Source organism: Rhodococcus sp. SBT000017 (genome assembly GCF_003688915.1).
Classification (GTDB): Bacteria; Actinomycetota; Actinomycetes; order Mycobacteriales; family Mycobacteriaceae; genus Rhodococcoides.
The window spans coordinates 1037090-1094315 of sequence record NZ_REFU01000001.1 but is presented as its reverse complement, the minus strand read 5'-3'; the positions used below and the strand labels follow the sequence as shown (position 1 = coordinate 1094315).

General features: G+C 64.6%; 57 protein-coding genes, 4 tRNA genes and 1 pseudogene (2 of these 62 cut by a window edge). 33 read left to right on the top strand and 29 right to left on the bottom strand.

Features of this window, described 5'->3' with window-relative positions:
• The 3 genes in view from hemQ to AYK61_RS04785 are tightly spaced (at most 13 nt apart) and all read left to right on the top strand, a layout consistent with a single transcriptional unit that may run on beyond the window.
• Window positions 1-186 carry the 3' end of a hydrogen peroxide-dependent heme synthase gene (hemQ, locus tag AYK61_RS04795; RefSeq protein ID WP_121870009.1) on the top strand. 510 nt of this gene lie to the left of the window's left edge, so the window shows 186 of its 696 coding nt (coding positions 511-696); its start codon lies off the left edge, out of view; its stop codon occupies window positions 184-186.
• Complete coding sequence (locus AYK61_RS04790; RefSeq protein ID WP_121870008.1) at window positions 183-887, top strand: HAD family hydrolase; 705 nt, start codon at window positions 183-185, stop codon at window positions 885-887. The genes hemQ and AYK61_RS04790 overlap by 4 nt, the downstream gene beginning before the upstream one ends.
• A 13-nt stretch (window positions 888-900) precedes the next feature.
• Window positions 901-3222 carry a molybdopterin-dependent oxidoreductase gene (locus tag AYK61_RS04785; protein ID WP_183130157.1) on the top strand — a complete coding sequence of 774 codons (2322 nt, stop codon included), beginning with the start codon at window positions 901-903 and terminating at the stop codon, window positions 3220-3222.
• Here the strand turns inward: AYK61_RS04785 and AYK61_RS04780 are convergent.
• The 7 genes from AYK61_RS04780 to AYK61_RS04750 form a co-directional block, all read right to left on the bottom strand.
• Window positions 3200-3658 carry a MaoC family dehydratase gene (locus AYK61_RS04780; protein ID WP_183130156.1) on the bottom strand — a complete coding sequence of 153 codons (459 nt, stop codon included), beginning with the start codon at window positions 3656-3658 and terminating at the stop codon, window positions 3200-3202. The two genes, AYK61_RS04785 and AYK61_RS04780, sit on opposite strands and share 23 nt — an antisense overlap.
• A 28-nt stretch (window positions 3659-3686) precedes the next feature.
• Window positions 3687-4115, bottom strand: a complete 429-nt coding sequence (gene msrB, locus AYK61_RS04775; protein WP_121870007.1) for a peptide-methionine (R)-S-oxide reductase MsrB — start codon at window positions 4113-4115, stop codon at window positions 3687-3689.
• Between the two features lie 27 nt (window positions 4116-4142).
• Window positions 4143-5381, bottom strand: coding sequence for a glycosyltransferase family 87 protein (locus AYK61_RS04770; protein WP_121870006.1), 1239 nt, complete (start codon window positions 5379-5381; stop codon window positions 4143-4145).
• Window positions 5382-5444: 63 nt separating this feature from the next.
• A complete protein-coding gene (locus AYK61_RS04765; RefSeq protein ID WP_121870005.1) occupies window positions 5445-7019 on the bottom strand; it encodes an alpha/beta fold hydrolase in 1575 nt (524 codons plus the stop codon).
• 46 nt (window positions 7020-7065) lie between these two features.
• Window positions 7066-7722 carry a pyrimidine reductase family protein gene (locus tag AYK61_RS04760; protein WP_121870004.1) on the bottom strand — a complete coding sequence of 219 codons (657 nt, stop codon included), beginning with the start codon at window positions 7720-7722 and terminating at the stop codon, window positions 7066-7068.
• 112 nt (window positions 7723-7834) lie between these two features.
• Window positions 7835-8860, bottom strand: coding sequence for an asparagine synthase C-terminal domain-containing protein (locus AYK61_RS04755; RefSeq protein ID WP_183130154.1), 1026 nt, complete (start codon window positions 8858-8860; stop codon window positions 7835-7837).
• Window positions 8853-10100 carry a hypothetical protein gene (locus AYK61_RS04750; protein WP_121870002.1) on the bottom strand — a complete coding sequence of 416 codons (1248 nt, stop codon included), beginning with the start codon at window positions 10098-10100 and terminating at the stop codon, window positions 8853-8855. Before AYK61_RS04750 ends, AYK61_RS04755 begins: the two co-directional genes overlap by 8 nt.
• Window positions 10101-10204: 104 nt before the next feature.
• Here AYK61_RS04750 and zapE point away from each other — a divergent pair, with 104 nt between their 5' ends.
• Entirely contained in the window at window positions 10205-11218 is a 1014-nt protein-coding gene (zapE, locus tag AYK61_RS04745) for a cell division protein ZapE (protein WP_121870001.1), read from the top strand.
• 7 nt (window positions 11219-11225) lie between these two features.
• On the opposite strand, the gene AYK61_RS04740 is transcribed toward zapE, so the two are convergent.
• The 4 genes from AYK61_RS04740 to AYK61_RS27225 are packed head-to-tail and all read right to left on the bottom strand — an operon-like array spanning window position 11226 to window position 13212.
• Window positions 11226-11753: a GNAT family N-acetyltransferase gene (locus AYK61_RS04740; protein ID WP_121870000.1), complete on the bottom strand. Its 528-nt coding sequence runs from the start codon at window positions 11751-11753 to the stop codon at window positions 11226-11228.
• A complete protein-coding gene (locus tag AYK61_RS04735; protein WP_121869999.1) occupies window positions 11750-12202 on the bottom strand; it encodes a hypothetical protein in 453 nt (150 codons plus the stop codon). The genes AYK61_RS04740 and AYK61_RS04735 overlap by 4 nt, the downstream gene beginning before the upstream one ends.
• A gap of 16 nt (window positions 12203-12218) precedes the next feature.
• Window positions 12219-12926, bottom strand: coding sequence for an alpha/beta family hydrolase (locus AYK61_RS04730; protein WP_121869998.1), 708 nt, complete (start codon window positions 12924-12926; stop codon window positions 12219-12221).
• On the bottom strand, window positions 12919-13212 hold the full coding sequence (locus AYK61_RS27225; RefSeq protein ID WP_183130153.1) for a hypothetical protein: 294 nt from the start codon (window positions 13210-13212) through the stop codon (window positions 12919-12921). The genes AYK61_RS04730 and AYK61_RS27225 overlap by 8 nt, the downstream gene beginning before the upstream one ends.
• Window positions 13213-13432: 220 nt before the next feature.
• Between AYK61_RS27225 and AYK61_RS04720 the strand changes: the two genes are divergently transcribed.
• Complete coding sequence (locus tag AYK61_RS04720; protein WP_121872439.1) at window positions 13433-14302, top strand: bile acid:sodium symporter family protein; 870 nt, start codon at window positions 13433-13435, stop codon at window positions 14300-14302.
• Window positions 14303-14639: 337 nt separating this feature from the next.
• Here AYK61_RS04720 and AYK61_RS27010 read toward each other — a convergent pair whose 3' ends face one another.
• The 8 genes from AYK61_RS27010 to AYK61_RS27220 form a co-directional block, all read right to left on the bottom strand.
• Window positions 14640-14855: a hypothetical protein gene (locus AYK61_RS27010; RefSeq protein ID WP_147458296.1), complete on the bottom strand. Its 216-nt coding sequence runs from the start codon at window positions 14853-14855 to the stop codon at window positions 14640-14642.
• Window positions 14856-15190: 335 nt separating this feature from the next.
• Window positions 15191-15484, bottom strand: coding sequence for a hypothetical protein (locus tag AYK61_RS04710; RefSeq protein WP_121869996.1), 294 nt, complete (start codon window positions 15482-15484; stop codon window positions 15191-15193).
• A gap of 1 nt (window position 15485) precedes the next feature.
• The gene (locus AYK61_RS04705) at window positions 15486-15881 is read right to left on the bottom strand and encodes a hypothetical protein (protein WP_121869995.1); all 396 of its coding nucleotides are present in this window, start codon (window positions 15879-15881) and stop codon (window positions 15486-15488) included.
• Window positions 15878-16057: a hypothetical protein gene (locus tag AYK61_RS27005; RefSeq protein WP_147458295.1), complete on the bottom strand. Its 180-nt coding sequence runs from the start codon at window positions 16055-16057 to the stop codon at window positions 15878-15880. Before AYK61_RS27005 ends, AYK61_RS04705 begins: the two co-directional genes overlap by 4 nt.
• Before the next feature lie 356 nt (window positions 16058-16413).
• Window positions 16414-16701 carry a hypothetical protein gene (locus AYK61_RS04700; protein WP_121869994.1) on the bottom strand — a complete coding sequence of 96 codons (288 nt, stop codon included), beginning with the start codon at window positions 16699-16701 and terminating at the stop codon, window positions 16414-16416.
• On the bottom strand, window positions 16698-17759 hold the full coding sequence (locus AYK61_RS04695) for a hypothetical protein (RefSeq protein ID WP_121869993.1): 1062 nt from the start codon (window positions 17757-17759) through the stop codon (window positions 16698-16700). Before AYK61_RS04695 ends, AYK61_RS04700 begins: the two co-directional genes overlap by 4 nt.
• A 252-nt stretch (window positions 17760-18011) precedes the next feature.
• A complete protein-coding gene (locus AYK61_RS04690) occupies window positions 18012-19712 on the bottom strand; it encodes an AAA family ATPase (RefSeq protein WP_121869992.1) in 1701 nt (566 codons plus the stop codon).
• Window positions 19713-19985: 273 nt separating this feature from the next.
• Window positions 19986-20189: an AlpA family transcriptional regulator gene (locus tag AYK61_RS27220; protein WP_183130152.1), complete on the bottom strand. Its 204-nt coding sequence runs from the start codon at window positions 20187-20189 to the stop codon at window positions 19986-19988.
• A gap of 278 nt (window positions 20190-20467) precedes the next feature.
• Between AYK61_RS27220 and AYK61_RS04680 the strand changes: the two genes are divergently transcribed.
• Window positions 20468-21790: a site-specific integrase gene (locus AYK61_RS04680; RefSeq protein WP_183130151.1), complete on the top strand. Its 1323-nt coding sequence runs from the start codon at window positions 20468-20470 to the stop codon at window positions 21788-21790.
• Between the two features lie 132 nt (window positions 21791-21922).
• On the opposite strand, the gene AYK61_RS04675 is transcribed toward AYK61_RS04680, so the two are convergent.
• The 3 genes from AYK61_RS04675 to AYK61_RS04665 all read right to left on the bottom strand — a co-directional run bounded on the left by AYK61_RS04675 (window position 21923) and on the right by AYK61_RS04665 (window position 22194).
• A tRNA-Val gene (locus tag AYK61_RS04675) sits at window positions 21923-21997 on the bottom strand.
• Between the two features lie 37 nt (window positions 21998-22034).
• A tRNA-Cys gene (locus AYK61_RS04670) sits at window positions 22035-22105 on the bottom strand.
• A gap of 17 nt (window positions 22106-22122) precedes the next feature.
• Window positions 22123-22194: transfer RNA gene (locus AYK61_RS04665), tRNA-Gly, on the bottom strand.
• Between the two features lie 243 nt (window positions 22195-22437).
• Between AYK61_RS04665 and AYK61_RS04660 the strand changes: the two genes are divergently transcribed.
• The 9 genes from AYK61_RS04660 to pdxS all read left to right on the top strand — a co-directional run bounded on the left by AYK61_RS04660 (window position 22438) and on the right by pdxS (window position 30618).
• A tRNA-Val gene (locus tag AYK61_RS04660) sits at window positions 22438-22509 on the top strand.
• Between the two features lie 116 nt (window positions 22510-22625).
• Window positions 22626-23027: a TIGR02611 family protein gene (locus tag AYK61_RS04655; protein ID WP_121872438.1), complete on the top strand. Its 402-nt coding sequence runs from the start codon at window positions 22626-22628 to the stop codon at window positions 23025-23027.
• A 102-nt stretch (window positions 23028-23129) separates the two neighbouring features.
• On the top strand, window positions 23130-25190 hold the full coding sequence (gene thrS, locus AYK61_RS04650; RefSeq protein WP_121869989.1) for a threonine--tRNA ligase: 2061 nt from the start codon (window positions 23130-23132) through the stop codon (window positions 25188-25190).
• A 2-nt stretch (window positions 25191-25192) separates the two neighbouring features.
• Window positions 25193-25735 (top strand): HIT domain-containing protein, encoded by a 543-nt coding sequence (locus tag AYK61_RS04645; RefSeq protein ID WP_121869988.1) that lies wholly within the window; start codon window positions 25193-25195, stop codon window positions 25733-25735.
• A 25-nt stretch (window positions 25736-25760) separates the two neighbouring features.
• Window positions 25761-26444, top strand: coding sequence for a phosphatidylinositol phosphate synthase (pgsA, locus tag AYK61_RS04640; protein ID WP_121869987.1), 684 nt, complete (start codon window positions 25761-25763; stop codon window positions 26442-26444).
• Window positions 26441-27346 (top strand): phosphatidylinositol mannoside acyltransferase, encoded by a 906-nt coding sequence (locus AYK61_RS04635; protein WP_121869986.1) that lies wholly within the window; start codon window positions 26441-26443, stop codon window positions 27344-27346. The genes pgsA and AYK61_RS04635 overlap by 4 nt, the downstream gene beginning before the upstream one ends.
• The gene (locus AYK61_RS04630; protein ID WP_121869985.1) at window positions 27343-28467 is read left to right on the top strand and encodes a glycosyltransferase family 4 protein; all 1125 of its coding nucleotides are present in this window, start codon (window positions 27343-27345) and stop codon (window positions 28465-28467) included. Before AYK61_RS04635 ends, AYK61_RS04630 begins: the two co-directional genes overlap by 4 nt.
• Window positions 28467-29492: an NUDIX domain-containing protein gene (locus tag AYK61_RS04625; RefSeq protein ID WP_121869984.1), complete on the top strand. Its 1026-nt coding sequence runs from the start codon at window positions 28467-28469 to the stop codon at window positions 29490-29492. The genes AYK61_RS04630 and AYK61_RS04625 overlap by 1 nt, the downstream gene beginning before the upstream one ends.
• 184 nt (window positions 29493-29676) lie before the next feature.
• Window positions 29677-30618 (top strand): pyridoxal 5'-phosphate synthase lyase subunit PdxS, encoded by a 942-nt coding sequence (pdxS, locus tag AYK61_RS04620; RefSeq protein ID WP_121869983.1) that lies wholly within the window; start codon window positions 29677-29679, stop codon window positions 30616-30618.
• 10 nt (window positions 30619-30628) lie between these two features.
• Here the strand turns inward: pdxS and AYK61_RS04615 are convergent, their stop codons facing one another.
• Complete coding sequence (locus AYK61_RS04615) at window positions 30629-31261, bottom strand: hypothetical protein (protein WP_259467932.1); 633 nt, start codon at window positions 31259-31261, stop codon at window positions 30629-30631.
• Window positions 31262-31320: 59 nt separating this feature from the next.
• Here AYK61_RS04615 and AYK61_RS04610 point away from each other — a divergent pair, with 59 nt between their 5' ends.
• The 12 genes from AYK61_RS04610 (at window position 31321) to AYK61_RS04550 (ending at window position 44592) form a co-directional block, all read left to right on the top strand.
• On the top strand, window positions 31321-32172 hold the full coding sequence (locus tag AYK61_RS04610; protein ID WP_037189431.1) for an acyl-CoA thioesterase II: 852 nt from the start codon (window positions 31321-31323) through the stop codon (window positions 32170-32172).
• Window positions 32169-32771: a pyridoxal 5'-phosphate synthase glutaminase subunit PdxT gene (gene pdxT / locus AYK61_RS04605; protein WP_121869982.1), complete on the top strand. Its 603-nt coding sequence runs from the start codon at window positions 32169-32171 to the stop codon at window positions 32769-32771. The genes AYK61_RS04610 and pdxT overlap by 4 nt, the downstream gene beginning before the upstream one ends.
• Window positions 32772-32858: 87 nt before the next feature.
• Complete coding sequence (locus AYK61_RS04600; protein WP_121869981.1) at window positions 32859-33617, top strand: YebC/PmpR family DNA-binding transcriptional regulator; 759 nt, start codon at window positions 32859-32861, stop codon at window positions 33615-33617.
• Window positions 33618-33724: 107 nt separating this feature from the next.
• Entirely contained in the window at window positions 33725-34342 is a 618-nt protein-coding gene (gene ruvC, locus AYK61_RS04595; RefSeq protein ID WP_037189428.1) for a crossover junction endodeoxyribonuclease RuvC, read from the top strand.
• The gene (ruvA, locus tag AYK61_RS04590; protein ID WP_121869980.1) at window positions 34339-34944 is read left to right on the top strand and encodes a Holliday junction branch migration protein RuvA; all 606 of its coding nucleotides are present in this window, start codon (window positions 34339-34341) and stop codon (window positions 34942-34944) included. The genes ruvC and ruvA overlap by 4 nt, the downstream gene beginning before the upstream one ends.
• Before the next feature lie 54 nt (window positions 34945-34998).
• On the top strand, window positions 34999-36027 hold the full coding sequence (ruvB, locus tag AYK61_RS04585) for a Holliday junction branch migration DNA helicase RuvB (protein WP_183130403.1): 1029 nt from the start codon (window positions 34999-35001) through the stop codon (window positions 36025-36027).
• Between the two features lie 138 nt (window positions 36028-36165).
• Window positions 36166-36576: a preprotein translocase subunit YajC gene (yajC, locus tag AYK61_RS04580; protein ID WP_121869978.1), complete on the top strand. Its 411-nt coding sequence runs from the start codon at window positions 36166-36168 to the stop codon at window positions 36574-36576.
• A gap of 177 nt (window positions 36577-36753) precedes the next feature.
• Window positions 36754-38562: a protein translocase subunit SecD gene (gene secD / locus AYK61_RS04575; RefSeq protein WP_183130150.1), complete on the top strand. Its 1809-nt coding sequence runs from the start codon at window positions 36754-36756 to the stop codon at window positions 38560-38562.
• A 1-nt stretch (window position 38563) separates the two neighbouring features.
• Entirely contained in the window at window positions 38564-39745 is a 1182-nt protein-coding gene (gene secF, locus AYK61_RS04570) for a protein translocase subunit SecF (protein WP_121869977.1), read from the top strand.
• A gap of 24 nt (window positions 39746-39769) precedes the next feature.
• The gene (locus AYK61_RS04565) at window positions 39770-41473 is read left to right on the top strand and encodes an ABC transporter substrate-binding protein (protein WP_121869976.1); all 1704 of its coding nucleotides are present in this window, start codon (window positions 39770-39772) and stop codon (window positions 41471-41473) included.
• Window positions 41470-42009 (top strand): adenine phosphoribosyltransferase, encoded by a 540-nt coding sequence (locus AYK61_RS04560; protein WP_121869975.1) that lies wholly within the window; start codon window positions 41470-41472, stop codon window positions 42007-42009. Before AYK61_RS04565 ends, AYK61_RS04560 begins: the two co-directional genes overlap by 4 nt.
• A gap of 72 nt (window positions 42010-42081) precedes the next feature.
• Window positions 42082-44592 carry a bifunctional (p)ppGpp synthetase/guanosine-3',5'-bis(diphosphate) 3'-pyrophosphohydrolase gene (locus tag AYK61_RS04550; protein WP_183130149.1) on the top strand — a complete coding sequence of 837 codons (2511 nt, stop codon included), beginning with the start codon at window positions 42082-42084 and terminating at the stop codon, window positions 44590-44592.
• Between the two features lie 72 nt (window positions 44593-44664).
• On the opposite strand, the gene AYK61_RS04545 is transcribed toward AYK61_RS04550, so the two are convergent.
• Window positions 44665-45456: a peptidylprolyl isomerase gene (locus AYK61_RS04545; RefSeq protein WP_121869973.1), complete on the bottom strand. Its 792-nt coding sequence runs from the start codon at window positions 45454-45456 to the stop codon at window positions 44665-44667.
• Entirely contained in the window at window positions 45453-46316 is an 864-nt protein-coding gene (locus AYK61_RS04540; RefSeq protein WP_121869972.1) for a peptidylprolyl isomerase, read from the bottom strand. The genes AYK61_RS04545 and AYK61_RS04540 overlap by 4 nt, the downstream gene beginning before the upstream one ends.
• A gap of 191 nt (window positions 46317-46507) precedes the next feature.
• On the opposite strand from AYK61_RS04540, the gene AYK61_RS04535 reads away from it, so the two are divergent.
• The 3 genes from AYK61_RS04535 to AYK61_RS04525 are packed head-to-tail and all read left to right on the top strand — an operon-like array spanning window position 46508 to window position 49117.
• Window positions 46508-47200, top strand: a complete 693-nt coding sequence (locus tag AYK61_RS04535) for an MBL fold metallo-hydrolase (RefSeq protein ID WP_121869971.1) — start codon at window positions 46508-46510, stop codon at window positions 47198-47200.
• Between the two features lie 2 nt (window positions 47201-47202).
• Window positions 47203-48474: a histidine--tRNA ligase gene (hisS, locus tag AYK61_RS04530; protein ID WP_121869970.1), complete on the top strand. Its 1272-nt coding sequence runs from the start codon at window positions 47203-47205 to the stop codon at window positions 48472-48474.
• On the top strand, window positions 48464-49117 hold the full coding sequence (locus AYK61_RS04525; protein WP_121869969.1) for a hypothetical protein: 654 nt from the start codon (window positions 48464-48466) through the stop codon (window positions 49115-49117). Before hisS ends, AYK61_RS04525 begins: the two co-directional genes overlap by 11 nt.
• A gap of 6 nt (window positions 49118-49123) precedes the next feature.
• On the opposite strand, the gene AYK61_RS04520 is transcribed toward AYK61_RS04525, so the two are convergent.
• The gene (locus AYK61_RS04520; RefSeq protein WP_121869968.1) at window positions 49124-49594 is read right to left on the bottom strand and encodes a DUF3237 family protein; all 471 of its coding nucleotides are present in this window, start codon (window positions 49592-49594) and stop codon (window positions 49124-49126) included.
• Window positions 49595-49719: 125 nt separating this feature from the next.
• Between AYK61_RS04520 and AYK61_RS04515 the strand changes: the two genes are divergently transcribed.
• Entirely contained in the window at window positions 49720-50748 is a 1029-nt protein-coding gene (locus tag AYK61_RS04515; protein WP_121869967.1) for an Rv2578c family radical SAM protein, read from the top strand.
• A gap of 11 nt (window positions 50749-50759) precedes the next feature.
• Here AYK61_RS04515 and AYK61_RS04510 read toward each other — a convergent pair whose 3' ends face one another.
• The gene (locus tag AYK61_RS04510) at window positions 50760-51683 is read right to left on the bottom strand and encodes a neutral zinc metallopeptidase (RefSeq protein WP_121869966.1); all 924 of its coding nucleotides are present in this window, start codon (window positions 51681-51683) and stop codon (window positions 50760-50762) included.
• Between the two features lie 169 nt (window positions 51684-51852).
• Between AYK61_RS04510 and aspS the strand changes: the two genes are divergently transcribed.
• A complete protein-coding gene (gene aspS / locus AYK61_RS04505) occupies window positions 51853-53640 on the top strand; it encodes an aspartate--tRNA ligase (protein WP_121869965.1) in 1788 nt (595 codons plus the stop codon).
• A gap of 85 nt (window positions 53641-53725) precedes the next feature.
• On the opposite strand, the gene AYK61_RS04500 is transcribed toward aspS, so the two are convergent.
• Together AYK61_RS04500 and AYK61_RS04495 are read right to left on the bottom strand one after the other, a co-directional pair.
• Window positions 53726-54769, bottom strand: coding sequence for a hypothetical protein (locus AYK61_RS04500; protein WP_121869964.1), 1044 nt, complete (start codon window positions 54767-54769; stop codon window positions 53726-53728).
• Window positions 54770-54896: 127 nt separating this feature from the next.
• Entirely contained in the window at window positions 54897-55499 is a 603-nt protein-coding gene (locus AYK61_RS04495) for an RDD family protein (RefSeq protein ID WP_259467931.1), read from the bottom strand.
• A gap of 206 nt (window positions 55500-55705) precedes the next feature.
• Here AYK61_RS04495 and AYK61_RS04490 point away from each other — a divergent pair.
• Window positions 55706-57226 (top strand): annotated as a pseudogene (locus tag AYK61_RS04490) (DUF2126 domain-containing protein) (it continues 1868 nt past the right edge of the window).

Here is a 57226-nt window from a genome sequence, read left to right as displayed (position 1 = left end):
GTGCCGTCGTTCGCACTCGGCGACTACGAGTGGATCCTGGCCTTCGAAGCCCCCGAACTCGATCGCATCGTGGACCTGATGCGTGACCTGCGGGCCACCGAGGCGAGGCGACACGTACGCGAGGAAACCCCGTTCTTCACCGGCCCTCGGGTCGAGGTGGACGCGCTCGTCGAATCCCTGCCGTGACGACGACGGGCACACCCACGATCGAGGCCGTCCTGTTCGACTTCTCGGGCACGTTGTTCAGGCTCGAGGAACACCCCTCCTGGTTCGACGGCGTCCACGATGCCGACGGCACCCCCGTCGACGGTGCCGGAGCTGCGGAACTGATGCGTCGGATGACCGCGCCGGTGGGGGAGACGGTCGAGTTCGACGACGCGACGCGTCATGCCTGGCGACACCGAGACCTCGACCCAGCGCTGCACCGACAGGCGTATCTGCACGTGCTGGCTCAGTCCGGTGTCACCGACCCACAGCAGGCCGAGTCGGTGTACGGCCGCGTGATCGACGCAGACTCGTGGACGCCGTATCCGGACACCGGGGCGGTGCTGAAAAGACTTGCGCACGAGTCGGTTCGGGTCGGTGTGCTCAGCAACATCGCGTTCGATATCCGGCCTGCCTTCGTTGATCGCGATCTCGATCGGTATGTCGATCACTTCGTGCTCTCGTTCGAGGTCGGTCACGTCAAACCGCAACCGGAGATCTTCCGGCACGCGGTCGCGGCCTTGGGCGTCGATCCCTCCCGGACGTTGATGGTGGGCGACAGTGCCGAGGCCGACGGTGCGGCGCAGGAGATCGGATGCAGCTTCGCTCTCGTGGATCCGGTGCCGACGGCGCAGCGGCCCGATGCACTGCTGGCAGCGTTGAGCGCCTTCGGAATTCGATGACCGGGGTGGTTCGATGACCGGAGTGGCCGGCGTCCAGCACATGGGCCACTGGGGCATGTTTCGGGCCGAGTCGGACGGACGCGATGTCACTGCCGTCCATCCCCAGGTGACCGACAGAAATCCGTCCCCGGTACTGGGGAACCTCGTCGGGTCGGTGACCCATCGATCCCGTATCACCTCCCCGGCAGTGCGTAGGGGCTGGCTCGAGCACGGGCCGGGGCCGACCGACAAGCGTGGCAGCGACGAGTTCGTCGAGGTGTCCTGGGACGAGCTCACCGATCTGCTGGCGGCCGAATTACGCAGAGTCGTCGACACATTCGGCAACAACGCGATCTACGGCGGGTCGTACGGTTGGGCGAGTGCCGGACGTTTCCACCACGCGCAGAGTCAGGTGCATCGCTTCCTCAACTGCATCGGCGGTTACACCCGATCGGTGCACAGCTACTCCCTGGGTGCGACCGGCGTCATCATGCCGCACGTTCTCGGTGCGCATTGGAAGATGTTCTCGCGCTCCACATCCTGGAAAGTGATCGCCGCACACACCGAACTGCTCGTGGCATTCGGGGGAGTTCCGGTGAAGAACACCGGCATCAATCACGGCGGTACGTCGGATCATCCGACCGTCGACTCGCTCGACGCGATGCGTGCCCGCGGCGGACAGATAGTTACAGTCAGTCCCTTGCGCAACGACATGTCGGGCGACGCCCGATGGATCGCTCCGCGGCCCGGTACCGACGTGGCGATGATGCTGGCTCTGGCCTACGTACTCGCCGATGAGAAGCTGCACGACACAGCGTTTCTGGAGAAGTACTGCGAGGGATACCCCGAATTCGAGCGGTACCTCCTCGGTATCACTGACGGAACCCCCAAGACCCCGCAGTGGGCGTCTGCGATCTGCGGCATCGAGTCCGCGGTGATCGCGGATCTCGCTCGGGAGATGGCGTCGAAACGCACGATGGTGACGGTCACCTGGTCGCTGCAGCGGACGAGGCACGGGGAGCAGGCACCGTGGATGGGCGTCACCCTGGCGTCGATGCTCGGTGGAATCGGCGTTCCGGGCGGAGGATTCGGGCACGGGTACGGGTCGATGAACGAGCCCGGTCTGGCCCCGGTGCCGTATCCGTTGCCGACGCTGCCGCAAGGCATCAATCCCGTACCCGACCTGATTCCGGTCGCCGCGGTCTCGGACATGCTGCTGAATCCCGGTGGTGAATTCGACTACGACGGTAAGCGATTGACCTACCCGGACATCAAGATCGTCTACTGGGCCGGCGGAAATCCGTTCCACCACCACCAGGATCTGGGGCGGCTGCGCCGCGCACTCGGCAGAACCGACACAGTCGTGGTGCACGACCCGTACTGGACACCGATGGCCAAGCACGCTGACATCGTCGTCCCGTCGACCACGTCGTTGGAGCGATCGGATCTGAGCTGCACGCGCAACGATCCCTTGCTCGTCGCGATGGACCCGGCCGCCGCGCGATTCGCCGACTCCCGCGACGATTACGACACGTTCGCCGAGCTGGCGACGAAACTCGGTGTGGGCGAGCAGTTCACCGAGGGGCGTAGCTCGCAGCAGTGGCTCGAGCATCTGTACGAGCAGTGGCGCGGCTATCTACGCGCCGGGGGCGTCGATACTCCGGAATACGAAAATTTCCGGCGCGAGGGGTCGTTTCGGATGAAGACCGAGGACGATCTGACGTTCTTCGAGGATTTCCGACGCGACCCGGTGGGCAACGCGTTGCGCACCCCGAGCGGGAAGATCGAAATCTTCTCGGCGACAGTGGCGGGCTTCGACTACGAGGACTGCCGTGGGCATCCGATGTGGTTCGAGCCACAGGAATGGCTCGGCGGGCCGAGGGCCGAGCAGTTTCCGTTGCACCTGATCGCCAACCAGCCGCGCACCAGGTTGCACAGTCAGCTCGATCACGGTGCGGTGAGCCGTAACTCGAAGATTCAGGGTAGGGAGCCGATACGAATGCACTCGTCGGCGGCCGCGGCCAGGGGAGTGTGCGACGGTGACGTCGTCCGAGTGTTCAACGACCGCGGATCGTGCCTGGCCGGTGTGGTCGTCGACGATGCGATGCTCGAGTCGGTCGTTCAGCTGTCCACCGGTGCCTGGTACGACCCTGAAGATCCGGCCGATCCCAATTCGATGTGCGTGCACGGCAGCGTGAACGTGCTCACCGCAGACGAGGGATCGTCGGCGCTCGCGCGGGGGTGCACCGGTCAGCACGTGTTGGTGGAGATCGAACGCTACGACGAGCCGTTGCCGCCGATCACCGCGTTCGATCCACCAGTTCGGTCCGGGGTCAGAACACGACCCGAGAGATGATCTCGGCGACGAGCGCGGGCTTGTCCTCGCCCTCGATCTGCAACGTTCCCGCCGTCACCAGCTGTAGTGCTCCACCGGATACTTCCTCGGCGGAGACGAGGGTGGTCTGCAGCCGTACGTGAGCTCCGACCTTCACCGGGTTGATGAAGCGAACCTTGTTGGAGCCGTAGTTGATTCCGAGCTTGGTGTTCTCGATGGTGTAGATCTGCCAGTTGAGCATCGACACCAGGGACAGGCTCAGAAATCCGTGGGCGATCGGTGCGCCGAACGGGCTTTCCTTCTTCGCCCGCTCGACGTCGACGTGGATCCACTGGTGATCGCCGGTGGCGTCGGCGAAGGTGTTCACCCGCTCCTGGGTGATCTGCAGCCAATCGCTGGTTCCCAGGTCTTCGCCGACGGCGGCTTTGATCTGCTCTGGTGAGGTGAAAGTGCGCATGCTCACAGTATGGCTCGAGCAGCGCCGATCAGGATGCAGGCTTGAGCGTCAACGAGATCGAGTTGATGCAGTACCGCTGGTCGGTCGGCGTGGGGTAGCCCTCGCCCTCGAAGACGTGGCCGAGGTGGCTGTGGCACGTGCGACAGATGACCTCGACGCGGCGCATTCCGAGCGTGGTGTCCTCTTTGAGGATGACGGCTTCGCTGTCGGCAGGGTCGAAGAAGGACGGCCAGCCGCAGTGCGATTCGAACTTCTCGGTGCTACGGAACAGTTCGGCACCGCAGGCGCGGCATTCGTAGATGCCTTCGGTGGTGGTGTCGGTGTATTCGCCGACGCCGGGGCGTTCGGTGCCTGCTTGCCGCAGCACCGCGTACTCCTCGGGGGTCAGCTTCTCGCGCCACTGTGCATCGGTGAGCTGGACGGCCGGGGCGGAATTGTTGTCGGTAGCTGAACTCATGCTCACACGCTAATACGATTTGTCGGGCTATGCCGTTTTGGCTGGTGGAGCGCTCGGCAACAGGTAGCTGGGTTCGATTCCGTCGTCGAGTCGTCCCTCGCTTCGAGCGGCGAAATAGCGTCCGACGAGGACGCCGAAGATGACGACGATCAGCAGCGCCCAGCCGAAGGTGGTGCGGAGGTAGTCCAAGGCGCGGCCGGTTTCGATCCAGCGGCCCGAGAGCCATCGGTCGTAGTTCATGAACCCGTAGATCGCGAGCCAGGCCGGCCAGTTGCGCAGCAGCGAGTTCTTCAGCACGACGGTCATCAGCAGCGGGAACAGCATCATCGAGTAGTACATCTGGCCGAGGGAGCCCAACAGCCAGTGTGCGGTGAGGATCAAGCCCGAGGTGGTCGCGAAGAAGAAGAGTCGGTCCTCGCGGCAGTATCGGTAGAGCAGCCACAGCGAGATCAGAACCATGATTCCCAGTACCGCTCGGATTCCGAGGGTGAGGAGTTCGGGAACACCGTAGTAGCGGCCGTTACCGACGACAGCGCTGTTGAAGTAGTCGCGGGTCTGCAGCAGGTACGGCAGCGTCCGATCGATGAAGTTCATCGGATCCACCGACAGCGGCCAGGCGATGGCCATCATCACCACGGGGATCGCGATCGAGGTGATGAAGACCTTCCACTGACGCGTCATCAGCGGAAGCAGCAGCAGCGGCGCGAGCATCGGCTTGATCGCCAGAGTCAGACCCATGGCGACGCCCGCCGACAGGTCCTTGCGCTGGAGGAGGAACCCGAGGAAGGCCACCTCACCGAGAAGCACGAAGCCGTTGAAGTTGGTGAACACCAACGTGTTGGTCACTGTTTCGCTGACGAAGGCGGCCAGCAGGAGAGCGGGGGCCGCTACCGAATCGATCCGGAATCCGAAGATCCGCAACAGGATGTACAGCGCCAGCAGAATCGCGACGGTGCTGGCGATGATGAACAGCCAGCGGGACCGCTCGGGGTCGATGAATGCAATGGGGGAGAGCAGCATCGTTGCGCTCGGTTGGTACAGATAGTGCGGATCGACCGAGTCGAAGTTCGCCGTGTACACCGGCTGGCGGTTGAGGAATGCCAGGGCGGCGCTGTACACCGGGTTGAAATCGTTGGTGATGTCTCCGTTGACCGCCTTGATCACCACGCGCTGGATGACGGTCATGATGGCGATCGGCCACAGGGCGTACTTGATTACCTCGGCGGTCGTCCGCCCTGACCGCGGCTCCAGAAAGCTAAGTGACACCCGGGAACGGTACCCGAGGCGGTGACCGCACCGGCGAAGGACACCCCGCGATGGGCACCCGGTTCAGGCGGGGCAGACGGTGCCGTCGGTCGGAAGCGCGCTGTCGCGTGCGTAGTTCACCGCAGCGCTCTGCAGACACTGCGATCCGCCCAGGCTCGGATGCCCGCTGCCCTGCCACGCGGCCGAGGCGACGCCTGCACCGGTAGCCCCGACCAACCCGGTGACCGAGGACAGCCCGCCGTTTCCGGCGATCGGGTCGCCTGCGTTGGACAGGACCAACACCGGAACGTCCAGAGAGGTGGGCAGCGGAGTGGACGGAGCCGTCGGCCAGGACGAGCACAGCAGAGCCGTCAGTGCGGCGTCGGTGCCGTAGATCGGGTAGCGCTCGGTCCACTGCGACGTCAGGTCGCGAACGCCCTGCGGTGACGGCCACTGCTGCCCGTCTGTGCACCGAGACACGAATTGCCCGTCGGTGCTGTAGGCGTTCCGACCCCGCTCGGCGAGGGCCGACAGTGCGGTGGTGTCGGACCCGGCGGCCGAGGACAGTGCAGTGGACAGCCCAGTGGCCCGTGACGACGCGTCGCCTGCCGTCGATGCGAGGGCGAAAGTGATGCCGTCGAGAATCTCGTGGGTGGACAGCGGCGAGAATTCGCCACCGGCGGCGCGTCGGAGCAGCTGGGCGACGGCGGCCGTCGGATCGCTGCCGAGCGAGCAGTTCAGCGCGACGCATCGCTGCGTGAACGCTCTGAAGGCTGCTTCCTTGCCCTGTGTCCGCTGCTCGGCCAACGTGATCTGATCTGCGCCCACTCCGGTCGGTGAATCGAGGATCAGGCGCGAGATGTTGGCCGGAAACTTCGCTGCGTAGGCCAACGCGGTGAGCGCGCCGTTGCCCGAGCCGATCAGGCCGATCTGTTCCACACCCCAGAGTTGCCGCAGACGGTCCAGATCGTCCGCGGCATAGGTGGTTCCGAACGCGAGCTCCTGCGGTTGCAACGTGTCGGTGCACTCGATCGTGGCGTCACGACCTGCGTCGACAGCGCGGTCGACGGCGTCGGCATCGGATCTGGTGAACTGCCCCAGCGCGTCGACAGCAGACTTGGTAGGAGACTGGAGGGTGTCGTCGATGCAGACCACGGCGGTGGATCGGCCGATGCCGCGACGATCCACCGCAACGATGGGATGAGCCTCGAGCAGCGTCGCGAGCGGGCCTGCGGCCATCGTGGCCAACGTGCCGATCGACGACCGATCCGAACCGGACGTGAACACCAGCGGTCCCGCATCGCTGGGCGTTCTGTCGAGTCGGGCTCGCAGCGCGCCGACGGCGAAAGTGCCGAACATCTGCCCGCTCGCATCCACGTCTGCTTCGTACTCTGCGCATTCGAGTGTCAGGCCGGGAGTGGTTGAGGTGAGCCCGAACGTGCCGAGTGTGGCTGCGGTGCAGTCGGCCCAGGCGAGATCGTTGGTCGGCACGGCAAGTGCGACCGGTTCCGGGGGTGCGTCCGTCGAGGGCTCGCCCGGCTGACCGGGGGAGCGCTGTTCGACCGCGACGTCGGGTCGGAGCGACGGGCCGGCACCACAGGCCGCGCACATCGTGGCGAGGACGAGGACCGCGGCGAGCAACGTTCGTTTCTGCGTCACCGTGCGAGGCTATCGACTTTTCGATCGGTGTCGGACGGCGCGCTGCTCATGCCTGACGCACCCAGCGCGTGAGCAGCGTTCCGTCTTCGGCGACGAGCACGTGAGCCAGACTCATCGCGGAAGCAGCAGCTCCGTCCCAGTCTGCGATCCGCCCTGCCCGTCCTCCGACGAGGGAGGGCGACAACGTCAGACAGACATCATCCACCAGGTCTTCGGCAAGCATCGAACCGAATAGCTTAGGGCCACCCTCGCACAGAATCCGAACGAACCCTAAGCGGCTCAGGCTGGTCAGAGCAAGCTTGACATTCACTCGGCTGGTTCCGGCGTGTATTACTACTGCGCCTGCGGATTCGAGAGCTTTCGTCTTGGTCTTGGGTGCTGCATCCGTGGTTATTACGATCGGCGGAACGAAAGTGTTGGTAAATAATTGACTGTCCGGGTCTAGGTCTGCAGTTGAGGAGAGTACTGCGATCGGCGGAACTGCAGATAGACCTTGTGCACGTCGGCGTGCCTCTAGTTCCTGGTCGCTGCGGACACCGAAGTAGTTTTCAGCCTTTGCGGTGCCAGACCCGATCACTACCAAATCCGTCAACTCTCGCTGAATCCTGAACATTGCTTTGTCTGCGTGCGAGGACAGGCCTCCCGAAATTCCGTCAACTGATGACGCGCCATCTATGCTGGACACGAAAGAACCACGGACCACGACATTCGAGTTAGCAGTCGGTCTTTCGTACGAGTAAGCTTCGAAAATTTCCTCAAGAGTCAGGATGTTTGGTCCGGTAAGCGGTGTCGAGTTCTCATATATTTTTTGTATGTCAGGAATTCTGCTCAATACTATCGTCGCTCCGATCTCGGACTTGTGGGGCCAGTAGGAAGAGTCTTGCAATGGATAGATCCAAAGGCTCAGTAAGGGGGCTGGTGTAGGTTTCAGCCCCTGGCAATTGTGCGAGATATTTGCGAGCTTCTAGTACAATTCCCCCAACTACTCCTGACGAGTACTGAATCGGATCCTTTTTGCTTCGCGTTAGTTCACGTGGAACCCCAAGCATCTCTGCAGCCATGCGGAGGCACAGTTTGTCCTCATGATTTCCGTTCGTTGAAAATAACGCGCTTGGAAGTAGTGTTTTCGAAAATTGCCATGCTTCTACAGTCTGAAATATCTGAACGAACCTGTCGCAAGATTCGCCCAAAATTCGTTCGAAAAAATCAGGTATTAGTCTCTTTCGGCTAAAGTTCCTCAGAACCTGTTGCTCTATCATGCTGTTCATCTCATGAATTGCTGACGAGCTCGAAACCGGGCTATTCAATCGCTTCCCGCCGAGAAACAAGGCATCAGCGCCGCTTCCGGTGAGTATCGGACCATTGATTCCCAATCTCGAGAACTCCTTGAAGCATGCCCTAATTGGCACTGCGGAGGAAATTTCCCAAATTTCCGTACTATTTAGTAGCTTTGAGGCTGCAATCGCGGAATCGAGTAGCTCAGCCGTTGATGAGCGGACAACGTGATGCTCGAAACCTAAGTGCTTAGCGACGGCGACGGCTCCCGTCTCATCATTATGGCTCCCGTCCAGCTGGGGAGCGTCCACGGCATACGTAACCGCCACCAGGTCGATGCTCAGTCTGCGTGCAACCGCCGCCACGAGAATGGAGTCGATTCCGCCCGACAGCATAATTCCGTGCTCTAGCCCGCGGTCACTAGTCAGAGCCGTAATTCTTCGCTCTAGGTAATCTATCAATGTCCGAGCTGCTGTAGATGGACTATCGACGGTTCGCTTGATTTCCATCCGAACATCAATAATATCGCTCACATATTCGAGCGGTGCCCGGAGAGAGTCACTCATTATCCGTCCTGCCATTTCCGCTATGCGCAATCAGTTCTCTGCGAGTAAACTTGGGATCGACGATGCGGCGGAGCAGCGCAAAGAATGCAATTGGGAAAAGTGTCCCAGCCGCGACAATTGTCAGTCTTTGCCACCACGACAAATCGCCAGTGAATGCGCTCCCGAGCGTGGCTGCTATTACTGCGATTAGTGCAGTGAATAGACCGAGAATTTCGACGACCTTAAATAGTGCATCAGACGTTTGTCGGGCCGACTCTTCGCCCTGCTTGGCAATTTCGCCTCGAAAGTACTCAACCTCACTTTCGATGGTGGCTGACATGTCGCGCATAATGTTTTCGGCCAGTTTGGCAATCCTTGATTCAGTTTCCTGTTGAACTCCTATCAGTTCACGCTCGCGGACGTAATCCTGGTGGATCTTTGTTTCGGAAGCATCCAGGGTGCTTATGGCCTGGTCGATGGCCGCCGTGGCTAAACTGTATTTCCCGAGTCGTCGAAGCGCAGTAGCTTTCCTCATGTAAGTGACGCTGTCAGCGCGGTTTTGGGAAAGTAGCTTGTCTGCAATGGTAATCATCAATTCTGCCTCACGTTCTCCATCTGTAAACCACAGCGCATGGAGGAGCAATTGAAGAACCTTGTCGCTGTCAGTCTCTGACTGCACTTCTTCGACAGTAGACAGCTCGTAATCTCTGCGCTGACCCATACGGGCAAAGAGTTTCAGTGCGGTGAGGTACTCCGTCGATGAACGAAACGGTTCTGGCAAGTAAGAGAACCCGCGGTGAATGAGGGAGAAGTCAAAATTGTAGCGAGCTGAAGTCAGAAATATGTAAGATCGAAACTTCAGGTGGTCTGGGTCGAGGCGCGAGTCGTGAAGGTCTTCGACCGACATACCCAAGAGTGCAGAAGCGCCCCGTTCGCGCGCGTTCCAGGTAATTGCGTTGATAATCGGAATTGCAAGGTCGTCGCTGATGCGTGCCTCCTGACACCACCCCTCTAGCAGGCGCGGCCACTCGCGATTCGAGGCTGCGAGAGACGTGAAGTATGCGATGACGGCCCTACTGGCGGCGCGTCCGACTAAAGGGTCCTTGACAAGTTCTTTCAGCAGTTCGAGGTTGTCGGAGTTGAGCCCATCCGCCAAATCTTGGACCCTGTGTCGGCCGGAAGAAGGATCGGCGTTCTCGGCTATTTGTTCAAGCCTCGTGTACAGGTCAGGATGAGTTGCGGTCGGTGTGTCCTCCGTCATGCCGCGAGGCTAACACTGCCGATCGAGCCCGGTGTGATGTGAAGTAGGTCCCAATATGGAGAAGCTGCATGAGAGAGATCAGACCACGTCGTTACGCTCGACAAATGCCCGCACGCCTTGTCGACCGAAATCCCGTGGTTCCCTCCGATCAGTTGATCGCACAGATGGTCCCGCCGGCGATGTTCGACGACGTCAGTTTCTCCTCGTACATTCCAGACCCCAACGAGCCGACACAGGCTGCGGCGGTCGAGAAGGCAGAGGAGTTCGCGAACAAGGCGCAGAAGATCCGCAGCAAGGGCAAGCGGGGTCTCTTCGGCAAGAAGACCCCGGCCATCGGTGCCGGCCTGTACCTCGACGGCGGCTTCGGTGTGGGCAAGACTCACCTGCTCGCTTCGATTTACCACAGCGTTCCCGAGCCGAAGGCATTCGGTACGTTCGTCGAACTCACTCACGTCGTCGGTGCCCTCGGCTTCAACAAGGCTCTCGAAGAACTCTCGGACCACAGCGTGTTGTGCATCGACGAGTTCGAGCTCGACGACCCAGGCGACACGATGCTGGTCTCGCGGCTGCTCTCGGAGCTCTCACAGCGCGGAGTATCCATCGTCGCGACGTCCAACACTCTGCCCGGGCAGCTCGGTGAGGGCCGCTTCGCCGCCGAGGACTTCCTGCGCGAGATCAAGAAGCTCGGTTCGATCTTCGAGTCGGTCCGCGTCGACGGCCCCGACTACCGCCACCGCGATCTGCCTCCGGCTCCCGAGCCCACATCCGAGTCGGAGCTGATCGAGCGCGCCGAGACGGTCGAGGGCGCAACCCTGGACGATTTCGACGAGCTGTTGGCGCATCTGAGCACGCTGCACCCCTCGCGCTACGGCAAGTTGCTCGACGGCGTTCCGGCCGTGTTCTTGAAGAACGTGCACCCGGCTTCGGATCAGGCCATCGCGCTGCGACTGGTCGTCCTCGCCGACCGTCTCTACGACGCCGGTATCCCGGTGACGGCATCGGGCGGCAAGCTCGACGAGATCTTCACCGAGGAGATGTTGGCAGGCGGCTACCGCAAGAAGTACCTGCGCGCCACCTCGCGTCTGCTCGCGTTGTCTCGTTTCGCTGCAGTCGGCTGAGCGGTCGTCACAGCGTCACCTGCATGACGTAGTCGTCGTGCGTCTGGACTCCGACGACGAACGTCTTGGTGCCCACGATCTCGAATCCGTGTTTGGCGTAGAACTTCTGCGCCCGCACGTTCTGCTGATTGACGCCCAACCATGCTGCGGCACAACCGGAGTCGCGTGCGTGATTCAACGACGACGACATCAATCGGCCCGCGGCTCCGCTGCCGTGCTGGGTCGGTTGCACGTAGAGTTTGCTGATCTCCATGGCCGGCTCGTGCGAGAGGGCTGCGCGAATGTCCGGGTCCGTAGGCGTCCCGGATACGAGCATCGCATAGCCCACGACGTCTGCGTCGGCGGTCTCGTCGACGAGGACCGTTCTGGTCACGTCGGCGATGTAGTTCTCGAAGTGCTCGGCCGACAACACGTTCGAGATGAACTGCTCGATGTCCTCGGGCCGGGTTCCCGGCGGGCAGGCGAGCTGAAAGGTCGACGCGGCCACCTCGGCGACGCGATGTGCATCGGCGAGTGCTGCCACGCGCACGGTCACAGCAGATCCACCGCGTTCTTGGCATCACGCAACGACAGACCGGTTCGGTCGCGTAGCAGTTTGATGGCCGAGATCGCCTTACCCTCCGATTTGAGCGACTGCAGCCGCGGGATCAGATCGTCCCAGGGGGTCGGACCGGATTGCGCGGCATCGACGATGGTGGCCGAGGACGGAAAGGGCTCGCCGCGCTGCACGCAGTCGATCGCGTTCTTCGCGTCGAGGAGCCCGGCACCTGTTCGTTCACGAAAGACCTTGATGGCCTGGACCTTCTTGTTGGCAGCGAGCAGTCGATGAATGTCTGCGCGGGCGCTCTCGTCGAGACCGACGAGCCTGATGTTGCGTGAGGTCTCTGGGGACGAGCCGGGCTTCTTGCGAGCCAACAGCCACGCCGCGAGCACCGCGGCGTCGACGAGGACCAACGCCACGATGAACCATCCCCAGGTCGGCATGCCTTAGTAGACCACTTCAGCGCGACGGGTCGAAGAGCGGGACGACAACCGACGAATCGGACGTCGGAGTACCGAACAACGAGGCGGCACCGGCAAGGGTCTTCGTCGCTGCGTCGTACTTGGCCGGAGCGAGGTCGTGGCCTGCACCCTCGATGTCGACGAGCAGTGTGGGGGCCGGGACGAGCGCGAGCGCAGCGCTCAGTTCGGCAGTGGTGCCGAACGGGTCCTTCGTACCGTGCACCACCACCGCTGGTGTCCGTAGTTCGGGAAGGTGATGGGTACGAGCTTTCTCCGGCTTGCCCGGCGGGTGCAGGGGATAGGACGTCAGGACGAGTCCGTCGACGAGACCCGGTTGTTCGGCCGCGATCATCGACCCTTGCCTGCCACCGTAGGAATGCCCACCGAATGCGATGAATCCGTCGGTCTCGGCGCGAAGGCGTTCGACGGCCTCGGCGATGCCCAGCCGGTCCTCGGCCGACCGGGACGGGTGCGGCGGTCCCTTGGGCTTGCGTACTCGAAAGGGAAGGTCGAACCGCAGCACCGTGAACCCGGCTGCTGTCCATACTGCGGCGATGCGCTGCAGCAGCAGCGACTCGCAGTTTCCGCCCGCACCGTGCGTCAGAACGAGGCCGCCGCGTGACGGTATCGAGGGTGTGTGCAGAAAGGCGACGCCCCCGCCGAGATCGATGTCGGCGGGGGCGTCGGGTCCATCGAGTTCAGGCATCGTTCGAGGACGTTACCTTTTCCTGGGTGTCGACGTGATCCGTGTCAGCGTCGTCAGCAGACCCGTCGGAGTCGGTGGAGCCCTGTTCATCGGCGTCCACCATCTCACCGTTGTCGTCGACCATGTCCGCGAAGGCGGTCCCGGCGACGGTGCCGTTGGTTCCCGGAAGGGCCACGGTGGGCCGGGCACCGGGGCGATACCGGTCGTCGAGGCCCTCGACGGACTTCTTCGCCTCTTCCAGGGTGGCGTCGTCGACTGTGGGTTCGCTCTGAGCATCGTCCGACACGTGAGTGTCCTTCCGTCGAAGTGTGTGCGTCGTCTCCACTGTGCACTTCTATGGCGTGAATCACCACAATTGATTTCGGGATGCGCGCCGATGACCCGTCGAAGAGGTCGAATCGACCGCGTGACGCGAACAACTCATGTCCATTCTCTTCATCGAACTCTCGCCAGAAACGGACGAATGCCGCACACTCATCTCACGTTTCCCGCACCAGAAGGAATCCATGGACGACTCGGTATTGATCTCGACGTTTCTGCCCATCGCACTCGCGATCATCATGTTCGGACTCGGACTGTCGCTGACCGTCGAGGATTTCCGACGCACCGCGCGCACGCCGCGGGCCGTTGTGATAGCCCTGGCTCTCCAAATCTTGGTTCTTCCTGTTCTCGCATTCGGACTGATTCTGCTGTTCGACCTGCCGCCATTGCTGGCTGTCGGAGTGATGCTGCTGGCCGCATCTCCGGGCGGGACCACCGCGAACCTGTTCTCGCACCTGTTCCGTGGGGACGTCGCACTCAACATCACATTGACCGCGGTCAATTCGGTTCTGGCGGCCGTGACCATTCCCGTCATCACCAACTTCGCCATCGCTTACTTCGATGCAGACGGTGAATTGGGCCTGCAGTTCGGCAAAATAGTGCAGGTCATAGCTATCGTGCTGATTCCGGTAGCACTCGGAATGCTGGTGCGCAATCGCTCCCTGGCGTTCGCCGAACGCGCGGATCGACCGGTCCGGATCTTCTCGATCGTCATCTTGGTGTTGGTGGCGGTCGGCGCCCTTGTCGGCGAGCGATCAAACGTTGTCGGTTACCTCGAACAGGTCGGACTGGTGACGGGGTTGTTCTGCTTGGCAAGCCTTGCCATCGGCTACGGTGCTGCGCGACTGCTGAAGATGGGTGAGCCGCAGTCCATCGCGATCTCGATGGAAATCGGAATCCATAACACCACCGTTGCCCTCACAGTCGCGTTGAGCGTGCTCCAAAGCACCGAGGTGGCGATACCGGCCGCTGTCTACTCGTTCCTCATGTACGTATTGGCCACGGCATTCGGTTATCTGGTTACCGGACGGACCCGCACACAGGTCTCGTCATGACGTCGGGCAGCACGGATCGAAGGCGACTCCGGTACAAACAAATCAGGCCCCCTCGAAAGGGGGCCTGACCTAGTCTTTCTTGTGGTGCGCGATACTGGGATTGAACCAGTGACCTCTTCCGTGTCAGTTATCGGTTCGTGGCGTTTCGGCGTTTACCGGCACGTACCTGACTATCCCAAACAGCCTTGCTAGCTGCCATTATGCCGTTTGGAGTCAACTTCGACGTACCGGGCCAAACCGTGGGATTCCGGGGCTTGTGTGTGTTGAGTGTGTGTTGAGTCGAGACCCGTTACGGCGATGATCGGCGGACGCTGCCGCCGGCGCTGGAGGTATCCGCTCATGCCGCGCGTCCGTGGCGGTGTCGCCGGTACCGTCCGTAAGCGCGCGCTTCGCGCCAGGCGTCGAGTCCGAGTTCTTCGACGTCGTGACGGTCGCTCTCGGTCGGCAATTCGGTGAGGTCGATAAAGTCGCGCCACGTGGGCTCGGGTCGGTTCTGTGTAGCTCCCACGGTTGCGCTGAGTGCCGCAACGGCGGTCGGGTCGCGGTGAGGCATGCTCTTGTTCCGTTTCTTGTCGGGGGTGTCGTCGCGGTCGGTGAACTGTCGTCCACTGCCGAAGCGGACCCGTTTGTGCCACCCGCTCGAAGATGCCCAGCCATGCTGCCGGCAGAAGTTCTCGGGGCTCAGAATTTCTTCCGGCGCAGGTTCACCCGTTTGCGCCGTGTAGCACTCGGCGCGCAGGCAGGGCACGCACGTCCAAGACGTCGCGTCGAGACGTCGAGACGTTTTCGTGTGCTGGACGACCCGAACGTCGAGCGTGACCGTGCGAGGCTCCAGCCGGTGTCCGCGTGGACACGTCGCCGGCACGATCAGAGACACGTCGGCGGTGGTCACTGCGCGGCCCTCCAGTCGTCGCGGGCACGCCATTGCAGCTGTGCGGCCACTTCGTCGCGCCACCCTTCGACCGGCGTCGGGAGGGCGTAGGCCCGCTTCTCGGCCGTCGAGCCGAACGGGTTCGCAGTCCAGCCGTCCGGGTAGGCGATGTCCTTCTCGAACTCCGTCGTCGGCTCGACGTGGACCTCGGACAGCCACTCGCGCCAGGCGTCGGGCCGAAGGTCGGCCGGTAGCTCGTCGCCGGCCCTGCTGGTGTCCGGCTTCACCGGTACGGCGATCGGGCGGGCCATCTCATGCCCTCCGAGCGGCCGTGCGGCTCTGCCGAGTCTCCCCGCGACGGTTGGCCCGCTCAGAGTCGCGGGCCTGGTTCTGACTGCCGTCGCCGGTGTACGTGCCTCGGATGCCTCTCGCACCACCTTGCGCGGCTGCGACGTCGAGACGACGGTCAACGTCGGCCATCAACTTGGTTTGTGCGAGGCTCTGCGCGCGTTGCTCGGCCATCAACGAACGGGCACCTGTGGTGGAGAGTCCCGGCGTTGCGAGGTCACGCGCGCAGCGGTCGGCCGCATCGGCTGCCTGTTGCGCTCGGCGCACTACCTCCAGGTCGTCGGCGTCGAGCTGCATACCGAGTTCTGTCGCCTTGTCGGTGAAGATGGCGAGCAGCTCTACCCGCTCGGCGGCGCTCACTTCAGCCCCGCAATCCCCAGGTGGATCGAGGCCAGGATGCCCCAGAAATCGGGGGACACCTTCTCGTCGCCATCCGCGAGGCGGTACGCCTTCGCCAGCGCCGCCTCCGCTGCCGCGATGTGCTCCGCCTTGGTGGTGGCTGTCGGTTGCTGAATCGGCATGGTGTGCACTCGCATTCGAGTAGTAGGGGTACCCGGTTGAGGTATGCAGTCAGGCTATCGACGCTGTCAAAAGTTCCTCCCCGCTAGTGGCACCCGCTGGCGGCGAGGTGAAAAGTATTAAGCGCCAGGGCATTTCGCCCCGCTAGTGGTTTGAACGTCGCTCTATGGTCGGGCTGGAGGGGCCCGAGAGGGGGTAAAACGCCAGGTCAGGCGCTTGGGGCCGATACGGTTAGCACCGCTCGCGTGAGGATCGGCAGTACGGGGCTGCCTTCCGTTTGAGGGGGTGGGGGGAGGTGGACCCCCTGGGGTCGAGACGACGATGCCCCGACACTCCGCGATGGAATGCCGGGGCTGTACGCCACGCTGTGCGCCTACTGGTCGAGGTACCGGCCGAACCCACGTCCGGCGTTAGCTCGCGCCTGAGCCGTCTTGATCGGTGACCCTCCACCGGACTGCCGACCGGCGTCGAGTTGCGTCTGAGCGTTGGCGGTCTCGGCGGCTGCCTCTCGCTCGGCCTGCCGCTTGCTCCTCTTCAGGGCCATCTCGTTCTCGTGCGCGCGCTTGCGTTCGTCGCGTTCAGCTGCCGATTTCTTGGCGCGCAGTATCGCCGCGATCCGGTGATCGTCTCCGAGGTATTTTCCAAACCCGTTGGTGGTCATGAGACCCCTCCGTCGAGCAGTGCCGCTACCCCTGCCGGTGCAGGTCGTCCGTGTGCAAGCCACCAGACAAGGGCCATATGCGACCCCTCACACGCGACCCACAAATCTGCGCCGACGAACTGATGCCGCCACGAGAGCTGCTCGGCGTCTGTGTCGTTCAGCAACTCCAGAGGCCGCTTCGGGTCGAACCCGGACGAAAGGGCGACTGCGAGCCACCTCCGCGTGGACTGCACCTCGGTCCACCGGCTCACGGCTTCCCGCCAAGCCCTCCACGCTGCCGATACGGCCGGGTCGTCGTGCTCCACGATGTCTTCGGCCGTGGCGTCGACAGACAGGCCCGCTGCCTTCAGGGTGTCCGCTGCCGTGCCGGCTTGATCGAGAAGACGTTGTGTGCGAGAACTGAGCAGCTTTTCGATCCCGCCGAGGTTTTCGAGCACTCGATTGGTGTTCCGGTACGCGTGCTGCCGTGCCAGGCGAGCACGGACGTCCACCGCAAAGCCGCCTGGCCCGCCCTTGGGTCGATCTACTTCTACGGCGCGCATGAACGGCGCGAGTATCGCTGGGACGGCCCGCTTGGCTCCGCTGGCATCCCATCCGTCCGACAACAGCTCGTCCAGTAGGGCGTCCTCGGCCGCTTGCGTCTTTGCCGCCTCCAGTTCGCCGACCTCGGCGCTGATGCGGTGTTCGATAGCCGACGCCTGCCGTGCGAGGTCTTCGAGCCCTAGGCAATCGCTCACGGCTGCGCCGACGTCGCCCTTGAGCGCCGTGGTGATGGTGGGACCACCTCTGGCGGCGTCCAGGTCTGCGCGATGTCGAGCAGCTTCAGCGCGGCTCTCACTCAGACGCAAGTCCCGCTGTGCGGCACCGACTTGGGTGGTGCCCACTACAGCTCGCATGTCTCGCTCTCCGGCGGCTGCCATCGCGAGCCGGTTTCCGGCCTCCACGGCACTCGCCGAGAGTAGATCGGGGCTCTCGTCTTCGGAGAGTTCCTCGGCGATGTCTTCGGCGAAGCTCGGCGGTGTGTTCGGATTGAAGGTCGTGTTCGTGATGTGTGGCATTTCTTGCTCCTGTTGGTTGTGTTCGTTCCGGGGTGTGCGCACAGTGCCCAACCTTCGGTATGGGCAACTGTGCGTACGGGCACCTTTGAAGAGCTGTGCGTAACTGTGCGGCGCACAGTTTCAGGCCGTCTGAACTGGCGTTTCGTTCGTGTTTGGGCTAACTGTGCGTGACTGTGCGAACTGTGCGTGGCGCTGTGCGTAGAGGGGGTGGCCGCGCACAGGTTTTCGCACAGTTTTTCGACGTCATATCTGTCATTTCTGCGGCCTCGATCTGCGGTGATCGATCGCAAGTCGAATAGCCGCGTCGGGTGCGGTGAAGCCGGCGTCTCGCAGTCGCGCCGCAATCGACGGCCTCCCCGTCTTGACAGATACGTCCCACTGATCGAGTTGCTCGACTATGGCGGCGACCTTGTCGTCCTCGGGCACCTCTCGTCCGGCGACGACCTTCAGCGTGAGCTTGCCCTCGGTGATCCTTACGTGCGCGAGAGGGCCGTCCACGCGCTTGAGTGCGACCTTCTCGGGCAGTGACCCGGTGCGATCCTTCAGTCGCGAAAGACGCAGTTCGTTCTTCCTGTCGGCTCTCGGCTTACTCAGTAGCCACTCCGCATCGAGCTTCGCGCGCTTGGCCGATGAACCGCGAGCACCCAACTCGGGATTCTTGCCGGTGTGATCGGCGTAGATCACTGTCACACCCTTTGCCTTGAGCGGCAGGGTGATCCGGTTGTCGAATGCGATCCACGTGTCTGAGTCGTTCTCCGCACCCTCGATGTAGCTGGAGAGCGTGTCGATCACCACGACGTCAGGCCGGTAGCGTTCGATCAGTTTCGTCATGGCGACCACTCCGGCGTCGGTGGTGAGTGCAGGAATGTCCTCCATCGACACCACGAACAGGTTGGGCAGCTCAGCGGGAGCCGCGAACCGCTCCAGGTAATCCAGCCACCAGTCCTCGCCTACCTCTCCGTCGATGTAGAGCACACGTTTCGGCCCGCCGTCGAGCTGCCTCGGTCGACCGTCGTCGCCGCGATCGAGCGCGGACAATCCCAGCGAATGATGGATTGCCATGTCTGCGATCAGGATCGTTTTACCGTCGCCGGACCCCGCTACGAATTTGGTCACGGACTTTTCGGCCACCACGCCGGTCTCCAACCAGACCTTCGGCGGTCTCGGCTCACTGCGGAGTCGCGCCAGGTCTAGGGCACAAGGGCCGTCGTATTCGTCCTCGGTCATCGTGTCCTCGGGGTTGTCGTCCGGTGGGTTGTCGCGTTCGCAGGCCAACTCGTGCGCCTTCGCGCCGTGGAACTGACGGGTCAGTTCTGCGAATGCCTCGGCGTCGGTCTCGCACGCGTCCAGGCGGGCTGCCTCGGCGCGAATGTCGTTGGCGCTCAGACGGGACCAATTCCACATGAGAACCGACATGTCGACGCTGGAGAAGGCTTGCGGTGCGGCATAGAACCGCTCGGCGGCTTCGGTCTCAGCGGTTTCGACTTCGACAAGCGGGGTGAAGTCGTCCAGATCCAAACCCGCCGCCGCGAATTGGTCGAACTGGTGGTCCAGCCGTAGGCCAGGGTCGGACGCGAACACTCTCACTCCGGGGTGCTCGGCCAAGTGCTCGGGGGCGAGCAGTAAGCGGGTGTCATCGTCCACGCGAAAGAACAGGACGTCGCGGTCACCTTCCCCGTCCTCGTCGGTCCACATTCGACCCGAATTGAGGGCGCTGTTCACCACGTCCTCGGCGTCGGGAAGTATCGAGAGGAACTCGGCCATGCCGTTGTCGGGCGCGAATACCGCTACGCGATCCGTCAGGAACGCGTCCAGCATCGAACGATTGTGAATGCGCTCGGCCGTCGCCTGTGCGGCTCTGGTGGCGCTCAGTTCGTCCCCGGATTCCCACTGTTCCGCGCGGCGCTCCAGCGATCCAGCTCGCTTGTCGGCGCGTTCGCTGAACGTGTTCATCGTCCACCCGCCAAGATCGAGGCCAACGCCGCGACGTTGCAGAGCACGACCAGCCCCGACCAGAAGACGGGAGACTCGAGAATGTCGGCCGCTCGCGCTAGAATCGGCAACGCGGGAGACGAGTTCGGTTCGCTTAGCGGTAGGCGGGTCACTTGGTGGGAGGCCCCGGCGGAAACGCCGGGGCTTTCTTGTGTGTGCGGCATTGCTGGGGACCATCTTTCGAGTCGGCGTGGGTTTGAGCTGGCCGGCCTTGGGATGGCGAGACGGTCCCGGTTACGCGCTTTTCAACTTCTGCTCGATGAGCCACTGATCGACGTCGGCGGCATCGAACACTCGCCGAGCACCAAGCTTGAACGATCGCGGTCCCTTGCCGAGCTGGACCCAGTTTCGGATCGTCTGGGGAGCTAGTCCGGTGCGTTCTGCCACCAGCTCCACAGAGAGAATCTGGCGGGCGGGGGCAAGTGTCGAGGTGGTCATGTGGTTCTCCTGGGGATGAAAGAGTCGCTGTCGGTAAGCGGCTCGATGGCTGAAGACTGGCACCGAAACACCAAGTGCGCAAGCAAGTCTCGTGTCCATTTTGATCGGCACAGCTGACAACACCCAGGTCGGGCGACAGTGAAAAATTCGACCGCTAAAACTGACAGTTTCGAGCTTCACCTGGAGGCCAAGGCCCTACATAACGGTTCGGTAACGGAATGCGACCGACAGCGAACACACACGTTGTTAAGAGGTCACCGGGAGTACTCTCGCTTACCGTGACCGACTCCGCTACCCCACGTAAAGCACGCCGCAAACCAGGCAACGTCAAAGTCTTCGATACCCACTACTCGGACTATCGCCGGCGGATCAAGCGGCCGAGCGGATGGAAGAGCGTAGGCGAAGTCGAGGTCCCGAAGGGCCTCCGGTACCAGGTCCGTTACGTGGACCTGGCAGGAGCGCAGAAGTACGAGAGCTTCGAGAAGAGGACGGACGCCGAGGCTCGTGCAACGACGCTCGTCACCGAGCTATCGACCGGCTCGCACATCGATCGGCGACGGTCGGAGACCACGGTCGGCGACGTCGCTACGGCCTGGAAAAACTCTCTCGTGAGCAAGTCCGAGAACACCCAGGCGAACTACACGTCGATGCTGAACAACCACGTTCTGCCCGACTGGAGGAACCGAGAGGTAGGTTCCATCACCCACGGCGACGTCGCCGCTTGGGTTGCCGTGTTGGTGGGGAAGAAGAAGAGCGACGGTGCGCCGGCGCTCTCGGCGGCATCGGTACACAAAGCGTGGATCGTGTTCTCTGGGGTGCTCGACTTCGCGGTAGACGACGGGTTGATTCGTGCGAATCCCGCTGCGAAGGTCTCGCTGCCGAAGATCGTCGCGACTGGTGATGTGTACCTGACTCACGCCGAAGTCGACCGTCTCGCTCGGTCGGCGGACTATCTGCACTCGCTTCGAGCGAACCTCACGCGAGCGGCCCGTGACCGTAACGCCGAGAAGATGTTAGAGCGCGACGGCGAAGGGCTCCCGATCGTGCCCAATGCGCCGGCGTCCGTCGATGGTCTGTTGATCCGCTTCGCGTCTTACTCCGGGTTGCGGGTGGGGGAGCTGTCCGCTCTCCAGGTGCGTGATGTGGACCTGGACAAGAGGCTGATCCATGTCCGCCGCGCCAACGCGGAAGTTGGTGGACGTCTCGTGCCGGGACTACCGAAGGGCGACAAGATTCGACAGCTCGATCTGTTCCCGCATCTGGTGGACGACATGAGCGAGCACATGCGGGGAAAGGCACCCGGTGATCCGGTGTTCACGTCCGCTACGGGCGCACCACTGCGGAGAGGGAACCTCAACAAGCGCGTGATCGGCCCCGCTGCCGAGCTCGCCGAGATAGAGGACGTGAGCGCGCACACACTCCGTCACACGTTCGCGAGTCTCTGCGCCTCGGCCGGCGTGCGCATCGAGATCGTGTCGAGATGGATGGGTCACGCGTCGGTCGCCATCACCCAGCGGGTGTACGTCGGGCTCTTCGATGAGGACCTGTCGGCCTCGGCGGGTCTGGTGTCGGCCGCTCTTGCGAGTGCTCGCAACGGCTGAGTACACACGAGCACACGCCGGGAGGGCGGGGTATAACCGGCTGGTGTGTGTTCAGTGTGGGTTGAGCCCCTGGGAACGCAGAAGAGGCACCTTCCGATCGTCTCGGAAAGTGCCTCTGACCTGCTCTTACTCTGGTGCGCGATACTGGGATTGAACCAGTGACCTCTTCCGTGTCAGGGAAGCGCTCTCCCGCTGAGCTAATCGCGCGTGTCCTCGCATCGGTCTTGCAACCGATGCACTAGCGAGGTGGAGACGGGAATCGAACCCGTGTGCACGGCTTTGCAGGCCGTTGCCTCACCACTCGGCCACTCCACCATGGGTCGAGACCCTCGAGCGGATGACGGGATTCGAACCCGCGACCCTCACCTTGGCAAGGTGATGCGCTACCACTGCGCCACATCCGCATACCCCGGAGGCGTTCACTGCTGGGCAGTTGCTGTCTCCGTGGTGCGGGGAAAACATTAACCCAACGGGAGTGAAACTCACAAATCTCGTGGTCAGCTGCGGAATTCGAACGATTCACGCATGTGAAAGATGTGAAAGCAGAGGCGAGAGCAGCCCAGTGGAGGCGGTCCGGCGACGTATTCGGTGATCGGGCAGGCGATTCGGTTCGCCGTGGCACCTCGTGTTAATGTTTTGCCTCGTTCGGTCCCGTGGCTCAGTGGGAGAGCGTCCGCTTCACACGCGGAAGGTCGCTGGTTCGATCCCAGCCGGGACCACAGAAAAGAAGGTCCACACCGCTCGTCGGTGTGGGCCTTCTTGCGTTCGGGGCCGGTAGCCTGAGCCGGTGAGCACCGAACAGTCGAAGCCCCGGGCCGTCGCCGACCAGGGTCCGATGGACACAGCCAAGGTGAAGCACCGGCGCTTCCGGGCGCGCATCGCCGAGAACAAGTCCCTCGATCTCGCGTACCGAATAACGGTCGGAGTCGTCGGAACAGTCGTGTTGGTGCTGGGTGTGCTCGCCATTCCGTATCCGGGGCCCGGCTGGTTGATCGTCTTCGCGGGCCTGGGCATCCTGGCTTCGGAATTCGCCTGGGCCAAGAGTGCGCTGCGATTTGTCCGCAAGAGATACGACGCATTCATGGCGTGGTTCTCGACGCAATCGATGTTCGTCAAGGGCCTCGGCGTGCTGTTCACCACGGTCGTCGTGCTGGCAACGCTGTGGCTACTGGGCACGTTAGCGTTGGTCGGGGGCTGGATCGGGCTCGACTGGACGTGGCTCGAAAGCCCGATCTGACTTCACGCGTCGCGCTGAGGCCAATCGAGTGGACCGTTGCCGATAGGCTGTCGGAGGCCTTCCTGGCCAGAAGAATCGATCGAGGAGTACATCGCTGTGAGCATGCCCGTTGTCGCCGCCGTTTCGCCCGCCCGCATCATGGTGCCGGCAGGAACGACGGCAGGTACGGCGCTCCGCGACACCGGCCTGCCGAACAAGGGACCCGACGCCGTCGTCGTGGTGCGCGATCCCGACGGCAAGCTCCGTGACCTGTCGTGGGCACCGGAGGGCGACACCGAGGTCGAGCCCGTTCCGGCGAACACCGAGGACGGACGAAGCGTCATCAGGCACTCGGCTGCGCACGTGTTGGCGCAGGCCGTTCAGGAGCTCTTTCCCGACGCCAAGCTGGGCATCGGACCGTTCATCAAGGACGGCTTCTACTACGACTTCGATGTGCAGCAGCCGTTCACTCCCGAGGATCTGACGGCACTCGAGAAGAAGATGAAGCAGATCGTCAAAGCCGGACAGCGGTTCTCGCGTCGGGTGTACGAGTCGGTGGAGCAGGCCCGCGAGGAGTTGGCGAACGAGCCGTACAAGCTCGAGCTGATCGACGACAAGTCCGGCATCGACGATCCCGAGGTCATGGAGGTCGGTGGGGGAGAGCTCACCGCCTACGACAACCTCAATCCCCGGACCGGCGAGCGCATCTGGGGCGATCTGTGCCGCGGACCGCACATCCCCACCACCAAGTACGTGCCCGCGTTCAAGCTCACCCGCAGTTCGGCTGCGTACTGGCGCGGTAATCAGGACAACGCCGGCCTGCAGCGCATCTACGGAACGGCATGGGAGTCCACCGAAGCGCTCGATGCGCATCTCGAGCTGCTGGCCGAGGCGGAGCGCCGCGATCACCGCAAGCTCGGGTCCGAGCTGGACCTGTTCAGCTTCCCCGACGAGCTGGGCTCCGGTCTTCCGGTGTTCCATCCGAAGGGTGGGGTGATCCGGAACGAGCTGGAGAACTACTCGCGCCAGCGGCACATCGAAGAGGGCTACGAGTTCGTCAACACCCCGCACATCACCAAGGGCCATCTGTACGAGGTCTCGGGTCACCTCGATTGGTATCGGGACGGCATGTTCCCGGCGATGCACCTGGACGCCGAACTCGACGAGAACGGCGATGTCCGCAAGCCCGGCCAGGACTACTACCTCAAGCCGATGAACTGCCCGATGCACAACCTGATCTTCCGTTCCCGTGGCCGCTCGTACCGCGAACTGCCGTTGCGCCTGTTCGAGTTCGGTTCGGTCTACCGCTACGAGAAGTCCGGTGTCATCCACGGTCTGACCCGCGTGCGCGGTATGACCCAGGACGACGCGCACATCTTCTGCACCCGCGAGCAGATGCGCGGCGAGCTCACCAGCACCCTCGAGTTCGTTCTCGGGCTGCTCAAGGACTACGGCCTCGACGACTTCTACCTCGAACTCTCCACTCGCAACCCGGAGAAGTCGGTCGGTAGCGACGAGGTCTGGGAAGAAGCGACCAACACCCTCGCCGAGGTGGCGGCGGCGTCGGGCCTGAACCTGGTGCCCGATCCGGGTGGGGCTGCGTTCTACGGACCGAAGATCTCGGTGCAGGCCAAGGATGCGCTGGGGCGTACCTGGCAGATGTCGACCATTCAGCTCGACTTCAACCTGCCCGAACGCTTCGAGCTCGAATACACCGGCTCGGGCGGAACCAAGGAGCGACCGGTGATGATTCACCGCGCGCTGTTCGGTTCCATCGAGCGCTTCTTCGGGGTGCTCACCGAGCATTACGCGGGCGCGTTCCCGGCGTGGCTCGCACCGGTCCAGGTCGTCGGCATCCCGGTTGCCGAGGTGTACCAGGACCACCTGTTCGCGGTGGTGAACGAGCTGAAGAAGCGTGGTGTGCGCGCCGAGGTCGATGCCAGTGACGACCGGATGCAGAAGAAGATCTTCAACCAGACCGCACAGAAGGTCCCCTTCATGCTTCTCGCAGGCGAACGCGACGTCGAAGCCGGTGCCGTGAGTTTCCGATTCCGGGACGGCACGCAGGTCAACGGCGTCCCCGTGGCTCAGGCCATCGCTATCGTCACCGACTGGATCTCTCAGCGCAACAACGCATCACCGACCGCCGAGCTCGTGCAGACCGAACCCGCAGGAGTGAGCTGATCATGTCGGAACAGGACGAGTCGATCGTCGCCACCGGGGCCGGTGAGCCCGATCGGTTGCAGCGACTGTGGACGCCGCACCGGATGTCCTACATCGCCGAGGCTCCCCAGGGCTCGGCGAAGTCGAACGAGCCCTTCTCCGACATTCCCAAGATGAGCGACGAGGACGGTCTGGTCGTCGCACGAGGCGAATCGGTGTACGCGGTACTCAACCTGTATCCGTACAACCCCGGCCACGCGATGATCGTGCCGTACCGCCGCGTTGCGGCACTGGAAGATCTCACGCCCGCGGAGAGCGCCGAGTTGATGGCGTTCACGCAGCAGATGATCCGCGTCATCAAGCGCGTGTCGCGTCCGCACGGGTTCAACGTCGGACTCAACCTCGGCGCTGCCGCGGGCGGGTCGCTGGCCGAGCACCTGCACCAGCACATCGTGCCCCGATGGGGCGGCGACGCGAACTTCATCACCGTGATCAGCGGCGCAAAAGTCATGCCGCAGTTGCTCCGCGACACACGGGCCCTGCTCGCGTCGGCCTGGAACGAATGAACCACAGGCGAGAGGAGCACGCGCCGTGCTGAGCATTTTCGGCCGTGCGCCGGTCTCGAAGGTGACCGCCCCGCTCGGGCGCGCCCTCAACAGCACCGGGCTCACCCCCAACTCGGTGACGATCATCGGCACCGTCGTCACCGTCACGGCGGCGGTGACGATGTACCCCGCCGGATACCTGTGGTGGGGTTCGGTCGTCATCACCCTGTTCGTGTTGTTCGACATGCTCGACGGTGCCATGGCGCGGGCTCGGGGCGGTGGCACCAAGTACGGTGCGGTCCTCGACGCCACGTGCGATCGAGTGGCCGACGGTGCGATCTTCGGCGGATTGGCCTGGTGGGCGGTGTATTCCGAGCAGGACAAGCCGCTGCTGGTGGCCACCCTGATCTGCCTGGTCACCTCCCAGGTGATCTCCTACGCCAAGGCGCGCGCCGAGGCCAGCGGACTCTCGGCCGACGGTGGTTGGATCGAACGCCCCGATCGCCTGGTCATCGTTCTCGTCGGTGCCGGGTCGACCGGCGTCGGACGGCATTTCGACATTCCGTGGCTGGACAGCGTGATCTACCCGGCAATGTGGATCCTTGCCGCCCTGAGCATCGTGACAGTACTCCAGCGCGTTCTCGCGGTTCGCGGATCCGAGGGTGCTCGCGACATCATCGTGCCTCCGGTGGCACCGGCATCCGACGACGGCGACGTGGCCGCGTCGTGAATCTCTCCGACAGAGCGAGCGACGCGGGCTACGCGGCCGGTTGGCGACTGGTCCGGTCTCTGCCCGAGCCAGTGGCACGACGCCTGTTCGATCGCGGAGCCGACTTCGCGTCGAACCGCAACGGTGGGCCGGATCAGCTGCGTCGCAATCTCGCTCGCGTCCTGGGGACCACTCCCGCCGAGGTGCCCGACGAGCTGATACGCGACAGTGTTCGCTCCTACGCCCGGTATTGGCGCGAGGCGTTTCGGTTGCCGTCGATGGATCTGGCTGCGCAGGCCGCGGTCATCGATCGGTGTGTGAACGGCAAGGAACATCTCGAAGGTGCCCTCGCGGCCGGCAAGGGAGTGGTGCTGGCGCTGCCGCACAGTGGCAATTGGGACATGGCCGGAATGTGGCTGGTGCGCACGCACGGTGGGCTCTCGACCGTCGCCGAACGGCTGAAGCCGGAATCTCTGTACCAGCGATTCGTCGCCTATCGGGAGAGCCTGGGCTTCGAGATCTTTCCGCTCAGCGGCGGTGAGCAGCCTCCCCTGCTCGCACTGTCCGAGAGGCTGCGCCAGAACAAGGTCGTCTGCCTGCTCGGCGAGCGAGACCTCGCCAAGCACGGAGTGCCGGTCACCTTCTTCGGCGAACCGACCCGGATGCCCGCGGGCGCCGCGAAACTCGCGATCGACACCGGAGCGACGCTGCTGCCGGTGCACGGCTATTTCGACGGCGACGGCTGGGGATTCGACATCTCGCCCGCAGTGGACGTCTCGGCCGGAGTCGGGCCTGCCACCCAGACGTTGGCCGATCATTTCGCTGCCGGAATCCGAGCCCATCCGGCGGACTGGCACATGCTGCAACCGCTGTGGATGAGCGACTGGTCGGCCGAGCGACGCGCCCGAATCGAGGGCGCGTGAAGATCGGCATGGTGTGCCCGTACTCGTTCGATGTTCCCGGTGGAGTGCAAGCACACGTTCAGCAGTTGGCCGAAGTGTTCGTCGAACGCGGACATCGCGTCAGCGTTCTCGCTCCGGCGTCCGACGACGTCGAGTTACCGGACTTCGTGGTGTCGGCGGGCGAAGCACTCGCCATTCCCTACAACGGATCCGTGGCGCGGCTGCGATTCGGACCGGTCACTTATTCTCGAATCCGTAAGTGGATCTCCGACAACGATTTCGACGTGCTGCACATCCACGAACCCAACGCGCCCAGCCTGTCGATGTTGGCGCTCAAAGCAGCGGACGGCCCGATCGTGGCAACCTTCCACACCTCGACGACGAAGTCCTTGGTGCTCAGCACCTTCCAGGGTGTGCTGCGTCCGTACCACGAGAAGATCAGCGGCCGGATCGCCGTGTCCGAACTCGCCCGGCGCTGGCAGGTCGAAGCCCTCGGATCCGACGCCGTCGAGATCCCCAACGGAGTCGACGTGCCCGCATTTGCCGATGCCCCTGTGCTGGAAGGCTATCCACGCACCGGTCGCACAGTGCTGTTCCTCGGCCGGTTCGACGAACCGCGCAAGGGAATGGCCGTCCTGCTCGGCGCACTTCCCACCCTCGTCGAATCCCATCCCGACATCGAGATCCTCATCGTCGGCCGTGGCGACGAGGACAAGCTACGCAAGGACGCCGGTGCACTCGCATCGCACCTGACGTTCCTGGGGCAGGTGGACGACGCGACCAAGGCATCCGCGATGCGCAGCGCCGACGTCTACTGCGCACCCAACCTCGGCGGTGAGAGCTTCGGCATCGTCCTCGTCGAGGCCATGGCCGCCGGAACACCCGTGGTGGCAAGCGAACTCGACGCCTTCCGGCGAGTGCTGCGGGACGGCACCTGCGGGTTGCTGGTCCCGATCGACGATTCCGATGCCGTCGCCGCTGCAGTGACCTCGATCCTGTCCGACGACGCCGTTCGTGCGCGGCTGGTCGACGCCGCCTCGGCGGCCGTGGCCACCTACGACTGGCCCGTCGTCGCCGAGCAGATTCTGCGTGTCTACGAAACCGTCACCCTCGGGGGCCAGAAGGTGCGGGCGGCGAACTGATGACCCTCTCGGCACTGACGATCCTGGTACTCGGGCTGGTCGCGGTACTGATCCTCGCGGTCGGCCTGTGGGCCTACGGAACGGCGAACCGACTCGACCGCCTACACGTGCGCACCGACCTCGCCTGGCAGGCGCTCGACGCAGCACTTGCCCGCCGTGCCGTCGTCGCACGCGCGGTGTCCGCGGCCACCCGCGACTCGGCCCCGTCGAGCAGAGAACTTGCCGCACTGGCCGATCGGGCCGAACGCGTCGACCGCTCTCAGCGTGAAGAGGCCGAGAATGCAGTGTCCATGGCGCTGGCCGTCGTCGAACCGAACTCCTTGCCCCCGCAACTGGTCGCCGAACTGGCCGATGCCGAGGCCCGCGTGCTGATCGCACGACGGTTCCACAACGATGCCGTTCGCGACACCCTCGCCCTGCGCGTCAGACGTCCGGTCCGCTGGTTGCACCTCGGCGGAACCGCGGCCCTGCCGTCGTACTTCGAGATCGCCGAGCGGTCTGCTGCCGCGACATTCGGCAGCGAGAACCGCGCCACCCCGAGAACGTCCGCGCGGGTGGTGCTGCTCGATGAGCGCGGCCGCGTACTGCTGCTGCGCGGACACGATCCGACGGTTCCCGACACCTTCTTCTGGTTCACCATCGGTGGAGCAGTGGAGAAGGGCGAGTCGCTCCGCGAGGCAGCGGTGCGCGAGGTACACGAGGAGACCGGCCTGACGATCGCTCCGGCCGATCTGCGCGGTCCGCTGTGGCGTCGGGTTACGACATTCCCGTTCAACGGAACCCTGATCCGCTCGGAAGAGCTGTTCTTCGCGATCCGAACGCAGGAGTTCGAGCCGCACAGCGCTGGTTTCACCGACTTCGAGCGCCGCACCGTGACCGGCCATCAGTGGTGCACCGAGGCCGACATCCGTGCGCTGAGCGCCGTCGGCGAGAACGTCTATCCCCAGGACCTCGCGGAACTGCTCGACGAGGTCAATGTGGCTCTCGCTCGACGCGGCGACCCGGACGTGCGCGCTATCCGCTAGCAATCTGGACCCTTTTCGTGCAGTCCAGCAATCGTCAAGTGGTTATGGGAAACCGTCGCGTAGAGGCCTACTGTTCTGGGCGCGACTTCGCGCCGCGCGCGATCGTCCACGCGTGCGCGGTCGGACGTGGTCGCACGTATCAATCCGGAGCGCCACTAACGGTGCCCAGAACACAGGAGTCGGCTTGAGTACCCCACACGCATCCACTACACCCGCTGGATCTGCCGAAGGCGGATCGAGCGAGAACGGAATCGGCACTGCGCGCGTCAAGCGAGGCATGGCCGAGATGCTCAAGGGCGGCGTCATCATGGACGTGGTCACCGCCGATCAGGCCAAGATCGCCGAGGACGCCGGAGCAGTGGCCGTCATGGCACTCGAGCGCGTCCCCGCCGACATCCGCGCCCAGGGCGGGGTGTCGCGAATGAGCGATCCCGACATGATCGACAGCATCATCTCCTCGGTCAGCATCCCGGTGATGGCGAAGGCCCGCATCGGCCACTTCGTCGAAGCGCAGATTCTGCAGAGCCTCGGCGTCGACTACATCGACGAGTCCGAGGTGCTCACCCCGGCCGACTACGCCAACCACATCGACAAGTGGAACTTCACCGTTCCCTTCGTCTGTGGTGCCACCAACCTGGGTGAGGCAATGCGCCGAATCACCGAGGGAGCGGCCATGATTCGCTCCAAGGGCGAGGCCGGCACCGGCGACGTCTCGAACGCGACGACGCACATGCGCAAGATCCGCGACGAGATCCGTCGCCTCACCTCGCTCCCCGAGGACGAGCTGTACGTGGCGGCGAAAGAACTGCAGGCCCCGTACGACCTCGTCGTCGAGGTCGCCCGGGCCGGCAAGCTGCCCGTCACACTGTTCACCGCGGGCGGCATCGCCACTCCCGCAGACGCGGCGATGATGATGCAGCTAGGTGCGGAGGGCGTGTTCGTCGGATCGGGAATCTTCAAGTCCGGCAACCCCAAGGAGCGCGCCGAGGCGATCGTCAAGGCCACCACGTTCTTCGACGACCCCGATGTGCTCGCCAAGGTCTCGCGCGGTCTCGGCGAGGCGATGGTCGGAATCAACGTCGACGACCTCCCCGTCGGACACCGTCTCGCCGAGCGCGGCTGGTGACGGACGTCCGTCAGTAGCGTTCGAGTGCCGGGCGGTCCGGATGGTCCCAGCGGACCAGAAAATCCGGCCGCTCGGCCGAGTGGTCGAGGCCGTCGTAGTACTCGAGCAGTGGGGCGCAGGTCCACTGCTCGTCGGCGCTGGTTCTGCGGCGTAATGCGCTCGCGGACAGGCGTAGCTGCACCGACAGATCGACGTTCAATCCCCGACCGAGCAGCATGGGTCCCGCGATCAGGACGATCTGATTCGGTGCCGCCGAGGCGCTGCGGGCCCGAGCCGATCGATCGGTCGCCTCATCCCACAGTCGCGGTAGAAAGTGACCTCCGCCACCGGGTCGCAGCGGGGCGATGACTTCCCGCGACAGTGCGTCGTAGTCGAACCACAGTGTGCGATAGCTCAATTCGTCGGTGCGCGAGTACTCGAACCGAATGGACGCAGGTCGGACGTAGTCGTGCAGGTCGACGACGGCGGCCGGACGGCCCCGAGAGCGGGCGTGTTCGGCTGTGCGCGTTGCGAAGTCGACGGGCCTCGCGGCATCCGCGCCGTCGATGACGACGATCGATCGGGTCCCGTCCGGGCACGAATCGACGATCGACTCCACGAGAAGATCGGGAAATATCGGCACCGGTTGACCCACACCGACCATCTTGCCTGGTCCGTCCATTGTTAGCCTGAGCCGTTGTCACAGAAAGGTGGACACCAGCCATGGCCAGCATCGAGGACATTCTCGAATTGGAACGGATCGAGAACGACATCTATCGGGGACGGACGTTCCCTTCTCGGCTGCCCCGTACGTTCGGCGGTCAGGTGGCGGGTCAGGCGCTCGTCGCGGCGGTGCGCACAGTGGCACCCGAGTTTCGTGTGCACTCGCTGCACGGCTACTTCCTGCGTCCAGGCAATCCGAACGAACCGGCCGTGTTCATGGTCGACCGGATTCGCGACGGTCGGTCTTTCTGCACGCGCCGCGTCACCGGAATTCAGCACGGCAAGGCGATTTTCACGATGTCTGCCTCGTTCCACGGCGACGACGACGGCATTTCGCATCAGGACGTGATGCCCGAGGTCGTGGGGCCGGACAGCCTGCCCGATCCCACCACCCTCGCCGAGTACGACCACTCGTACTACAAGGAGTGGTCGGAATGGGACATCCGTCTCATTCCCGATGACCAGACCGTCAAACATCCCAGTTTCGCTGCGCAGCAACGGGTGTGGTTCCGCTATCGGGACACGTTGCCCGACGATCAGGTGTTCCACGTCTGCGCACTCGCCTACATGAGCGACATGACGCTGCTCGGATCGGCCAAGGTGCCACACCCGGACGCCGTCACGCAGACGGCCTCGCTCGATCACGCGCTGTGGTTCCTGCGGCCCTTCCGGGCAGACGAATGGTTGCTCTACGACCAGACGTCTCCCTCGGCAGATTTCGGGCGGGCACTGACGCAGGGGCGAATCTTCGACACGTCCGGCCGACTGGTCGCCGCGGTGGTGCAGGAAGGGCTCATGCGTTACGAGCGGGACCCCGACGCGCCTCATGTCGATCCCTTCGGGCGCAAGTGAGCGCTCCGACCATCGGGGTTCTCGCACTGCAGGGCGACGTTCGCGAGCACCTGGCTGCGCTCGACTCGAGCGGTGCGCGCGGTGTCACGGTGCGTCGGCCGGCCGAACTCGCGCAGATCGACGGCCTGATCATCCCCGGCGGGGAATCGACGACCATGAGCACTCTGCTCGGCGTGTTCGACCTTCTCGACCCATTGCGTGCTCGGTTGGCCGAGGGGCTGCCCGCCTACGGTTCGTGCGCGGGCATGATTCTGCTGGCGTCCGAGATCCTAGATACCCGACCCGACGCTCGGCATCTCGATTCTCTGGACATCACCGTGCGGCGCAACGCTTTCGGGCGTCAGGTCGATTCCTTCGAGACTGATCTCGACGTCACCGGAATAGACGGTGGACCGGTGCGCGCGGTGTTCATCCGCGCGCCGTGGGTCGAGCGGGTGGGCGAGCATGTCGATGTGCTCGCCACCGTGCCGCACGGACCGGCCGCCGGACGCGTGGTGGCCGTTCGTCAGAACTGCGTTCTCGCGACGAGTTTTCATCCCGAGGTCACCGGCGACGATCGGGTGCACGCACTCTTCGTCGACATGGTGCGAGGCCACTAGAACCTTCGATGGTCGGTCGGCGCCGAGCGCGGTACCGGGCGAGTAAAGTCGACAACACTGATTTCGAGCAGGAAGGGGCCCTATCGCATGAGCGGCCACTCAAAATGGGCCACCACCAAGCACAAGAAGGCGGTGATCGACGCCCGACGCGGCAAGTCTTTCGCCAAACTCATCAAGAACATCGAGGTGGCGGCCCGCACGGGTGGCGGTGACCCCACCGGCAACCCGACGCTCTTCGACGCCATTCAGAAGGCGAAGAAGACCTCGGTGCCCATCGACAACATCGAGCGGGCGCGCAAGCGAGGTGCAGGCGAAGAGACCGGTGGTGCCGATTGGCAGACCATCATGTACGAGGGCTACGGACCCAACGGTGTCGCCATTCTCATCGAGTGCCTCACCGACAACCGCAACCGCGCCGCAGGCGAGGTTCGTGTCGCGATGACGCGCAACGGCGGGAACATGGCCGATCCGGGTTCGGTGTCGTACCTGTTCTCGCGCAAGGGTGTGGTGACCCTCGAGAAGAACGGTCAGAGCGAGGACGACGTTCTGACGGCCGTCCTCGAAGCCGGTGCCGAGGAAGTCAACGACAACGGCGACACGTTCGAGGTCGTCAGCGAGCCGACCGACCTGGTCGCCGTGCGCACCGCCTTGCAGGAGGCCGGGATCGACTACGACTCCGCCGAGGCGAGCTTCCAGGCATCGGTCAACGTCCCGGTCGACGCGGACGGTGCACGCAAGGTGTTCAAGCTCATCGATGCACTCGAGGACAGTGACGACGTCCAGAACGTGTGGTCCAACGTCGACCTCTCCGACGAGGTCATGGCGGAGCTCGACGAGGAGGACTGACGCCCCTCGCGTCCGACGACGTGATCGACCGGGTGTCGTATCCCTGATCCGACGGTGGGCTCCGCTACGCTATCGAACAACAGTTCGTAAGCGGAAGGTGTGGTGGCGTGCGGGTGATGGGTGTCGACCCCGGTCTCACCAGGTGTGGGCTCAGTCTGATCGAGGGGGGCGTGGGCCGAACAGTGGTCGCGCTCGATGTCGATGTGGTGCGAACGCCCGCGGACATGGATCTCGCGCAGCGTTTGCTGCGGATCTCCGAGGCCGCGGAGTACTGGCTCGATACCCACAAGCCCTCGGTGGTGGCGATCGAGCGAGTCTTCGCCCAACACAACGTGCGTACGGCCATGGGCACCGCCCAGGCCGGCGGTGTCATCGCCCTCGCGGCGGCCAGGCGCGGCGTCGACGTCTGCTTTCACACTCCCAGTGAGGTCAAGGCCGCCGTCACGGGCAACGGCTCGGCCGACAAGGCTCAGGTGACCGCGATGGTCATGCGCATTCTCGGTCTGCAAACTGCGCCGACTCCCGCCGACGCGGCCGACGCCCTGGCCCTCGGCATCTGTCATTGCTGGCGAGCGCCCATGATCGCCCGGATGGCGAAGGCCGAAGCCATGGCCGCCGAACAGAAACGCAAGTACGACGCGCGTCTGGCCGAGGAGCGCAAGGCTCGCGCCGTCGTGGCACGCAGGATCGAGAAAATGGCGAAGAAGGAGGCGGGCGCACGATGATCGCGTCGATCAGGGGTTCGGTGGTCGACATCGCGCTCGATCACACCGTCCTCGAGGCCGCGGGCGTCGGGTACCGCGTCAACGCCACTCCGGCGACGTTGGCCACGCTGCATCGGGGGGGCGAAGCGACCCTCGTGACGACCATGATCGTGCGCGAGGATTCGCAGACGCTGTACGGATTCCCCGACAAGGAGTCGCGTGAGCTGTTCGAGCTGCTCCTCACCGTGACCGGCGTCGGCCCGCGAATCGCCATGGCGACTCTTGCCGTGCACGAGCCCGACGCGCTGCGAACGGCCCTGGCGGACAGCGATATCGGAGCTCTGACCAGAGTGCCCGGTATCGGTAAGCGCGGCGCGGAGAGAATGGTCGTCGAGTTGCGCGACAAGGTCGACGCGGTCGTCGGACGCGCCGGGAGCTCGGCCGTGCCGGGATCCGGTGCGGGCAATTCGATGCGAGACCAGATCGTCGAAGCGCTGATCGGTCTCGGATTCCCCACCAAGCAGGCCGAGGAAGCCACCGACGCGGTCCTCGCTCAGCAGCCCGAGGCCACCACGTCGACTGCGCTGAGGGCGGCGCTGGCGTACCTCGGAAAGTCCAGGTAGGCGCGGGTGACCGAGGAAGACCAGTTCGCCGAATCGCAGGTCGGTGCGGACGCGATGTCCGACGATCTGGATGTCGAGACGAGTCTGCGTCCGAAGGACCTCACCGATTTCATCGGTCAACCTCGCGTACGGGAGCAGCTCCAGCTCGTGTTGTCGGGGGCCAAGATGCGCGGCGGCACCCCCGATCACATCCTCATGTCCGGGCCGCCGGGCCTCGGCAAGACCAGTATGGCGATGATCATCGCCGCCGAGCTGGGAACCTCGCTTCGACTCACGTCGGGTCCGGCGCTCGAGCGCGCAGGAGATCTCGCGGCGATGCTCAGCAATCTGGTCGAAGGCGACGTGCTGTTCATCGACGAGATCCATCGCATCGCCCGTCCGGCCGAGGAAATGTTGTACCTGGCGATGGAGGACTTCCGCGTCGACGTCATCGTCGGCAAGGGGCCTGGCGCGACGTCGATTCCCCTCGAGGTTGCGCCGTTCACCCTCGTCGGTGCCACTACCAGGTCGGGTGCGCTCACCGGCCCACTGCGAGATCGGTTCGGATTCGTCGCGCACATGGATTTCTACGAGCCGAGCGAACTCGAGCGCATCCTCATGCGGTCGGCGGGAATTCTGGGCGTGCCGATCGACCGGGACGGCTGCGCGGAGATCGCCGGGCGCTCGCGCGGCACCCCCCGAATCGCGAACCGACTGCTCCGGCGAGTCCGCGACTACGCGGACGTGCGCGGCGACGGCACCGTCACCCAAGACACCGCGAAGGCCGCCCTGGTGGTCTACGACGTCGACAAACTCGGGCTCGACCGACTCGACCGCGCAGTACTGAGCGCGCTCATCCGGAGCTTCGGCGGCGGGCCGGTGGGTGTGTCGACACTGGCCGTGGCCGTCGGCGAGGAACCCTCGACGGTCGAGGAAGTGTGCGAGCCGTTCCTGGTGCGTGCCGGAATGATTGCCCGCACCCCCCGGGGGCGTGTCGCGACCGCTGCTGCGTGGCAACACCTCGGTCTGACGCCGCCACCGGACCTCGCAGTGGGTGGAATTTCGGTCCGATCCTCGGAGGTTCAGCAGGGATTATTCGAGTGAATCGGTCATAACAGGACACGAACGGACCGGACCGGTTCCAGGTAATGGCACACTGGGTAGCTGCGAGGCCCGCACCGGCGACGTTCTCGCACGAGACAATGACGTATTTCGAACCCGACTTCGAGGACTGACCTTCCGATGGATTTGCTGTTCCCGCTGCTGATCGTGGCCCTTCTGGTACCGCTGTTTCTCAATGCGCGTCGACAGAAGAAGGTGTTGGCCAAGACCACGGAAATGCAGGACTCACTGAAGATCGGCGACGAGGTCGTCACCACCGCCGGCCTGTACGCCCGTGTCGTCCTGGTCGAGGACGACACGATCGACCTGGAGATCGCCGACGGCGTCATCACCACCTGGTCGCGTGCAGTCGTACGTGAGGTGCTTCCCGACGACTCCGAGTTCGACGACACCGACCTCGACGCCACCACCGAGGCGGACATCGCGGCCCTCGGCTCGAACGACACCGCGGGACCGTCCCTGAACAAGGCAAACGCGAGTCGACCGGACGAGACCGTCGAGCAGACGGCCAAGAGGCTCGAAAAAGAGTGAGCTCCATGTGATCGAAAACCGCTGTCGGAGACAGTATCCGACAGCGGTTTTCTCTGCGGTGACCGATGTGGTGCACAATCGCACCGCTCACCGCTGACACGCTCATCGTTGATACATCGGGCCGTCAGGCCCTGCCGGAACCGATACTTTCCATCGCCCAGAGGAGAAACACACACCGTGGCACCTTCCAGCGGACCGGTGCAGCCCGCCCGCTATCTCGCCGTTTTCGCGGTGCTGATGGCAGCGGTGTACGCCATGGTCTTCTTCACCGGAGACAAAGATCCCTCGCCGAAGTTGGGTATCGACCTGCAGGGCGGCACGCGCGTGACACTCACCGCGCGGACCCCCGACGGCAATGCGCCGACGCAGGACAGCCTGCAGCAGGCGCAGCAGATCATCGAGACTCGGGTGAACGGTCTCGGTGTCACCGGGTCCGAGGTGGTCGTCGACGGGGACAACCTGGTCATCACGGTGCCCGGTGACGACAGCTCCCAGGCGCGCACCCTCGGGCAGACCGCGCGACTGTTCATCCGGCCCGTGGTGGGATCCGTTGCTCCGTCCGCGGGCGAGGGTGCAGGTACGCAGCAGACCCCGGTCGACCCGGCCGCGCCGGTCGATCCTGCGGCACCGGTCGACCCGGCCGCACCGGCGGATCCAGCCGCCTCTGCGGACCCGGCTGTGCCCGCAGACCCGGCCACCCCGCAGAACCGTGTGTTCCCGGCGCAGGATCCGACGACGGTCGATCCGAGTCCCGCTCCCGCCACCGATGCTCCTGCCACGGATGCGCCTGCTACCGACGCACCGGCGGCCGACGACCCCGCCACCGATGCGTCGCTGTCCGACGCAGAACGTGCGGCCCAGGAGATCGCCGACGCCAGAGCACTCCGGCAGAGCGAGGATCCGCAGATCCAACAGCTGGCCATGCAGTCCCTCGACTGCAACGCCGCCGACCCGCTCGCCGGCAACGATGATCCGGCGCTGCCCCTCGTGGCGTGCTCGACCGACGGAACAGCCGTCTACCTGCTGGGTCCCACGATCATCGACGGCCAGCAGATATCCGACGCGACCTCCGGATTCGACAGTCAGCAGGCCCAGTTCCAGGTGAGCCTGACCTTCGACACGGACGGCTCGAACACCTGGGCTCAGTTCACCGCGGCCAATCTGCAGAAGCAGGCTGCGTTCGTGCTGGACTCGAAGGTGATCAGCGCGCCGGTCATCCAGGGGGCCACCCCCGCGGGCAGCGCCACCTCGATCACCGGCAACTTCAACAACCAGACCGCGTCCGAACTCGCCAACACCCTCAAGTACGGCTCCCTGCCGCTGTCCTTCGTGTCCTCGGAGGCCGAAACGGTCTCGGCAACGCTGGGATTGGCCTCGCTCGACGCGGGCCTGATCGCCGGTGCCATCGGCCTGGCGCTCGTGCTGGTGTACTGCCTGCTCTACTACCGCGCCCTCGGTCTGCTCACGGCGCTGTCGTTGGTACTGGCCGGTCTGGTCGTCTACGGAATCATCGTTCTGCTGGGCAGATGGATCAGCTTCACGCTCGACCTCGCCGGCATCGCCGGACTGATCATCGGTATCGGAATGACCGCGGACTCGTTCGTCGTGTTCTTCGAGCGCATCAAGGACGAGATCCGGGAGGGCCGCAGCTTCCGGTCGGCGGTTCCTCGCGGTTGGGCACGCGCACGCAAGACGATCCTGTCGGGCAACGCGGTCAGCTTCATCGCGGCCGCGGTGCTCTACGTGCTGGCCATCGGTCAGGTCCGCGGCTTCGCGTTCACCCTCGGTCTGACGACGATCCTGGACATCATCGTCGTGGTGCTGGTGACTTGGCCGCTGGTGTACCTCGCGTCGAAATCCAAGTTCTGGTCCAAGCCGTCCGTCAACGGTCTCGGTGCCGTCCAGCAGATCGCTGCGGAGCGCAAGCGCGCGGCCAACAAGGCCCTCGCCGTCAAGACCGGCACTGCGCCGTCGAAGGAGGCATGACATGTCGGACACGACCACGTCGACCCCATCGCCCCTCGACGATTCGGGAGTCGATCAATCCACCCAGCCCAAGCACAGCTGGCTGTCCCGGCTGTACACCGGCACCGGTGCCTTCGACATCATCGGTCGTCGCCGGTTCTACTACATCCTCACCGGCGTCATCGTGCTGGTGTGCCTGCTGAGCTTCCTGGTGCGTGGCTTCACCCTCGGTATCGATTTCGAGGGCGGAACTCGCATCGCGCTGCCCGCCGCCGACAACATCTCCACCGAGCAGGTCGAGACCGTCTACAACGACTCGCTCGGGATGGCACCGGTGTCGGTGCAGACCGTCGGATCCGGGGCAGCGGCAACGGTGCAGATCCGCTCCGAGGCACTCGACCCCGCCGAAGTGGACAGCCTGCGTCAGGCACTGTTCGAGGCATTCCAGCCGCAGAACAACTCGGGCACCGCCACACCCAACGCCATCAGTGTGTCCGACGTCAGTGAGACCTGGGGAAGCCAGATCACCCAGAAAGCGCTGATCGCGCTCGCGGTCTTCCTGGTCGTCGTCAGCATCTACATCGCCGTTCGATACGAACGGGACATGGCCTTGGCATCGCTGGCCGCTCTGGCCTTCGACCTCCTGGTGACCGCGGGCGTGTACTCACTCGTCGGGTTCGAGGTGACTCCGGCGACGGTGATCGGTCTGCTGACGATTCTCGGTTTCTCCCTGTACGACTCGGTGGTGGTGTTCGACAAGGTCGAGGAGAACACCCGCGGCATCCTCAACCTGCATCGCAAAACGTTCGCGGAGCAGGCCAACCTGGCCGTCAACCAGACCCTGATGCGCTCGATCAACACGACCGTGATCGGTGTGCTGCCGGTGCTTGCGTTGATGGTCGTGGCGGTCTGGTTGCTGGGAGTCGGCACGCTGAAGGATCTGGCGCTGGTGCAGCTGGTGGGCATGATCGTCGGTGCCTACTCGTCGATCTTCTTCGCCACTCCGTTGCTGGTGACGCTCAAGGAGAAGTGGGGCCCTGTCGCAGCTCACACGCGCAAGGTCCACGCCAAGCGCGCCGAAGCAGCAGCTCGCGCAGCCGGTCTGGCTCCGGAGCCGGTGGCCGTCGGCGTGGCCGCCCCGAAGGCGTCGGCTCCGCAGCCGGGCAACCGCCCCACCGGTAAGCGGAACAAGAAGCGTCGGTAGAACCACCCTCGACAGGGACGGAGAGTGCACGTGAAACGCAGGTGGAGCGCGGCACTGGTGGCAGCGAGTGTCGGCGCGGTGTCCATCACCGCGTGTTCGTCGCCCGAGGACAAGGTGCCCTCGATCGGCTACTCGTTCGACAACGTGGTGAACACCTACAACGCGAGAACCGTCGACGGCGCGGCGTCGGGAGCCCGGCAGGCCTTCACTCGGGTGCAGGTGGGCTTCAGCTACCTCGGACCCGAGGGAGACGCATTGTCGGACAACGACATCGGAACCGTGTCCGTCGTTCCCGGCGACACTCTGACCGTGCAGTACTCCATCGCCCCCGCCGCGACGTACTCGGACGGTGCGCCGATGGCCTGCGATGACCTGGTGTTGGCCTGGGCGGCGAACAGCGGAAGATTCGCCACCGACCGCCCCCTGTTCGACGCGGCCTCGACGGCCGGGTACTCCGACATCCAGCGCATCGATTGCGTTCCGGGGGCCAAGGAAGCCACGGTCGTCTTCGCGTCCGGCCGCAGCTACCAGAACTGGCGTGCCCTGTTCGGAGCCACCGACCTCCTACCGGCACACGTCGCGGCTCGGGCAGCGGGCGTGCCGAACGTCGTCGATCCCATCCTGGCCGAGGACGACGATGCGGTGAGCCGCATCGCCGACTTCTGGAACACCGGATGGACCCTGACGCCGGGCTCGATCGACCTTTCGCTGCTGCCCTCGGCCGGTCCGTACCGCATCGAGTCGTACACCGCCGAGGACGGTCTCGTGCTCGTTGCGAACGACGCCTGGTGGGGAATCCCACCCGAGACCGGGCAAGTTGTCGTCTGGCCCCAAGGCACGGACCTGGCCGCGAAGTCTGCGGACGGATCGCTGGACGTGGTCGACCACGGTGCAGGTGCCGTCGATCTCGGGCCCACCGAGGGATTCACGACCACCGAGCAACCGTCGCGAGGCGTCGAGCAGTTGACGTTCGCAACCCAGGGGGTGCTGGCCGACGCGAGTGCACGTCGAGCAGTGGCCGCGTGCATCCCGAGATCGGATCTGTTCGACACACTGGGTCATCCCGGTTCCGAGGCGGCAGCGGCGGGTCTGGGGTCGGGCGTCGTTGACTCTCGTCTCGTCCAGCCCGACACGCTCGAGTATCCGTCGGTCGCAACGGTGGTGGGCGATCGGTACCAGCGCTCGGACCTCGACCAGGCGAGCCGAGAACTGGAGGCGGCGGGCGAGGACGCTCTGAACGTTCGTGTCGGCTACCGGGGGCCGGACGCACGCCGCGCTCAGGTGGTGAGCCGCATGGCTGCCGATTGCGCTGCCGCGGGCATCACCGTCGAGGACGCGAGCTCACCGGACTTCACACCGTCCGCACTGCGGGCGGGGGCGGTCGACGCCGTCCTCGGTAGCAGCGGATCGCTTCCCGGACCGTCGGGTTCGGCTGCCGCGGTCACCGCACGGTATTCGTTGCGGACGGGCATCGGTACGAACGTCGGCGGATACAGCAACGGCAGAATCGATGCCATCGTCGATCAGTTGGCGGTGACCGACGATCCCGAGCGCATCCTGGCGTTGGCCACCGAGGGCGAGAACATCCTGTGGAACGACATGCCGTCGCTTCCCCTGTACAACGAGCCGCGTACCACCGTCGTCAGTGACGGCATGCAGGACGTGGTGCCCAACCCGACGGCCGCAGGTGCCGGATGGAACATGGATCGGTGGGTGCTTCTTCGATGAACGACGCAGGAGATCGAGTGGGTGCGGCCGCCGCCGTGACCAGGCTGACGCGGTGGGTCGACGACTTCCCCGTCCCCGGTGTGCGCTTCGGCGATCTGACGCCGGTCTTCGCCGACGGCCCCGCGCTACGCAGCGTCGTGTCGGAACTGGCTCTGGGTTTCGAGGACGTCGACCTGGTGGCGGGAATCGACGCACGGGGATTCCTGCTGGGGGCCGGGGTTGCCCTCGAACTCGGGTGCGGTGTGCTCGCGGTGCGCAAGGCGGGCAAGTTGCCGCCTCCGGTGCACTCACGGTCGTACGAACTCGAGTACGGAACCGCCGCACTGCAGATCCCGACTGCGATCGACGTGGCCGGAAAACGTGTGCTGGTGGTCGACGACGTTCTGGCGACCGGCGGTACCGTCGACGCGACGGCTCGGTTGTTGGACGAGCAGGGAGCGGTGATCGCCGGCGCTGCTGTCGTTCTCGAGATCGCCGTTCTGGGCGGGCGCGACAAGTGCAGTGGCTACCCGCTCGGCTGCCTGGTTCGGGTATGAGGACTAAAGTCTCTCTCACAATGCGTTGACGTTTCGACGACAGCGCTGAACGTGTGGCAGGAGGTGATGAGAGTGACCCGTTACATCGATCAGCCCTTGCCCGATCGGCCTGCCGTCCCCGAGCGGCCCGCAGTTGCCGACCGGACCGGAGTTACCGATCGGACCGGAGTTACCGATCGGACCGGTGTCGACGTCGTCACGACCGACGAGTCCGCGTCCGGTGATGCCCGCCCGGCCGTCGACACTCCGGTTACCCACGACTCGGTTCCCCACGACCCGGCGGCGACCGATTCGGAGGCTCCGTCGGGGACCCGTAATTCGGCACCTGTCCCCACGTCGGCATCGCGGCGGGTGCGAGCACGTCTGGCGCGCCGCATCACCGCTGGGCGCAGCGCGGCGGTCAAGCCGGTGCTCGAGCCACTCGTCAGCCTGCACCGTGAGCTCTATCCCAAGGCCGATCTGACGTTGCTGCAGCGGGCCTACGACGTAGCGGACGAGCTGCATGCCTCGCAGATGCGCAAGTCCGGCGATCCCTACATCACGCATCCGCTCGCCGTGGCCAATATTCTGGCCGAGCTGGGGATGGACACGACCACCCTGGTTGCGGCGCTGCTGCACGACACGGTCGAGGACACCGGATACTCGCTCGCCAAGCTGACCGAGGAATTCGGCGACGAGGTGTCCCATCTCGTGGACGGAGTGACCAAGCTCGACAAGGTCGTGCTCGGAACTGCGGCCGAGGGCGAGACGATCCGCAAGATGATCATCGCGATGGCGCGAGATCCGCGGGTGTTGGTCATCAAGGTCGCCGACCGGTTGCACAACATGCGCACCATGCGGTTCCTGCCCCCGGAGAAGCAGGCGCGCAAAGCCAAAGAGACGCTGGAAGTCATTGCGCCGCTTGCCCATCGGCTCGGAATGGCCACGGTCAAGTGGGAGCTCGAAGACCTGGCGTTCGCGATTCTTCATCCCAAGAAGTACGACGAGATCGTGCGTCTCGTCGCCGATCGTGCGCCGTCCCGCGACACCTACCTCGAGAAGGTTCGGGCCGAGATCAACGCGACACTCGCCGCGTCGAGAATCAGTGCGGTCGTCGAGGGTCGCCCGAAGCACTACTGGTCGATCTACCAGAAGATGATCGTCAAGGGCCGCGACTTCGACGACATCCACGACCTCGTTGGCGTTCGCATCCTGTGCGACGAGATTCGTGACTGCTACGCCGCTGTCGGTGTGGTGCATTCGCTGTGGCAGCCGATGGCGGGCCGTTTCAAGGACTACATCGCGCAGCCGCGTTACGGCGTCTACCAGTCGCTGCACACCACGGTGATCGGCCCCGAGGGCAAGCCCCTCGAGGTGCAGATCCGTACGCGGGACATGCACCGAACAGCCGAGTTCGGCATCGCTGCGCACTGGCGGTACAAGGAGACCAAGGGCAAGCATTCGCAGGACAACGCCGAGGTCGACGACATGGCGTGGATGCGCCAGCTGCTCGACTGGCAGCGAGAAGCCGCGGATCCGGGGGAGTTCCTCGAGTCGCTGCGCTACGACCTCGCAGTCAAGGAGATCTTCGTCTTCACTCCCAAGGGCGATGTCGTCACCCTGCCCGCCGGATCGTGTCCGGTCGACTTCGCGTACGCCGTGCACACCGAGGTGGGGCATCGTTGCATCGGCGCGCGGGTCAACGGTCGACTCGTCGCACTGGAACGGACTCTGGACAACGGTGAAGTGGTCGAGGTGTTCACCTCGAAAGCCGCCACCGCCGGTCCGAGTCGGGACTGGCAGGGGTTCGTCGCCTCACCGCGAGCCAAGACCAAGATTCGCCAGTGGTTCGCCAAGGAGCGCCGCGAGGAAGCCCTGGAGGCAGGCAAGGACGGTATCGCCAAGGAGGTTCGTCGAGGCGGACTTCCCTTGCAGCGCTTGATGAATGCCGAGTCCATGTCGGCGATCGCGCACGAGCTGCGGTACGTCGACGTCTCTGCGCTCTACACCGCGGTCGGCGAGAACCATGTATCCGCTCGCCACGTGGTGCAGCGCCTGGTCGCCCATCTCGGTGGCGTCGGCGACGTCGAGGAAGAGCTCGCCGAGCGGTCGACACCGTCGACCATCCCCACTCGACCCCGTCAGGTCGGCGACGCGGGAGTGTTGGTCACCGGTGCGGAGGGCGTCGTCGCGAAACTCGCGAAGTGCTGTACTCCGGTCCCGGGAGACGAGATCCTCGGATTCGTCACCCGTGGTGGATCGGTGAGTGTCCACCGCACCGACTGCACCAACGCACGATCGCTCGAAGAGCAGTCCGAACGGTTCATCGAGGTTCAGTGGGCACCCTCGGCGTCCTCGGTGTTCCTGGTCGCCATTCAGATCGAGGCACTCGACCGCCACCGACTGCTCTCCGACGTCACCAAGGCGCTCGCCGACGAGAAGGTCAACATCCTCTCGGCGTCCGTTGCCACGTCGGGGGACCGGGTTGCGATCAGCAAGTTCACGTTCGAGATGGGTGACCCGAAGCACCTCGGACATGTGCTGAACGTCGTGCGCAACGTCGAGGGCGTGTACGACGTGTACCGCCTGACGTCTGCGGCCTGAGCGGCGAGTCCACAGAAAGACGAGAGGGTGAGCAGAGAATCTCTGCTCACCCTCTCGATGTTCGAACGGCAGCTACACCGTTGCCGATTCCACGATCACCGGGTTCACCGGTGCGCCGTCTTCGGAGCCACCGGTGACCCCGCCCGCTGCGATGGCGTCGAGGGTTTGCAGACCGGCGTCCGAGATGGTGCCGAACACCGTGTACTGCGGCGGCAGCACCGAATCCGCGTACACCAGGAAGAACTGGCTGCCGTTGGTGTCGGGGCCCGCATTGGCCATGGCGAGCGTTCCGCGGGGGTAGACCACCGGATTCTGGGCCTGCGCCGGGTCCTCCGTGTACGCGGTGGTGGGGTACTCGTTTGCGAAGCTGTATCCCGGTCCGCCCCGACCGGACCCGGACGGGTCACCGCACTGCAGTACCTCGAGGCCCGGTGACGTCGTCAGTCGGTGACAGGGTGAGCCGTCGAAATATCCCTGTTGGACAAGGCTGACGACACTGTTGACCGTGCACGGTGCAGGCGTCCGGTCGAGTGTGATGCCGATCGGACCTTGATTGGTGGACAACGTCACCTCGACGTTTCCGTACACGTCGACGTTGTCGGTCGCAGGAGCGTCGACCTCCGTGACGGCCGGTGACTCCTCCGAATACGAGCAAAACACCGTATCGCTCGTCGGCTGCGGCACAGGTGGCAACGCCCCGAAGCGGGACAGATCGAGTGCAGGCCGAGGCGCGGGTGCTTCGGTGGTCGTAGTCGTCGACGTTGTGGTGGCCGGTGCAGCTGCCGGTTCGGCCGAACCGGAACACCCTGCGAGTACCAGCGCGGTGGCCGAGACCGCGATCGTCAGAGCCGAGGTGCGATTCACAGGTCGCTCAACATGGACGTGATGTCTACCGGTTCGGCGGGGGCTCCGTCGGAAGCGCCGCCCTGCGCCCCCTTGGCCGCGATGGCGTCGAGGGTGGCGAGTCCGGTCTCGTCGATGGTGCCGAACGCGGTGTACGCGGGCGGCAGTTCCGAATCGCCGTAGACGAGGAAGAACTGGCTGCCGTTGGTACCCGGGCCTGCGTTGGCCATGGCCAACGTTCCGCGTGGGTAGGCGATCGGGGTCTGGGCAGCGGGGTCGCCCTCGGCAAACGTGTCGGTGGGGAATTCGTCGGCGAACTGGTAGCCCGGCCCGCCGGAGCCGGTGCCCGTGGGATCGCCGCACTGCAGAACCTGCAGGCCCGCGCCCGTGGTGAGTCGATGGCAGGTGGTGCCGTCGAAGTAGCCCTGATTGGCGAGCGAGACGAAACTGTTGACCGTGCACGGAGACTCGGGATTGTTCAGCGTCAGCCCGATGTTCCCGGCAGACGTGGTCATGCTGTAGCTCAGCGGCTCGTCGCTGGTGGGTACGTTGTCGGTGCGCGGGGGAGTGTTCGGCTTGGCCGCCGGTTGCTCTGCGGCAGGGTAGGAGCAGTTCACCGTCTCGGGCAGTGGCGCGGTGCGCCCCGCAGCGATGATCGAATCGGCGGGCGCCGACGTGGTCGACTCCTGGGCGGTACTCGCGTCGTCGTCACCGCGGGTCACCACGAACACGACCGAGACGACGGCCACGACCGCGACGACGCCGAGAATGGAACCGGCGATCGTCAATTGCTTACGACGACGCGCTCGCTCGGCGCGGCGTACGAGTTGGCGTTCGAGCTTTCGTTTGGCAGCCTCGCGCCGTTGCTCGTTGCTGGGCAATTCGTGTTCCTCCCGCTTGTCGAAAAACGACCTCGCCCGCTCGCTGCACGGACCGATCGTGTGGTATTCGGCCGAGAATCGGCCAACGCGAGTTTGCCATCACTGCCTGAGAGCATGCTGGGGGGACCCGGCGAGAGCGGCCCCACTAAGCTTGCTCGGAACTTCGGCCTCAGCCTTTAGGAGCGTTTGTCTTGCTCGTAACCGGATTCCCCGCAGGCATGTTTCAGACGAACTGTTACATCCTGGCCCAGGACGACGCGTCCGAGTGCGTCGTCGTCGATCCCGGTCAGGACGCCGCGGATCCGCTGATCGACTTCCTGACGCAGTCCTCGCTCACCCCCACCGCAGTACTGCTCACGCACGGTCATCTGGACCACACGTGGTCGGTGGAGCCGATCTGCGCAAAGTACGGCATCCCGGCGTACATCGCACCCGAGGACCGCTACATGCTGGCCGATCCGATCAAGGGAACGGGCCCGACGTTGGCGGCGGTACTGGGCGACCTCGAGTTCCACGAACCGGCCGAGGTGATCGAGCTCACGGACGGTCGACGTCTCGAACTCGCCGGAATCGAATTCGCGGTGGTGCACACCCCCGGGCACACCCAGGGATCGGTGGTGTTCCTCGCCCACGCCGACGGGCCCGACGGCTCGGTTCCGTTGGCCCTGACCGGGGACACCTTGTTCGCGGGATCGATCGGGCGCTCCGATCTGCCCGGCGGCGATCACGATCAACTGCTGCGGTCCATCGCGACTCGGCTGCTCCCGCTGAGCGATGACACGGTGGTGCTCCCGGGGCACGGCGGGCAGAGTTCGATCGGCCAGGAGCGCGGGTCCAACCCGTTCCTCGTTGGACTCACCGACCCCGAGCAAGGAAAGCTGTGAGCGTGAGCAAGCAGACCGCCTTTTCCGCGCCCAAGGGCATTCCCGATTACTTCCCGCCCAACTCGGCCGAGTTCGTCGCCGTACGCGAAGGGTTGCTCGACGCAGCCCGCAACGCCGGCTACGGCCACATCGAATTACCGATCTTCGAGGACACCGGCCTGTTCGCCCGCGGGGTCGGGGAGTCGACCGATGTGGTGAGCAAGGAGATGTATACCTTCTCCGATCGCGGAGACCGATCGGTGACACTGCGACCCGAAGGCACCGCCGGAGTCATGCGCGCGGTGATCGAGCACGGATTGGATCGGGGAGCGCTGCCGGTCAAGTTGGCCTATGCCGGTCCGTTCTTCCGCTACGAACGCCCGCAGGCCGGCCGATACCGCCAGCTGCAGCAGGTGGGTGTCGAGGCGATCGGCGTCGACGACCCGGCGCTGGACGCCGAGGTCATCGCCGTGGCCGACGCCGGTTTCCGGGCCCTCGGGCTCACCGGGTTCCGGCTCGAGATCACCTCACTCGGCGACGACACCTGCCGCCCGCAGTACCGAGAGCTGTTGCAGCAGTTCCTGTTCGCGCTTCCCCTCGACGAGGACACCCGTCGACGCGCCGAGATCAACCCGCTGCGGGTGCTCGACGACAAGCGACCCGAGGTGCGCGCGATGACTGCGGACGCACCGCTGATGCTCGATCACCTCTCCGATTCGGCGAAGGAACACTTCGACGAAGTGCTGGCATACCTGGACGTGATGAACGTTCCGTATCTCGTGAACCCGCGGATGGTGCGCGGCCTCGACTACTACACCAAGACGACGTTCGAATTCGTGCACGACGGGCTCGGCGCACAATCGGGCATCGGCGGCGGCGGCCGCTACGACGGTCTGATGGAACAGCTCGGCGGGCAGGCGCTCTCCGGAATCGGGTTCGGCCTGGGCGTCGATCGCACGGTGCTTGCCCTCGCCGCCGAAGGCAAGACCGCGGGCGCGACGTCGCGATGCCAGGTCTTCGGTGTTCCGATGGGAGCAGGTGCCAAGCTGGCGGTCGTAGACATCGCGGCCCAGCTACGCGAACGAGGAATAGCCGTGGACATGGCCTACGGAAATCGCGGGATCAAGGGTGCCATGAAGGCCGCCGACCGATCCGGAGCGCGGTTCGCGTTGGTGCTCGGCGATCAGGAACTGGCTGCGGAATCGGTTCTGGTGAAGGACCTTTCGAACGGCGAGCAGGACACCGTTCCGATGGCCGACGTGGTCGACGCCCTCGGAGCGCGCCTTGCCCAGTGAGTCCCGGTCCGGTGACTCTCGGTCCAACGCGGGGCCGGTAGCGCTCGACCTGGTCTCGGTGGAGTTCCTGGCACCGCGCCTGCGCAAGATCATGGTCGGGTCGGCCGCGATCGGGATCGTTCTCGCCGTCGTCCTGGCGCTGTTCGTGCCGGTGTGGGTTGCAGTTCTGGTCGGGGTGATCGTCGGCGGTCCCGCCGTACTGTCGGGTTGGCTGGGTCTGCGCCGACGGGTATGGCTCGACGGTCCGCAACTGTGCGCGCGAGGGTTGCGCACTCGCCGGCTGAAGATGCCGGAGGTGGTGACGGCCGAACTGACGATTCGGACGGCCGGAATCGATCAGATCTCGCTACGGCTCTACGACGGGCGTACGCATATCGTGGTTGCGCTTGCTCTGTACACCAGAAACGGGGGCCGGGAACTGCCGATCCTTGCGTTACGCACCCTCGCCGACTCGCTGTGGACCACCGAGTTGGTGCCTGCCGCGGCGATCGCATCGGTGCTGGTGGATCAACTGCGCGCCGAGGCACGCGACGCCGGACTCGACCAACGGCCGCTCTATCGCGCCGTCGAACTCGTCCGTAGCAAGGGGCGAACTCCACAGGCGACACTGACCGACCGTGAGGTCGCCCAGCTGCTCGAATGAGCAGGATCAGGTGACCAGGAATGCGTCGAGCACGACGGCTTCGGCCGAGCGAGATCCGGACGTGACGACGAGCGCTCGGTTGAGATAGGTGAACTTCGGGACCGCCGTCGCCACGCGGAGGGTGCCGCGGAAGTAGTACGTGGCGGGGTCCACCTCACGCTCGGGATCGTTGAGGGCTTCGATGACCTCGGCCGGCCCGAACTGAACTCCGCGATAGTCGAGTGAGAGGTAACCGCCGGTCGCCAATTCGAGAACGAGGTCGCTGCTGAACTCGGTGCATCCGTCGGGTCGCGTCACGCTGACGACGGTCGACCCGGCTGCGAGGGTGCCCTCTATGTCGGGGCCGGGAGCTGCGCCGCCGAGCACAGCGGTGACCACCCGCTCACCGGCGGGCACCGAACCGATCTCGATGCCCGGTCCGAGTGTGAGGCCGAGGCGCAGAATGGGCTCGAGGGTCGGTGTGTTCGGGGCGGTCACTTGCGGTGCACTCCTAGGATCGACTGGGGGCCTACGCTATCGCCTTCCGGTGACCACACCCGAGCGGGGATCGTCAGGGACGAGTCGGCCTTGACACGACATAGAACAAATGTTCGACTGTGTGCATGCGATGGGCCGGTCAGACTCTCGACGCCGCGGACGACGGGGCGCTACCGGGGCTCGAGCGATCGGGGCTGGTCCGCAGCGTGCAGACACCCGAGTTCGAGGGCATCACCTTCCACGAGGTGCTGTGCAAGAGCGCCCTGAACGAAGTGCCGAGCGAATCGCAGGTGCCCTTCTCGTGGACCGTCAACCCGATGCGTGGGTGCTCGCATGCATGTCGATACTGCTTCGCCCGCCCGACGCACGAATATCTGGACCTGGACTCCGGCAACGATTTCGACTCGCAGATCGTCGTCAAGACCAACGTCGCTGCGGTACTGCGCAAGGAACTCGCGCGCCGGGCGTGGAAGCGCGAGCCGGTGGCGCTCGGCACCAACACCGACCCCTATCAGCGCGCGGAGGGTCGATATCGGTTGATGCCGGGGATCATTCGAGCGTTGACCGAATCCGGGACGCCGTTCTCGATTCTCACCAAGGGCACACTGCTGCGGCGTGATCTGCCCCTGTTGACGCTGGCTGCGCAACAGGTGGAGGTGCAGGTGAGCATCAGCCTGGCCATTCACGACGCCGACCTGCAGAAGCAGCTCGAGCCCGGGACCCCCAGCCCGCGAGCGCGATTGGATCTCGTTCGTGCGGTCCGCGACGCGGGCCTGAACTGCGGCGTTCTGGTGGCACCGGTGATTCCGTTTCTCACCGACGGGGCCAAGCAATTGGACGGCCTCATCGGAGCCCTGGCCGAGGCAGGTGCGACAACCGTGACGGCGCTGCCGATGCATCTGCGTTCGAGCACCAAGGACTGGTACATGAGCTGGCTGGTGGAGGAACACCCCGCATTGGTGCGTCGATACCGTCAGCTCTACGGACACGGGGCGTACGTGACCCCTGAGTACAAGCAGTGGCTGAAAGCAAGAATCGATCCGCTGCTCGACACCTACGGGTTCGCCGCAGAGCAGACCCGGCCGCTGCCCGCGAACGAGCCTGCCGAACCCCGAGAACTGGTGACCTCGGGGCCGGCTCTGACCCTGTTCTGATCGGTGGCGGTTCAGGGATTGTCGAGGTCGCGTGCCGCGAACGTGTCGCAGGCCGCCACCTGTCCGGTTTCGTAGCCCGCGGTGAACCACGCCTGGCGCTGCGCGGACGAACCGTGTGTCCAACCCTCGGGGTTGACGCTGCCCGTGGATGCCTGCTGAATTCTGTCGTCGCCCACCGACGACGCTGCCGAGAGGGCGTCGTTGATGTCGGCCGTGGTCAGCGGCTCGAGGAACGGAACCCCGGTGTCCGGATCGACCGTGTCGGCAGCGTAGTGCGCCCAGATTCCTGCATAGCAGTCGGCCTGCAACTCCACTTTGACGCCACCGGACTCGGGTCCCTGCGGATCGGCCTGCGCGCGGCCGATGTCGCCCAGTTGGTTCTGCAGGTGGTGGCCGACCTCGTGCGCCACCACGTACTCCTGCGCCAATGGGCCGCCGCTGGAACCGAACTGGTCGACGAGAACCTGGAAGAAGCTCGTGTCGAAGTACGCGGTGGAATCGGCCGGGCAGTAGAACGGCCCGACGGCACTGGTGGCGTTGCCGCAGCCGGTGTTCGTTGCTCCCGAGAACAGCTTCACTCCTGGCTGAACGTAGGCGACGCCGGTCTGAGCTTGGAGCTGAGATTCCCAGACGGTGTCCAGACTCGACACCGTGAATCCGATACGGCAATCGATCTTGGTGTTCGCCTCCGCCTCGGTCTCGCAGCCCTCGAGGGTCCCCGAGGTGCCGGAGTCGACCTGCCCGGCAGAGCTGTCGCCGCCACTGATCTGATTGAGAATCGAACCGGGATCTCCGCCGAAGAGCAACGCGATGACGATGATGATCAAGCCGCCTGCACCACCGCCGATAGCCAGTTTGCCACCGCGACCGCCACCCCCGCTGCCGCCGACGGAGACTCGACCCCGCTCCATCCGCGAACCTTCTCTGAAGGTCATGCCCGAGTTCCTCTCCGCCGAGCCCCCACCTGTGGCGAGAACACAAATCGCTGCTGTCGGCCATAGCTTCGCATGCCGCGTCGCGATCTCGTTTCCTTCTACGGTGATGTGCTCCGTAGGATCGGTGAGCGAAGAACACGATCAGCGGATTTTTCTCGAAAGGACACCCGTGCTGCGCACCCACCTCGCCGGCTCATTACGCCCCGAGCACGTCGACCGAACCGTGACGCTGACGGGATGGGTGGCCCGCCGACGCGATCACGGCGGCGTCATCTTCATCGACCTTCGCGACGCGTCCGGCGTGTCCCAGGTCGTCTTCCGAGAGGGAGCAGCACTCGAGCAGGCCCACCGCCTGCGCGCCGAATACGTCGTGAAGGTGACCGGCAAGGTCGAAGGCCGCCCCGAAGGCAATGCCAACTACGAGATCCCGACCGGTGCGATCGAGGTCGAGGCCTCCGAGATCGAGGTCCTGTCCGAGGCCGCGCCGCTGCCGTTCCAGCTCGACGATCAGCCGGGCGAAGAAGCGCGTCTGAAGTACCGCTACCTCGATCTGCGTCGCGAGGGACCGGGGCGAGCCATTCGCCTGCGCTCGCACGTCAACGCGGCGGCCCGTTCGGTGCTCGCGCACCACGAGTTCGTCGAGGTCGAGACTCCGACGCTCACGCGATCCACTCCCGAGGGTGCCCGCGACTTCCTGGTGCCTGCGAGGTTGCAGCCGGGTAGCTTCTACGCGCTGCCGCAGAGCCCGCAGCTGTTCAAGCAGCTGCTGATGGTTGGCGGTATCGAGCGGTATTACCAGATTGCCCGGTGCTACCGAGACGAGGATTTCCGCGCCGACCGTCAGCCGGAGTTCACTCAGCTCGACGTCGAGATGAGCTTCGTCACCCAGGACGACGTCATCCTGCTGGCCGAGGAGATCCTGGCGTCGCTGTGGAAGCTCGTCGGGCACCACTTTACGGCTCCGATTCCACGGATCACCTACGCCGAGGCGATGCGTCGCTACGGTTCGGACAAGCCCGATCTCCGCTTCGACATCGAACTGGTCGAATGCACGGACTTCTTCTCCGAGACCACGTTCCGTGTGTTCCAGGCCCCGTACGTCGGTGCGGTCGTGATGCCCGGTGGCGCGAGCCAGCCCCGCAAGCAGTTGGACCGGTGGCAGGAGTTCGCCAAGCAGCGCGGCCACAAGGGTCTCGCGTACGTTCTCGTCGGTGAGGACGGCACGTTGGGTGGCCCGGTTGCCAAGAACCTGACCGACGCCGAGCGCGACGGCCTCGCCGCACACGTCGGTGCGAACAACGGCGATGCGATCTTCTTCTCCGCGGGCCCGATCAAGGCATCACGTGGATTGCTCGGTGCGGTGCGCGGCGAGATCGCCCGCAAGCTCGACCTGATCGACCCGAAGGCATGGGCGTTCGTGTGGGTCGTCGATGCTCCGCTGTTCGAGCCCACGTCCGACGCCACGGCCAGTGGTGACGTAGCCGTCGGATCCGGTGCGTGGACTGCCGTGCACCACGCCTTCACGTCGCCGAAGCCGGAGTCGATGGATACGTTCGACACCGACCCCGGATCGGCGCTGGCCTACGCCTACGACATCGTCTGCAACGGCAACGAGATCGGCGGCGGCAGTATTCGTATCCACCGCAAGGACATTCAGGAACGGGTGTTCGCGATCATGGGTATCGGCAAGGAAGAAGCTCAGGAGAAGTTCGGCTTCCTTCTCGATGCCTTCTCCTACGGCGCACCGCCGCACGGCGGCATCGCGTTCGGCTGGGATCGCATCACGGCGCTGCTTGCCGGAGTCGATTCCATCCGTGAGGTCATCGCGTTCCCCAAGTCCGGTGGCGGCATCGACCCGTTGACCGACGCGCCAGCACCGATCACGCCGCAGCAGCGTAAGGAATCGGGCGTCGACTTCAAGCCGGAGAAGAAGGAAGAGTCTCCGGCCGAGGCCTAGAAGGTTCGAAAGCGACTGTCCCCGTAGCGCTGTGCGCTACGGGGACAGTCGTCTCAATGGGCCAGTTTGCTCAGGAGCAGGCTGGTCAGCGTGCGGGGGACAGCGGACCGCCGGTCAGGACGCGGTATGCGTAGTTGGTGGCGATCACCGAGATCGGGATGGTGACGAGCAGACCGAGACCGCACAGCAGCGCACCGACGATGTTGATCGCGGCCAGCAGCAGCAAGAGCAGCAGCAAGGGGCCGAAGTTCTTCACGGTCAGGTCGACACTGGACTTGATGGATTCGATCGCCGTCTGGTTGCGATCGATCAGGAACGTCAGTGCGAAGTTGGCGAGGAAGCCGATCACGATCAGAAGGACCGTTCCGAGGAACGGGATGAAACTGAACACCACGCTGACGACGGTCCAGATCAAAGCGAGTATCGCGATCTGACCGACGTTGGTGAGCTGGAAGAACCGCCCGAACGACGGCTTCTGTGGCGCGCCGGTCTCGTCCAGCGCCCCCCGAACGTAGGCGGCGTTGACGAAATACGACGCGAACGTGGCGATGGCCGTCATGACGAGGGCTACCCCGGACGTCGTGGTAGTGAACGCCGTGTCACCGCTGTCGGCGGCTGCCATTGCTGCGGTGAACGTCGACGCGAAGACCAGGACGACACCGATGACGCTGACCACCCACACGATGGCGGTGATTCCGATCCACGGTCCCGCATTGGCCTTGAACTTGTCGAAGCTGTAGCTCAGCGCGGCACCGACCTCGAGGCGGCCGGGGTTCGGCCCCAGCGGAGCCTGACCGTAGCCCTGGTTGCCATAGTTTCCGTAGTTGCCGGGCGGCGGCGGGTACGCCCCGGGCGGCGGTGGATAGCCGCCGGGTGCGCCACCCTGCGGTGGGTAATTCCCGGGCGGGGGTGGGTATCCACCGGGAGGCGGGTAGCCGCCCTGCGGTGGGTAGTTGCCCTGGGGTGGGTAGTTTCCGGGCGGAGGTGGGTATCCACCGGGAGACGGGTAGCCACCTCCTAGAGGCGGCGGGGTGTTTCCCGTGTTCGACGGGGGAGTGTTCGGCGTTTCGGGGCGGTCGGGATCGGATCCCTCGCCGGGACGCGGTTCGTCGTTCGAATTGTCGCTCACGTCGTTCTCCTGGTCTGTGGTCGGGACGAGTGGGGTACTTCAGGGCACCGAAGGCCCTGGAACACCGGAACGCAGACGAGCGGGCCTCCGCCGAACTACGGAGGTCCGCTCGTGCGTGGACGGGTTGTTACGAGACGCTGACGACCTGGGTTCCGCCGGCGAGCTCGTCGTGCTTGCCCTGCTTGGTGGGGCTCGAGTTGATGGTCACCGCAATGAAGATGTACGCCACGATCACCAGGACGGTGCCGAGCAGCGGCACCACGTTCAGCAGCATGAAGGCGTTGCGCTTGGCCGCTTCGGCCTGAGTGGGCAGTCCGCCCGCTGCGCCGAGGGTGCGCAGGCCGAGGGCTTGCTTGCCGAAAGTCTGGCCGCGGGAGGACTCGAGCAGCGTGAAGTACGCGAAGCCGAGGAGGGCGGACGCGAGACTCAACAGCAAGGTTCCGAAGAACCCGCTCGGGAGAATCACGTACAGGACGAACTGGACGAGAGCGAGAATGAGCCCGTCCAGGAAGCGGGCCGCGAACCGTGATCCGAGGCTGCCGGGCTGCGCGCCGCCGGGCAGCTGCGAACCCATTCCGAATGCCGCGTTGCCGCCGACCGGCGGCGGTGGGTAGTTGCCCGGGGGTGGGTAACTACCGGGCGGCGGGTAACCGGACGCTGGATTCGTGGGGTACTGGGGTTGGTTCGGATCGGAGCCGTACTGCGGTCCGTTGGGTGAATTGTCGCTCACGAGATTCCCTTTGGTTGCAAAGTGTGGCGTGCGTCGAACGAATACTCGATTCTCGCTGAGCGAACCGCACCACGAAGAGGGTGTCAAGCACTACACGCCTGCCCGGTCGGCACATTTCGGACACGATTCCTCGCCGAGCGCACCGAGCCCGGTCCTACTAGGGTTGGGTGTTCTACCCATACCGGGACTATCACGAGGGGCTCGCCGTGGGCATCAAGGTTGCACTCGAACACCGCACCAGCTACAAATTCGACCGCACCGTCAAGATCTTTCCGCACGAGATTCGGCTGCGACCGGCACCGCACTCGCGTACCCCCATCGAGGCGTACTCGCTGAAGATCGAACCGGCCGAGCATTTCGTCAACTGGCAGCAGGACGTGTTCGGAAACTTCCTTGCTCGGGTGGTCTTCCCCGAGCGAACCGACCACCTGTCGATCACCGTCGGCCTCGTCGCGGACATGGCGTCGATCAACCCCCTCGACTTCTTCGTGGAGGAATGGGCCGAGCACTTCGGCTTCGCGTACGAAGAGCACGACCTTCCCGACCTCGAGCCGTACCTGCGCCCGGTGGACGAGGACAAAGCCGGATCCGGACCGGGCCCGGTGGTCTCGGCCTGGGTGGAGAAGCTGCAGGCAGCCGTCGTCGAACGCGGAGAGTCGTTGCGCACCATCGATTTCCTCGTGATGGCAAACCAAGCCGTCATGGGGGACGTCGGGTATTCCGTGCGCATGGAACCCGGAGTGCAGACCCCTGATCTGACCCTGACGTCCGCCGTCGGGTCGTGCCGCGACTCGGCGTGGTTGCTGGTGTCGGTACTGCGTCAGATGGGTCTGGCAGCGCGCTTCGTCTCGGGTTACCTGGTCCAGTTGTCCTCCGACGTCAAGTCGCTGGACGGCCCGTCCGGGCCGGTGGAGGACTTCACCGATCTCCACGCCTGGACCGAGGTCTATCTCCCCGGTGCCGGCTGGGTCGGGATGGATCCGACCTCGGGCCTGTTCGCCGGCGAAGGCCACATTCCACTGTCGGCGACGCCGCACCCCTCGACTGCCGCCGCCATCTCCGGTGCGACGAGCAAGTGCAAGGCCGAACTCGACTTCTCGAACACCGTCGTCCGCGTCCACGAGGACCCGCGAACGACGTTGCCCTACACCGCCGAACAGTGGGAGTCGATCAAGGCGACAGCCATGAAGATCGACAAGCGGATGCTCGATCAGGACATTCGGTTGACCGTCGGCGGCGAGCCCACATTCGTCGCGATCGAGAATCAGGAAGCGCCCGAGTGGAACACCACGGCCGACGGCCCACACAAGCGCAAGCTGGCAAGTGTTCTCGCCGAACGGCTTCGCACCATCTACGCACCCGACGGTCTGGTACAGCGCAGCCAGGGCAAGTGGTACCCGGGCGAGCCGCTACCGCGGTGGCAGGTGGGATTGTTCTGGCGCACCGACGGTCAAGCCCTGTGGCACGACTCCGACCTGATCGCCGATCCCTGGTTGGCGGAGGACCTGCGCCCGGAACCGGTCGACAACTCGGCGTCGCAGGAACTGATCGACGAGTTGGTCAAGGCGCTCGGACTGCCTGCCTCACAAGCGCGTCCCGCCTACGAGGACCCGTTGGTGAAGCTGTTGGACCTGGTTCGCCAGCCCTACGGTGACCCGCCCGCCGACGACGAGGACCTCGAACCGGGAGCCGATTCCGCGGACGCCAGAAAACAACTGCTCGAACGG

Excerpts from the sequence above, each read along its gene's own strand:
- AYK61_RS04785 (WP_183130157.1), top strand. The coding sequence starts at position 901 with ATGACCGGAGTGGCCGGCGTCCAGCACATGGGCCACTGGGGCATGTTT.
- AYK61_RS04780 (WP_183130156.1), bottom strand. The coding sequence starts at position 3,658 with ATGCGCACTTTCACCTCACCAGAGCAGATCAAAGCCGCCGTCGGCGAA.
- msrB (WP_121870007.1), bottom strand. The coding sequence starts at position 4,115 with ATGAGTTCAGCTACCGACAACAATTCCGCCCCGGCCGTCCAGCTCACC.
- AYK61_RS04755 (WP_183130154.1), bottom strand. The coding sequence starts at position 8,860 with ATGAGTGACTCTCTCCGGGCACCGCTCGAATATGTGAGCGATATTATT.
- AYK61_RS04750 (WP_121870002.1), bottom strand. The coding sequence starts at position 10,100 with ATGACGGAGGACACACCGACCGCAACTCATCCTGACCTGTACACGAGG.
- zapE (WP_121870001.1), top strand. The coding sequence starts at position 10,205 with ATGCCCGCACGCCTTGTCGACCGAAATCCCGTGGTTCCCTCCGATCAG.
- AYK61_RS04735 (WP_121869999.1), bottom strand. The coding sequence starts at position 12,202 with ATGCCGACCTGGGGATGGTTCATCGTGGCGTTGGTCCTCGTCGACGCC.
- AYK61_RS04730 (WP_121869998.1), bottom strand. The coding sequence starts at position 12,926 with ATGCCTGAACTCGATGGACCCGACGCCCCCGCCGACATCGATCTCGGC.
- AYK61_RS04720 (WP_121872439.1), top strand. The coding sequence starts at position 13,433 with ATGGACGACTCGGTATTGATCTCGACGTTTCTGCCCATCGCACTCGCG.
- AYK61_RS27010 (WP_147458296.1), bottom strand. The coding sequence starts at position 14,855 with ATGCCTCACCGCGACCCGACCGCCGTTGCGGCACTCAGCGCAACCGTG.
- AYK61_RS04710 (WP_121869996.1), bottom strand. The coding sequence starts at position 15,484 with ATGGCCCGCCCGATCGCCGTACCGGTGAAGCCGGACACCAGCAGGGCC.
- AYK61_RS27005 (WP_147458295.1), bottom strand. The coding sequence starts at position 16,057 with ATGCGAGTGCACACCATGCCGATTCAGCAACCGACAGCCACCACCAAG.
- AYK61_RS04700 (WP_121869994.1), bottom strand. The coding sequence starts at position 16,701 with ATGACCACCAACGGGTTTGGAAAATACCTCGGAGACGATCACCGGATC.
- AYK61_RS04695 (WP_121869993.1), bottom strand. The coding sequence starts at position 17,759 with ATGCCACACATCACGAACACGACCTTCAATCCGAACACACCGCCGAGC.
- AYK61_RS04690 (WP_121869992.1), bottom strand. The coding sequence starts at position 19,712 with ATGAACACGTTCAGCGAACGCGCCGACAAGCGAGCTGGATCGCTGGAG.
- AYK61_RS27220 (WP_183130152.1), bottom strand. The coding sequence starts at position 20,189 with ATGACCACCTCGACACTTGCCCCCGCCCGCCAGATTCTCTCTGTGGAG.
- AYK61_RS04655 (WP_121872438.1), top strand. The coding sequence starts at position 22,626 with ATGGACACAGCCAAGGTGAAGCACCGGCGCTTCCGGGCGCGCATCGCC.
- thrS (WP_121869989.1), top strand. The coding sequence starts at position 23,130 with ATGCCCGTTGTCGCCGCCGTTTCGCCCGCCCGCATCATGGTGCCGGCA.
- AYK61_RS04645 (WP_121869988.1), top strand. The coding sequence starts at position 25,193 with ATGTCGGAACAGGACGAGTCGATCGTCGCCACCGGGGCCGGTGAGCCC.
- AYK61_RS04625 (WP_121869984.1), top strand. The coding sequence starts at position 28,467 with ATGACCCTCTCGGCACTGACGATCCTGGTACTCGGGCTGGTCGCGGTA.
- AYK61_RS04615 (WP_259467932.1), bottom strand. The coding sequence starts at position 31,261 with ATGGTCGGTGTGGGTCAACCGGTGCCGATATTTCCCGATCTTCTCGTG.
- AYK61_RS04610 (WP_037189431.1), top strand. The coding sequence starts at position 31,321 with ATGGCCAGCATCGAGGACATTCTCGAATTGGAACGGATCGAGAACGAC.
- AYK61_RS04600 (WP_121869981.1), top strand. The coding sequence starts at position 32,859 with ATGAGCGGCCACTCAAAATGGGCCACCACCAAGCACAAGAAGGCGGTG.
- ruvA (WP_121869980.1), top strand. The coding sequence starts at position 34,339 with ATGATCGCGTCGATCAGGGGTTCGGTGGTCGACATCGCGCTCGATCAC.
- ruvB (WP_183130403.1), top strand. The coding sequence starts at position 34,999 with ATGTCCGACGATCTGGATGTCGAGACGAGTCTGCGTCCGAAGGACCTC.
- yajC (WP_121869978.1), top strand. The coding sequence starts at position 36,166 with ATGGATTTGCTGTTCCCGCTGCTGATCGTGGCCCTTCTGGTACCGCTG.
- secF (WP_121869977.1), top strand. The coding sequence starts at position 38,564 with ATGTCGGACACGACCACGTCGACCCCATCGCCCCTCGACGATTCGGGA.
- AYK61_RS04560 (WP_121869975.1), top strand. The coding sequence starts at position 41,470 with ATGAACGACGCAGGAGATCGAGTGGGTGCGGCCGCCGCCGTGACCAGG.
- AYK61_RS04515 (WP_121869967.1), top strand. The coding sequence starts at position 49,720 with ATGCGATGGGCCGGTCAGACTCTCGACGCCGCGGACGACGGGGCGCTA.
- AYK61_RS04510 (WP_121869966.1), bottom strand. The coding sequence starts at position 51,683 with ATGACCTTCAGAGAAGGTTCGCGGATGGAGCGGGGTCGAGTCTCCGTC.